This is a genomic window from Mucilaginibacter sp. SG564 (assembly GCF_013149275.1).
In the GTDB taxonomy this organism is placed as follows: Bacteria; Bacteroidota; Bacteroidia; order Sphingobacteriales; family Sphingobacteriaceae; genus Mucilaginibacter.
This window is the reverse complement of the sequence record NZ_JABGNA010000005.1, coordinates 115,344-173,014: the sequence shown is the minus strand read 5'-3', so window position 1 is coordinate 173,014 and position 57,671 is coordinate 115,344. Positions and strand designations below refer to the sequence as shown.

Here is a 57,671-nt window from a genome sequence, read left to right as displayed (position 1 = left end):
TATTGTTTACTTACGATTTCTTTTCAAGACCGATTAATTCAGTACGACAGGTTGAATATGATTTGAATGCTCGTCTTCAATAACAGCCTCGTCATGATCCGCATTAATCGGCCCTCTTATTTTTTCCTGTAAATGCTGGAAGATCACGAACAATACGGGTATAATTAGTAATCCTAGCGCAACACCTAAAGTCATGCCACCGGCGGCTGCAATACTAATGGAGTGGTTACCCTGTGCCGACGGGCCTTCCGCAAATATCATCGGTATGATGCCCACGAGAAACGCCAGGGAGGTCATGACTATCGGACGAAGGCGTTGTTTGGCCGCTTTAATGGCAGCCTCAACCAACGGCTCTCCGTGCATACGGCGTTGATGGGCAAATTCCACTATAAGGATAGCATTTTTGGATAGCAGACCGATCAGCATAATCAGGGCGACCTGCACATAAATATTATTGGAGATATCTGTGAAATGTAACGCTGCAAATACGCCGGCTACCCCAGTTGGTATGGAAAGCAGTACGGCAAATGGCAGCAGATAACTCTCATATTGTGCGGCCAAAAGGAAGTAGATAAATATCAGGGACAACGCGAATACTACGATCGCCTGGTCACCGGCGGAAATTTCCTCACGTGTTTGTCCTGTCCATTCATAATTGAAACCAGTCGGCAATTCTTCTTTTGCAGTTTCCTCTATCGCTTTAATGACGTCACCTGAACTAAAACCAGGTTTTGGAATTGCATTGATCTCAATAGAATTAAACAAATTGTAACGTGAAGCGGTCTCTGAGCCGTAAGTCCTGGTCAATTTAATAAGTGTTTTGATCGGCACCATTTGTCCAATATTGTTTTTTACGTACACCTGTGCAATAGATGAAGGATCGGCACGATTAGGTACGTCAGCCTGAACCATTACTCGGTAATATTTACCAAAACGGCTGAGATCAGAAGCCTGTGCGCTACCAAAATAGGTTTGCATACTTTGAAACACATCACGCACGCTAACGCCCAGTTGTGCCGCTTTGTCATCGTCGATTTCCAAAAGATACTGTGGATAATCGGTTTTAAATTGAGTAAACGCGAAGGCTACTTCTTTACGTTTGTTAAGCTTGCCAATGAAATCATTAGCGATTTTGCTAAAGTTCGATAAAGTGCCTCCTGTTTTATCCTGTAAAACCATATCCAACGCTTCTACATTGCTAAAGCCAGGCACAGTCGGGAAGGCAAAGACAAAAAATGTTCCTTGTTTGATCGTTGAAAGTTTTTGACGCATCAGGTCTTGTAATGCATCGATGTCACGAACAGCTCCGCGTTCCTTTTGCGGTTTCAACAGAAAGAACAGGGCTGCTGAAGACGAGCTTGTTGAATTGGTTACCAGGTTCCAACCATCTATGGTCGCCAACATGTGAGTAGCCGGAATAGTTGACAACACTTTATCGGCCTGGTGCATTACGTCTCTAGTGGTATTTAAAGAAGTTCCTGACGGCATATTTACCGCAACTGCAAGGAAGTTCTGGTCTTCAGTGGGAATAAACCCGGATTTAGTATTTTTCACTAAATACACTGCGAATACAGTCACCAATCCAAGTCCGGCTATGCCGAGCCATTTATGTTTCAGTAAAAAAGTAACGTGGTTTACGTAGGTATTTGTTATTTTTCCGAATGCAGCGTTAAAGCCTACCGAGAATTTCTGCGTAAATGTTTTTGGTTTTTCGCCGATGTCATCTGTATGCGTATTTTTCAGGAACAATGCAGCTAATGCAGGACTCAGTGTCAAGGCGTTGATGGCTGAAATACCGATCGCAATTGCCATCGTAAACGCAAACTGCCTATAGAAGATGCCTGTTGATCCGCTCATAAATCCTACCGGAAGAAAAACGGCCATCATCACCAGGGTTATCGATATAATCGCTCCGCCAATTTCATGCATTGCGGCTAGCGTCGCTGCTCTTGGCTTCAAACGCTCATGCTCCATTTTTGAGTGGACTGCCTCCACCACCACAATTGCGTCATCGACTACAATACCGATTGCAAGAATCATCGCAAACAATGTTAGCAGATTGATAGCCAGCCCAAAAAGATTCATAAAGAAGAACGTGCCAATGATCGCGACAGGAACGGCTATTGCCGGTATAAGGGTCGAACGGAAATCCTGCAGGAAAATAAGGACAACGATAAATACAAGGACGAAAGCCTCGATTAACGTATGTTTCACCTGAACAATAGATTCATCCAGAGCTGTTTTTCTCCTGAAGAAATTGTCATACTCAATTCCTTTTGGAAAATTCTTCGCAGCTTTCGCCATCAATTTATCAACCTGAATTTGAATATCGTTAGCATTTGACCCTTTTAGTTGGTAGATCATAATCGTTTCACCTTCTCTTCCGTTCAAAAAGCTTAAGTTGGAATAAGAATAGGCACCAAGCTCTACACGAGCTATGTCTTTTAGTCTTAATATAGACCCGTCGCTGTTTGCGCGAATAGGTATATTAGCGTACTCTTCGGGACGGGTGTATTTGCCTTTATATTTGATTACATACTCGAATTTCTCATTGCTCTCTTCACCAAATTTTCCAGGTGCGGCTTCCAGATTCTTGTCCTGTATCGCACTGTTTACCTCCGCGGGTGTAACCTTATAAGCGGCCATTTTAGAAGGATTGAGCCAAACCCTCATTGAATAATCTTTAGACCCGCCAAATAGGACCGCATTACCAACACCGGGAATACGTTTGATTTCCGGAATAAGGTTGATGTAAGTATAGTTGGCAACGAAATGGCGGTCGTATTTTTTAGGGTCTGTAGAGAAAACACCGACACAACTGATCAAGCTGTTCTGTTGCTTTTGAGTTACGACGCCTTGCTGGATGACCTCTGGCGGTAGTTGGCTCAAAGCCTGTGAAACCCTGTTCTGAACATTGACAGAAGCCTGATCAGGATTAGTGCCCTGCTTAAAGAACACCGAGATGGCCAATGTACCGTCGTTGCTGGCAATAGAACTCATGTAGGTCATGTTCTCTACACCGTTGATTGCTTCTTCCAGAGACGGGGCAACTGATCTTAGAATTGTTTCCGCGTTTGCGCCAGGATAAGTTGCAGTCACCTGGATCGCTGGCGGAGCGATATCAGGGAATTGTTCTACAGGCAGCTTTGTTAATCCGATGGCGCCCAGTATCACCGTAATGATCGCGACAACTGTTGAAAGAATTGGTCGCTCAATGAATTTGCGTAACATAATTGAAATTTTAAGAGGTGATCAGATTGGTGATTAATTAGCTGAGTAGGCAATTGTTGAAAGCTTGGTGTCAACTTGGGGCTGTATTTTCTGACCATCCTGCAAATGATCTATACCGGCTGTCACAACTCTGTCCTTAGGCTTCAATCCATTCTTTACCAGGTAGGTAGTGCCACTTTTACCGGCAAGGACTATTGGCTGCTTAACAACTTTATTGCTGTCTCCAACAGTATAGACAAATACTTTGTCCTGCACCTCGAAGGTCGCATCAACCGGAACTACTGCAACATTTTCATGCTGAAGACCCAACCTTATTTTACCAGTATTTCCTGATCTTAGTACGCCGTTTTTATTAGGGAAAGTTGCTCTAAGTGTTATGGCCGCAGTATTTTTATCAAATTGGCCATCTACCATATCAACCTTGCCTTGAATGGCATATGCGCTGTCATCCGCCAACACCAAAGAAACAGGTGGCAAATGTTTAATTTTTTCCTGAAGCGTATTGCCGGCGTATTGTTGTTTGAAGGTCACGAAATCATCTTCGCTTAAAGAAAAGTATACGCGTACATCGTGTACGTCTGAAACCTGTGTCAAAGCGGCAGCATCAGACGGCCCGACAAGACTTCCCTGTTTAGTATCCAGCCTTCCTAAATAGCCACTGGTCGGAGCTTTAATCAAGGTATAGCCTAAATTGATTTTTGCTGCTGCAACGTCGGCCCTGGCTTGCTGCAAATTTGCCTTAGCGACTGTTAAAGTAGCATTAGCAGTTTTTAGCTGAAAGTCAGAAATAACCTTGTTGGCAACTAACGGAGTCAATTTTTCAACCTCCAATTGCGCATTTTGAACAGCGCCTGCAGCAGCCATTTGTGCGGCTTGTGCATTGTTTAATTTCTCAGTGTAAGGTTGATCCTCAATTTTAAATAGTGGCTGACCCTTTTGAACGAAAGCGCCTTCATCCACGTAGATCTTTTCAAGGATCCCGCTGACCTGCGGACGGATCTCAACATTTTGGGCGCCTTCGATTGATGCGGGATAATCCTGATAGGTAATAGGGTTACTATTTTTGATTTCTAAAACCGGCAATTCAGATAGCGCTGCGGTTTGCGGAGCTTCTGGTTTTGAACAACTTGCAAGTACTGTTGCGATAATTGCTGCTAGGGATAATGTTAGTGATTTCATGATTTTATTGTTTTTAATTTGTGTTTGTTTATTATTTATTATTTCTCGTTTTTTAATACTCAGTTCGAAATATTTTGGCAATACCTATCCTGTCATCGCATTTTTGCGACGTAATAGAAAACCAGGAAATGCCGGTTATGCTAGTCCGTGGCTATAGATCTAAAAACGCCACTTAGCGCACTCGTTAAAACTTGACCGTTTAAGGACTTTGGAATATCTGCTCTAACCATGTTTAATGATATTAGGCCATGAACGATCGACCAAAAAGTATAATAAAGCTCTGATACCTTTTCGTCAGTATTCTCTCGGTTCGGAAGAAGCCTTCTTATCGCCTCACTTATCAGGGCTTCAGGCTGCTCAGCCTCAGGTAGCCTTAAAGTGTGACAAGCGCAACTGGTATCTATTCCAAACATCAGCTGATAAAATTCTCTTTCCGCAAATGCGAAGTCCCAATATACTTGCCACAAAGCCTCAATTTGCTTTACCGGACTTTCGTGGCTTTTATTGATTGCTTTCAATTGTTTTACCAGTTTGCGGTAACCCATTCTGATGAGCTCTATCAAAAGGGCGTCCTTATTAGAGAAATACTCGTAAACTATAGGCGCAGAGTACTCAATTATATCACCAATACGGCGCATGCTAAGTGCGTTCCACCCATGCTCTTTGCCGATTTTCAGTGCGGCATCGACGATGCGTAATCTTGTATCGTCTTTCTGGCGTTGTTTGCGTTCTATGATGCCCATTTTTTCTGTGATTTAAATTTTTACTCGTCCTAAAATATTTGTCGTTCGCTCTTTAGACACCTGGATTATAAACTGTGACAGTTCATATTTTTCTTAACATTCCAGGACTTATTTTTTGCCTTTCACTTCGTTAGACACCCGGTTTCAAAACTGTGACACTTTCCAGGTGCCATCTAAAATCGGTCTGTTTACCGGATGACGGCTTTTAGACAAATCATTTGAAAAGTGTGACAAAGGTGATTTTGCAGATTGAAATTTATGCGGTCAACCCACAAGGGATCATGTCTTTGGGGAATCGAGATTTGAAAAATTATAGAAAACGCAATTTTGATTGCCAGTTAAACAATTCGTCAAAGACCCGTAAGTAATCATGGGAAGGCATTCGCGCCTATAAAGCTTTATTTCATGTTCCTGGCGTTTGCCAAAAAAGGGAAGGACCTTCATTCTTTTACTCCGAACTGCTCGTCACACTTTTCAAATGATTTGTCTAATCGTTCAAATGCCAGCCCGGCTCGACAGTAAAGCTTCTCCCGGACTGTCACACTTTTTAAAAATATTGTCTAACTATTGTTCGGGCCGGTTTTTTGGTACGGCGAAGTTTCGCGGGTGAGTCTCGCGATTAAGCGTAAGGTGCGGTAGAGCACTTGTTGAATGAATTGATTGATCTATAAATAAAATATTATGTCTTGTAATTTTCCATTGTTAGCGACCCCAAATGGCATGATTTTGCCGCAAAAAGGATTTATTTTAAAAAGCTCAGTTGGTGGTTTTTTCAAATTCTATGCAAGCCTTGCTGTCTTTTTCATTGCCAAATCGCTTTGCGCTTTTTTCTCAGCAGCTAAGTTAAATATTGTTGACAGGGGGCATGGTGATGTGATGGTCCGTAATGAGATTGATGGTTATCACGCTGAAAGCGCATTAAGCCACACAGTCAACAGGATTATAAAATTGAAGGATGTGATGCTCGGTTGCTTTTGTCATCCCGTTTTGCTGGAGATCACTTACCTGATATTACAATAACAGTTTTCATAAAAAAGAAAAATTGATCGCGAGTTACAATCGCTATCGGCGGGTTAACTGCCTTTCGAATTCAATTATAGAATGGTCAGGCGCCAAAATGCCAAAATGATAAATACTAAAATCAAAAAATTAATCTTATGATACCATTTGATGCCAATCATGATAAAAGACAAGACGCCGCGTTGGCTGATCTTATCTGCAAGGGAAGTCCAGAGGCGCTTCAGATTTTCTTATCAGTTCATCAGCAATTTATTTACAATTTGTCGCTGCGGATGTTAAATGACTTCGCGATTGCGTGCAGCCTCACGCAGCAGTTCATGGTCAAGCTGCTGTTAAATATGGGAACTGCTATTGATAACGAAGATTTTACCGTCTGGGTTTATCGCCGCTTGGTGAATGATATCAGAAAGGCAGCGGCGGCTCAAAGCACAGTTGCCGGAAATTTTGAAGCGCTGGGCGAGACGTTGGAGCGGCAATCGTACCACCCACGGTTGAACAAGGCGGAACAAATATATTATCACCGCGAAATTGAAGCGGTGACCAACAGGTGTTTATCAACCATGGCAGCCTGTCTACCTATAGAAAGACGTTTTGCCTTTTTGTTGGCCGGTGTGTTTGGCGTTCCGGTTCCGATTGTTTCGATGATCCTGGACACCTCCGAGTCAAACGTTACTGCCGAGCTTGCTTTTGCACAGCAAGATCTGGAGGAATTTACGAAAGGGCATTGTTCGCTCTTTGGCCGCGAAAATGCCTGTACATGCGATAAGCGAGTGAATTATTTTTTCGACCAGGACGAGACCGTCGAATTTTTCAATGATAACCTGAATTCAAAAAGAAAAAAGATCAGCCAGTTAATCGCTGTAAAGAAAAACAATCAAAATCTCGCAGGAGACGATATCGTCGCTATGTATCGTAATCAGCCATTTCTGGAACCACACAGTTCGTCCGACGGTGTAAATCAACTGTGTAAAAGACCGGAAATTATAAAAGACCAATATTTTAACTGACGAGGTACCCATTTAGCTTGTGCTCAATTTAGGACTTAGTGTTAGGTTGATGGTGGCACGGCGAATGGGATCGCCCGTCAGGCAATTATTTTGAAATGATAGAAAAGTTAGAGTAAACTATAAAGGCTCTTAGTGGCTCCTTTAAAGAAATTCACATGGTGGATATTGAAAAGATCCCCGCCAGGTTGAGCAGCAGGGATGAAAAATTTGATATTGTCAATAGGACCCCATTTAATAAAAAAAGGGCTTAGGCAGCTGTAAGTATAGCAACGTCACTTTGAAACTAAGACTTTCCAGTTTTATTTCAGCCATTACGATTCTATCTTCAATTTTATGAAATCTATTCGTAATAGCCTCGACGTCTGTTTTTACAGCGTGCATATCTGCTCATCATTTTGTCGACCATGACTATAGAAAGATAATCTTTTCTGGCTCTTTAACAATTATTCTACGAGATATCGTCTTTGTTTTTTAACCTGTATAATATTTCGTACTGGGATAACAGAAGGTGTTTCCCATTTGACTTTAATTCCAACTTTCGTGTTGAATTTGCTTAGTAAAATTTATCAAATATGATTTAACACCATTAATCTCAACTTAAACAAAGCCTTGTTAAAGTATTTCCTTTTTATCAGATCTGCTGATATTCCAAACATGTTCCTTGTTTTGAGGCATGATAAACTTCGCATTCGGGAAATAAATCTGATTAGAATTAAAATGACCGCTATTGACAACTTAGACATGCGTTAAGGAATGGTGCAACCAAGTAGCCCACCGAGATTGTCATCTTCTCCTAATTGATGTTATCACGCCTGTTTTTGCAATTCGATTTTGCATTTGGTGATATTCGTCACGCAAATGATTTTAGATTTCCACCTAAGTTTGTTCCAGGCGTCCGCGGCGCCTGAGCGGTTTTATATTCAGGATGCATGTGCGTTTATGATTTGAATCAAAAGTAAATAAATGATTGATCAGCATTTATTGCAAATAGTTTGGAGAGGGCCATGGCTGATTATTAATTTTTAAAACATATGAAGCGATGCTCATTCTTTGCTTACAACATCAAAAATGAATTAAAAAATGAAAAGGAAAATTATCTCAAAAAAAATGCTGTCGCTCCTAGCGTTTGCGGCTTTTACCGCCGTTGGGCTCAAAGCGAACGCTCAGAATGTGACGTCATACCCGCCACTAAATGGCGGAAAATCGGTTTCCATTCCGCCCAATCAGTTTAAATTCACTGATACGAAAATCAGAGGCGTAGATGGAAAGGCCAAAATCGAATCTGTTGACGTATATAACGATCCGAATACTGGACAGCATATCACATTTTCAAAATTTAGCCCCGGATTTAAAAGTAAATTACATTCGCATAGCCACGACTATTATGCCGTCGTAATTAAGGGAGAAATGGAAAATTACGAGACTGGGGTAAAACCAGTGAAATTACTGCCGGGGTCTTACTTTTATCAAAAGGCCCGAAAAGCGCACATGACCGAGTGCGTAAGCAAAGAAGGATGTTTGATTTTCGTTGCGCAGTCGACTCAAATGGATGTCAATATTCCGCCACTGGAAAAATAAGGATATCTAGTCATGCTAAATTGACTTTAAGCGCCAATTGAACTCAAGATTTTCGCTCACCTAATTAATCCATTTCATCATTAATTGAAAAAAGAAACTATGAAAATGAAAATGTTTTCGATAACAACCTTTGTTGCCTGCGTGATTATGGCAACGGCCGCAAAGGCACAGACAATTCCTGCCTATCCACCTTTGAATGGAGGACAATCTGTAACTCATCCTGCATCTTATTACGTCCCGGCCAAGACTCCATGGTTGGGTGTAAATAAAAATACCAGGTTATGGACCGTGAATGCCTGGGAGGATCCCAAAACTGGTGCACATGGGTCAATGACGCGGTTTGATTACGGATTTGTAAGCCCACTGCATACACATAAACACGATTATTATGGCGTTGTCATAAAAGGTGTAATGGAAAACTATCAAGTTGGTGTTAAGCCTTTGAAGATGGGACCAGGAGGTTACTGGTATCAAAGGGGGAAACAAGCGCACACTACGGCCTGTGTGTCTAAAGGAGGGTGCCTGGTATTTTTAGTACAAGCCTCCGCATTTGACGCTCAAATTCCTCCTGTTGAAGAATAGTGATAGTAAAATATAAGAGAATGAAAAAACATAATTGACGTACGAGCAGTGTCGCCGTGATGATTGGGCGGCGGCACTGTTCGTTTTCAATTCTCGCCGGACTTTTTGCACAGGTTGTCGTGGGCGCGAACGAATTTTTAAGTGCTACGCTGTGCCTGCATATTTCTACGCAGGAGGCCATGCCTGTTACAAAATGGATTACTCGTGTAATAAAACAAATGCACTCAGTCGCTATAATAGAAAATAATTCAGTCAAAACAGATGAAATCTGGGATCTTGATGCGTTAAAAAAGACTTTAAGTTGTTCGGACATTGGCATGTGGACTTACAACGTCATAAATAAGGTTTTCACAGGATGCGAGAAAGTGGAGGAAATTACCGACGGATCGATAAGCGGCATTATTCCGCTAAGAAATATGCTGAGACTTATTTATTCGTCTTCATTGCGTAAAGCTTTTTATGCTTTTCATGCCTGCTATCATAATTGCAGTTTGCTCCAATTGGAGGTGCATCTTACCGTCGATAAATGGATTTTAATGAGAGGAATTTACAATCCAAAGTCCTGTCAATTTCAAGGTTTGATATTTGATATTTCAGAACGCAAAATTAGCGATAGCAATGTCTCAACTTTAATCGCTAAACTAGGCCATGAACTCCGTAGCCCGCTAACCACAATCCGTTTATATACGCAACAGAGTATTAAAATCGCGCAGAATATCAATTCTGAGATAATTCCATTGCTCGAAACTGCTGACCGGCAGATTAGTAGGATAAATACCCTGGTCGATGATTTTATGTTGGCTTCCACTGCGGAGGGAAATGCTTTAGAACTAAGGAGGACCAGGTTTTTTGTAAAAGATCTTGTGAAGGAAACTATCGTTGATTATTTTCCAAGTGAAAGCCGAAAAAGAATTAGCCTGCGCATTAGTAAAAGACATGCCGCTTTTGCCGACCGGGAAAAGATTATTCAGGTCCTTAATAATTACGTTGGAAATGCCTTAAAATATTCAAAAGAGGCATCCAGGATCATTATCCGTTCTCAGGAGAAAAAGGATCAGCTGGTAATAAGCGTTCAGGACTTTGGGATTGGGATAGGTGTGGAAGAACAAAAAAGTATTTTTCAAAAATATTATAGATGTAAAAACGTGCTGGCTACTAAAGGATATGGAATCGGTTTATTCGTAGTTAGAGAAATCATTGAAGCCCACAACGGATCTTTTGGAGTTAGAAGCAAGATCGGTCGAGGTTCGACATTTTATTTTTCTATACCGTTTCCTAAATAAGCGTCTGTAATCACTTATTTGGGGATCTGCCTTTTGTCACAATAAATAAAACAGGTGTCTAAGAATCAAAGCTGGATACAAGTTAGTAGCGGTAACGAAAAAAGAATCACATTCAGATTCCCCTTATTTGAATGATCGAACTTTAACCTTAACATATTATATTATTGTATGGTATACGATAACAAAGAAATTTATAAGGCCATTTTTGATGTAGTTCGTCTTATCCCACCGGGAAGGGTTACCAGTTATGGTGCATTGGCGAAGGCAGTCGGACTTAAATCCGGTGCAAGAATGGTTGGGCGAGCTATGTTTTTGTCAGACAGTGAGACATTGCCTGTGCCTGTTCATAGAGTAGTTAACAGTTCTGGCTACATCGTCAATGATAACGGACACCGGGAAAGGGAACTCTTACTTGAGGGTATTAAGGTTCGCAATGATAAAATTGTTGATTTCAAAAAAGTTTTTTGGGACCCGCTGAAGGAAATCGATATATAATGAAAGACATTGGAAACGTCATGCATTAACGACAATACTTATTTAAATCATCAAATATTACGAAACGATTATCGATTAATAACTACAACATGAAAGACCTAAGCAATCCTTCCATCTCCAGGCAATATTTGCAGTCGCTCTTATACGGAGAAGAAAACGACAATGCTATTTGCATTGAGAAAAGCCAATTAGATTGCACACACGAATTATGGACTAAGCAGCATAATGAAATCATTGAATCCGAAAAAGACTTGGCCATTCTTTTCCTCGATATACGCCACTTTACGGATCTTTTAGAACGTCGTCCGGTAAAAGATATTCTGAAGATAGTTGGCCGTTTGTTTACTATATTCAACAAAATCATTACCAATTTCCATGGTCGGATTATCGAAAGAACCGGTGACAACCTTTACGCAGTTTTCGGCCTTCAGGAGAATCTAAAACAAGCAGCAAACCACGCTTATCAATCTGCAAAGATGATGTTTGACGCATTGGATATCTTGAACGAAAACTATTTCAGAGATGTGTACGGTTATCCGTTAGAGATGGGTATAGGGCTGCACGCCGGACATGTGTATATCGGGCAATTCGAATTCGAAAACTATTCGCCTATGACTGTAATGGGATTGCCTGTGAATATCGCAGCTAGGCTGCAAACTGAAACTAAGACCCAAAACAACGATCTTATCATATCTGAAGAAGCTTTTCAATATTTAGATTTATTTCACATTTACTTACCTAAAACAATTAACATTCGCGGGGTCAGCAAATCCCAAAAAGTTTGGCTAGCAGGCAAACCGTTCTCTCAACAGACGATAGATAATCGTTATGAGTTGGAAATGGCTTCGCTGCTGGCTATGGCAGGTTAATTTGTATTACTGACGATGCCGCATCCAATAATAATTACCTGGATAAGCATCTTTTGTTCATGCTTTGAAACCCGATTTGCGTTGTTTGGGTCTTTGTCGAAATCATTGCGAATTATTTCCCTGCCTATGCAAAAAAGCAGCACAAACTCGGTCATTGTTTCGACTGAACGGACGCTTCTAATACGAACCTTCGTATGTGTACGCCTCGTTTTTTCCTAGTGGTCCAAAGTTCGAAATGAAAGAGAAGCAAAGCAGCAATTGTTAACGGAAAGCAGCCCCATTGCCATAGGTAAATTTGCTGACGGCTGTTTTAAAAGGCTGACCTCAGATTTCATTGGCCGGCTAAAGCCTTAAAATAGACGCAAGTCATGCGCTTTAGCTTGCGAGCGCCCATCCCGGGGCATACCCGAGCCAGTCAACTTTTTTCTTATTTAAAGTTTTATTAGTTACGCCTCATAGATTTTTCAATTATTCTTTTGTCCAAAATTGTTTAATAATTGGCGATTTCGTTTCCTCGGGTGGTCATAAATTTGATGGGAATCAATACTGAAAGTTACGAACGTTTTAAAAGGTAATAATAAATAGTTTAACATTCTATAGCCATTGGCCGACTTAAATCAAATCACACGATATAAATCAGATTTCTTTCGCGCAATTCTTGATTGAAATTCGAGAAGCATGGTTCGTATCAACGGATTTGCTTTTAGCAGTATTAAAATCTGTAATCATAAGAATATTTTTAATTGAATTTTGACATGGACAATTAGTAGAAGAATGGACTTTTTGAGCCTGGTCAAATGTCTTTCATTAACGAGCAAAATTGATAACGATAAATTTGAAATGAGCAATGATGCGCAATGTTGACGATATAAACTTCGAAGAACAGGATTCGGTAACCGACTATCATGATTCTGTTCATTTTATGTATCATGTTTTTGAAACATATATTGCGAACTACGCCAATTTCACAATTGGTGAAATGGAAACCATAAGATCCGTTTTGATCCCCTTATTTTTGATTAGAAAACAGCAATTGGAATTTCAGTATGGAATATGCCAATGCTACACTTTTGTCTGCAGAGGCTGCTTAAGGACTTATAGGATTGATAAAGATGGTAATGAGCATGTATTGGATTTTGCTACGGCAAATCAGTGGGCAACCGAAGATGGTAGCGTTTATCCTTTTCCCCCGGCACCCGATTGCATTGATGCTTTAGAAGACTCCCTGGTTTTTCAAATTGAGGGACAAGATTACAAAAGGTTGGTTAAGGAAATTCCGGCATTTGAACTTTTTCATCAAAAAATTACGGCAGAAAACAAAGCCAGGCTGGTGGAAAGAATTTACGCTATGGCAAACAGGCCCGGCATTGAAAGATACAGATATTTCAAGGAACAATATCCCAACGTATATTATTATATCCCGCTTTACATGATCGCATCTTATCTGGGACTTGCCCGTGAAACCCTTTCGCGAATAAGAGCGAATGAGCGATTACCACAACGATTTTAAACACCTTCTTTTCGCAATGTATTACATTTAAACGTAGTAATTACACGTTCCCACGGTTTTGTCACGATTTCTGAAACAGGTGTCTAACTTACAACAAAAAGAAATCAAAAACTTAACAAAAATGGAATACGATATGAAAAAGGTAAGCTTTAAACAGGAAATCGTAACACCAGCGGAAACATTTACGACTGGTCTGAAAAATTTGATTGGGCAAAAGAATTTGCTCTTCGACGAATCCGAAAACAGTTTTACATTAGACATTGTCAGTGAGGAGGCAGATTACCAGCACTTTGATCCTTATGACTCCTTTGCTAAAAATGGGAGCGACAGTCTTTCAACATTTGACGAGGCTAACCTTTATGATATTGAAAATGAGTTTAATCTGAGTGATTCCCTGGAGGCCAACGCGGAAAGTTTGGGTATGCACCTCACTGATTCCCGCTATTTGACAACCCGCGCCGCGGATAAGTTGTTGAGTCGAACGCCGGAAGATGATCGCGATGACCTGGATGATGAAGGTTATCCAATAAATGATCACATAAAGATGCTTTACAACGAGTTTTTCGTATAGCAATTGTAGTATAGCGCTGTACGGAAGCCCCCAATTTTCGTAAAATTTGTTGCCAAAGGCACGTCGTTAGGATTGCTTTCGCACCAGGCCGATGTCGATTCAATTGGGATCGAAATTGTAGAGGTACTGGCGAGGTGTTTAGGTTGGATTGACAATTTAAAGATGGATGTCGGCAGGCTGAGCGCGCAGATAACAAACAGGACCCTAAAAGTTGTTAAATTGTTAGCAGCGGTTGGGTCTTTTGTGTTTTGGGCGTTGGTTTGCCACAGCAATCGGTCCTGGGCGGATCGTACTTAGCTTGTGAGTTGTAACAATTTTCGTGAATGGGTTTCATTATCAGTATTTTAGAGTGATAAATTTCAGATTAATATATTCTGTGAGTAATCTATTTTGTCCATAATTGTTTAATAACTGTCAATTTTTAAATCCTTTTATAAGTTAAATTTACACTATGAAAATGTCAGTCAAAAACAAGGGTTCATTGCCTGGTAAAAAAAAGGTGGTCATTGTGGCAATGGCACGTCCTTTTCTGCTGGATATTGCCGGTCCTTCTGATGTTTTCAATTTTTCGAATAAGTGCCTCCAAGACCTGGGGCGGGATGATGGTTACGATATCATATTAGCATCTCCTACTTCAGATGTGAATGTCGTCTCTAGCGGGATTCACATACGCTGTTGTACGTCTGTGATGGAGGTAGAATTTCCAATTGATACCCTGCTCATCGCCGGGAACGATTTGAGTGAACATGAACAGCCTAAACTAGAGCCTTTTCATGAATGGTTATCCGGAGTTAATGAGCAAAATACCCGAAGGGTCGGGTCAGTATGCAGTGGTGCTTTCGCGCTCGCGAAAGTTGGTTTACTGGATGGTAGAAAAGCCACAACTCACTGGGATTACGCGCAAACACTAAAAAGAAAATACCCAAAGGTTTTGGTCGACATTAATCAGTTTTATATTAAAGACGGATATGTTTATACTTCAGGTGGCGTCTCCTCGGGCATTGACCTGGCTTTAGCGCTTGTGGAAGAGGACTTTGGAAGGGACATTGCAGTCAAGGTCGCCAGAGAAATGGTATTTTATCTCAATCGCCCGGGATTTCAATCTCAGTTCGGCAATTTGGTTCCAGTATTTGAGAAAAATAATATTGCTACCCGGCTGCATCAACTCGTTAAGGAAAATTTATCAGAATTACTGGACCTGAATATACTTGCCGACAAGCTCCACATGAGTGGAAGGACGCTAAGCCGTTTGGTGATTAAAGAGACCGGTATGTCACCAGTGAAATTCGTTGAAAAACTTCGGGTGGACTTCGCGAGGAAACTTCTGGAGGAATCTGATTTTTCACTGGAAAGAATATCTGTACAATGCGGTTTAGGCGGGCTGGTATCGATGCGACGCGTTTTTATAAGACATCTTTCCATAACGCCTTCGGATTATCGTAAGCTTTTCAAAAATGCAACTCTAAAAGAGGCTGAAAAATCAAACCTCGTTGAAACTTAATACTCAATCGCATACGCAGAATTTTAATCTTTATTTGACTAAACTACAATCTATAATCATATGTTGCCTTTTAGCCCATCTTACAAAGAATCTGAGGATCTTGCATTAATAAATGAAACGTTTGAGGGTTCTTCCAAAGCCTTGAACGAACTGATCAACAGGCATCAGCGTTTCATTTTTAATCTTGCTTTAAAATTTGTTGCAGACGAAGACGATGCAGCTGATTTAACGCAGGAAGTGTTGATAACAATGGTTACCAAACTGAAGCAATTCCAGGGTAAAAGTGATTTCCGTACCTGGCTTTACAAATTGGTTTACAATCGTTTTTTGAACAGCAAGAGGAAAAACCGGGAAGTTTCGATAGTTTCATTTGAGGAGCATACCGCTTATATCGACGAATTACATAACGATGAAGAAATGTCCCAGGAAGAGCAACTCTTACGGGAAAAAGAGATCGACTGGACACGGAACAGATGTTTAAGCGGCATGTTATTATGTCTCGACCGGGAGCAAAGGATGGTATATATTTTAGGAGCGATCTTTAATCTAAAATCAACTTTAGCAGCGGATATCCTGGAAATTACCCCGGAAAATTTTAGAAAGCAATTGCAACGTGCGAAAGCTGACGTGGCGACTTTTGTCCAGGACAAGTGCGGGCTAATCAATCCATCAGCCCCTTGCAGGTGCCATAAAAAAACAAAGGGCTTTATAAAAGATGGAACCGTTTCGCCAGAATCTATCCAATTTTATCGTCAACACACTGAATCCATTGCTTCACTCGTGGAAGAGAAGAACCGGAAAATTGATTCGTTGATTGAAAATGAATACCTATATCTGTTCACTGAACAGCCGTATGAGGATAGAAAAAACAATGAAATGAGATCACGCTCTATCCTGAATGATCCGGTTGTACAACAGCTCTTCCATTTGAATTAGGTTTTAGCCAAATCTTAAGGATCTGAAGATTTAAATAAATAAGCCGTATACCCGATGCGGCTTATTTATGTTATCTTTCCTCCGGCCTAACCAAAGTCTCCCACGTTCTATCTATATGAGATTTATCCCTCGCTGATTGCCGCGCTCAAACATCGATGCTATCTTTAAGTTATTATACTACAAACTTAAACGCTTCAAGTCTCAATCCTAGTAAATTCAAATAATATGATTTCATAACTACTTAACACTGTTTATGCCAGATGATCCTCGAAATCATATTTCGCATTTTGCAAATATTAGCGAATATTGTAACCTTTTAGGATTGCAAGTTGCTCATCCATTGGTAGCTGTCATTGATCGCTCGGAGTTCAAAAGGAATTTCCAAAGCAAATCGGCAGTAAGTTTTGGATTTTACTTTGTTTCCCTTAAAGAAGATAAACATTGCCATTTCCAATATGGAAGGAACAAGTATGACTATCAGGCCGGAACCTTGGTATTTACTGCTCCTGGTCAGATAATTAATATGTCTGGCGAAAAGGAATATAATCCAAAAGGTTTGGCTCTTCTTTTTCACCCCGATCTGCTGATTGGCAGCCCTTTGAAATATACACTTAAGATTTACTCTTTCTTTGAATATGATGTCTACGAAGCTTTACACTTATCACCAGAGGAAAAGCAATTGGCACACGAGTGCTTTCGAAATATCAATAAAGAATCTATCCAGGCAAAAGACAGATACAGTCAAAAATTGATCATAGCCAACCTGTCTCTTTTTTTAGACTACTGCCTTCGTTTTTATGACCGTCAGTTTTCCACTCGTGTCAAGACTAATAATAGTGTAATCGCTCGCTTTGATCAGTTACTCACGGATTTACTTTTGCCAAAAGTGGGATAAAGGATGGGATACCATCCGTTACTTATTTTGCGGAACGATTGCATTTGTCAGCTAATTATTTCGGCGATTTGGTCAAAAAAGAAACTGGCAGAACGGCTGTCGATCATATAAAAGAAAAACTATTCATAGCGGCAAAGGAGAAAATGAATGATCGACAAAAAACGATCAGTCAAATTGCGAGCGAACTTGGGTTTGCGTATCCTCAGCATTTCACCCGGTTTTTCAAACGTCAATGTGGTATTTTGCCACGCGCGTTTAAGAAACGAAATTAATTTTAGCGTTTTTAAAACGCCCTTTCTTATTATTTGATTTAAAAGCGCCCAAGCCATGTAATTCAAAAAAACTAATCTGGTGGATTTGTGCCGCAGATATGTTTAATATGCAAGAGAACTTATTTAGGTCAAATTTTCGTGTTTACGAAAAAAAAAGTAGATTCGTTTTACTCTTGATTAATATGCACGTGTACCCTTCGCTTTCTGATCAACAATTGAGCGACCTTCTCCGAACTGGAGATAAGGAGGCGTACACGGAAATTTATGAACGGTACTTCGATCCGCTTTATATTCATGCCGTCAGGAAGCTGGGCAACGTGGATGATGCTAAGGACTTGGTGCAGGAACTTTTTACAACGCTTTGGCATAAACATTTTGAACTTGAACATGCCAGCCTCGCTGCCTATTTATTTACCTCGGTACGAAACCGTGTACTGGATATATATTCCCGGCAACAGGTCGCAAGCAAGTATATCGCCTCGTTCCAGGATTATCTGTCAACCACTCACGACAGTGCCGAGCATTTGGTTCGGGAAAAACAACTCACAGCGCTCATTGAAAAGGAGATCCAGGCGCTGCCCACTAAAATGCGCGAGATATTTGAGTTGAGCAGAAAAGCTAACCTTTCACACCGGGAAATTGCCGAACAGTTGCAGATATCTGAGCAAACTGTTGCAAAACAGGTGACTAATGCCCTGAAAATCCTTCGTGTTAAACTGGGTATTTTTGTGTTCATCATGATGATCATCGGGTAAATTTTCCAGTTTTTCATGTTAGCTTAAAATTAATTTCACTTTTTTTTAATCTCATCTACCTGTTAGGCCCTGCTACGCCGTCTTGTATATTATCTGAGGAGAAAAACTTTGAATATGCAAGACAAGAACGCTAGAGAAATTATTGAACGATATGTTGCGGGTACCGCTTCCGAAGAGGAAAAGGCACTTGTTGAACATTGGTATCTCAACAGCCCGGATGCAGAAACCAATATCTCTGAAGAAAGTATTGCAATTTCCAAAAAGCAGGTATATGATGCTTTGCCTATTCACGATCATCCTGTTAAAAGACCGGTCAGCTTGTGGCCGCGTTTAGCAGCCGCGGCGTCAATAGTGATGGCACTGGGTGCCGGAGCTTATTATCTGGTCAGCTATCAGCATAAACCAGGCGTTTCGCCCGGTTTGATTAACCCATACTCCGCAGCGGCAGTGCTAAAAAGCGGCGGCAGGGATATACTTCTGGATAAGACAGCCAATGGAAAGATTTCGGCTACCAGCATCACCAAAGCTGCCGGGGAGGAAATCATCTATGAGCGATCAAATCAAAACAGTCACGCTGTTTACGATACCATTCAAATTCCTGCCGGTGGTAGGCCGTACACGGTTAAGCTTACTGATGGCAGCAGGATCACTTTAAATGCGGCAACAACTTTGCGATATCCGGAGGAATTTTCGAATGACCGGTCAGAAGAGGTTGAACTGATCACGGGCGAGATTTATGCGGAAGTCGTTCACCGTAAATCAGCACCATTGAAGATCAGGACGCCACGACAGGTAGTAACAGATCTAGGAACCGTTTTTAACATTGCCTCTTATCCGGATGAACCTGATAGCCGCACTACCTTAATAACCGGCGCTGTAAAGGTGAGTGTAAATGGCAGAGAGAAACTTTTATCGCCAGGCGAGCAGGCCATTGTTTCCGGAAATGACTTTTCTACCGAAACTGCAAACCTCAACGAGGTAACTGCCTGGAAGCATGGTGTATTCAGATTTAACTCGGCGCGCATTGATGTCATTATGAGGGAGCTGTCCAGGTGGTATGGCATCGAAGTAAAGTATGAGGGGAGTATCACAGAAGAGGTGTTCTACGGCAGGTTATCCAGGAACATGAGTATTAATGAAGTGTTGCGGGTATTGCAACGATCAAACAAGGTATCATTCAAAATTGAAGGAAGGAGGGTGACCGTATTGAGTAAATCCTGACCAAGCCGGAATCCAAAAACATCCCGGTTGGAGCCGGGATGCTTACAGGTTATTCCAAAATGTATTTAAACTATTTTGAACTGCGCCGGGCTTTCCCATCGTCTAAAATGTACAGCAAGGCGCGTTAACCCAATCAGTAACAAATGTACAACTTTTACCCTAAAATGTTGGGATATGCGCGCTTGCGTCATATTGCCCATAAAATATTGCTGATCATGAAGCTAACCGTTCTGATATTGATCACAGCTTTCCTGCATGTAAGCGCCGCATCGATGGCGCAAAAAATTACATTAACTGAAAAGAACGTACCGCTTGCCACCGTGTTTGATGAAATCAGTAACCAAACAGGCTTCAACTTTTTATTTACAGGCAGTAGCCTTAAGAATGCGAAGCCGGTTTCCATTTCAGTTAAAAATGAGGAACTGACGGCAGTTTTGAACCACATTTTTCAAGATCAGCCGCTGACCTACTCCATCGAAGATAAGTCGGTAGTAGTATCGGTCAAAGAAGATTTGCTTGTTAATTCTTCACAAATTGCGCTGAAAAAGCGCTTCGCTGCGGAGGTTACTTTTTCAGGACGTGTTACAGATACTATTGGTAACCCTTTGATAGGCGCCAGCGTGGCACTCACACCGGAGGCCGCTAAATTTGGTTTGAGTGTACAGACGGATAATAAAGGCCGCTTCAATTTGACTAACGTTGAGCCCGGCAAGTATAGGCTGATGGTTTCTTATGTCGGTTACCAGAAATATGAATCTCAAATAACCCTTGATGAACCTGGTAAAAGCGTGGAGATAATACTTCATCAGGGCACCTCATCACTTGACCAGGTGCGGGTAATAGCTTATGGCACCGATTCTAAACGCTTTAGTGTTGGCGCTATTGCTACCGTTACTGCCGCCGAAATCTCAAAACAGCCGGTAAACAATCCGTTACTTGCGCTGCAGGGCCAGGCACCCGGCCTTAACGTTACAGCTACCAGTGGTATTCCTGGCTCACAGGTTTTGGTCCAGGTTCGCGGTCAAAACAGCCTGAATCTCGTTCAGGCCAGTTACAATACCGTTAAGCCGTATGATCAGCCTTTGTTTATTATAGACGGAGTTCCTTTTGCGGCGCAAAACAATAATGTCAACCAGTTTGCTTCGCTGGTAACTGCACAATCCAACCCAAATGCCCCAGGTATAAATCCATCGTTGGTAGGGGTGAGTCCGTTTAGTAATATCAACCCTGCGGATATTGAAAGTATCTCCATTCTTAAAGATGCAGATGCAACCTCCATTTACGGAACGCAGGGATCAAACGGCGTTATACTGATCACCACAAAGAAAGGCAAACCCGGTAACACTACTTTCGACTTAAATGTAAACACGGGTTTCAACTCGGTAGGCAGACCGGTACGCTTGTTAAACACGGCACAATATCTTCAATTTCGTAAAGATGCATATGCCGCAGATGGCCTAACGCCCTCAGCCGATCCTTCAGATTACACCTCCTATGCGCCTGACCTGACTATTTTTGACCAGCGTAAGTACACAAATTGGCAAAAAATCATTTACGGGCAAAATACAGGCAATACGGATGTTCATGGCAGCCTTTCGGGTGGTACGTCTTACAATACCTTTCTGGTATCAACCGGATATAACCGCTCAAGCTACAATTACCCGGGTGACTTTGCCGACCAACGGTTTACCCTTCATAGTAATTTACACCATAACTCACAAAACTATAAGCTGAGCCTGGATCTGATTACCGATTTCGGGTACGAAAAAAATAATACTGCGGGATATGGTGGTGCCCAGGACGAAATATTGGCGCCCAACCTGCCAGACCTGTTGAGCCCATCGGGTAATTTTATATGGAACTATAAAGGTGTAGACTTAACGAGCCAGCAGTTTTACAGCTCACTTAAACAAACGACCAAACTTCAGAATTACAATTTCAATACGGCACTGAATATCAACTACAAACTGTTTGACGGTCTGAAACTCGGAGTTAGCCTTGGTTATAACCGTAACAATACCGACGAAAATTCAATTGATCCCGGAATTGCACAAAACCCTGCATTAACGATCAACAGGCAGGCTAATTTCTCAACGAATACATTCCAAACCATTAATATAGAGCCGCAAATTAATTATAACCGGAAATTTGGCAAGGGCGAGTTTAGCGCATTGATCGGGACGACCTACAAAAAAAATATAAATAATTCAACAAACACTACCGGGCAGGGATATGCTAATGATAACCTGTTAGGCTCTATCAACAATGCTCCCACCATTGGTTCATTTGATGGTTATAATATTTACAAATACAGCGCAGGATTTGGACGCATTAACTATATCTATGATAGCAGATATATTATTAACTTGTCGGGGCGGCGGGATGGTTCCAGCAATTTCGGGCCTGGTTTGCAATTCGGTAATTTCGGCTCAGTTGGAGCCGGTTGGATATTTACCGAAGAGCAATTTTTCAAGGCTATAAAATCAACATTGAGCTATGGCAAGCTTTCAGGTAGTTACGGAACCACTGGCTCTGATGGTGTCAAGGCTTACCAGTATCAGTCACTATATCAAGGCGTGAACGCTTATATTCCTGATTTTCAAGGTACAAGGCCAAGCCTACCGACGAACCTTTACAATCCAGTATATAGCTGGGCCTTAAAAAAATCACTAAATGTTTCGCTCGACCTGGGTTTCTTTGACAGCAAATTGCTGTTCAACGCAACCTACTATCGTGACAGGGTAAATAATGAACTTTTGGATTATCAGCTGCCTATTCAGACTGGCTTTACCTCAGTTCTGGATAACCGGGATGCAAGTGTGCAGAATCAAGGGTTTGAATTTTCGTTGACATCAACCAATATTAAGGCTAAAAATTTCACCTGGTCAACTACTTTTAATCTTTCCTTCAACCGCAACAAATTACTGTCGTTCCCGGGGCTAGAAAGTTCCTCTTATGCCGCATACTATCAAATTGGACAGCCTACGTCACTTGTTTATGGCTATAGATATAAAGGCGTAAATCCAACTACGGGCTTGTTTGAGTTTTATGCGAAGGATGGGTCAGTTACTTCAAACCCCAGCTACGGGCCCTCCATAATTGGTGGCGACCAGGTTCCTATCAGTAATATGCAGGTTAATTACCAGGGCGGCTTTGGCAATAGCTTTACCTATAAACAATTTAACCTGTATGTATTTTGCCAGTTTGCCAGTCAAAATGCCCGTAATTATCTGGCTGAAGTTTATAGTAACCAGCCAGGCTTTATGTTAAATGTGCCGGTAGCGATACTGGGGCAGTATTGGAAAGCTCCGGGCGATAACGCACCGTTGCAGCGATTGGCCAGTAGTTACAACTCCAACGCTGCTAATCTCGCAATGGCATTTGAACAATCCAGCGGCATTTATAGCAATGACACCTACTTGCGTGTAAAAACGGTATCGCTTTCCTACCAGTTATCGGACAAAATCCTGAAAAAATTACATGTTAAAGGTTTCAGTATTTATGCAAATGCGCAAAACCTCTTAACGTTCACAAATTACAAGGTTGGCGACCCCGAAACGCCGGGGCAGTTCACCACATTTCCGGTACAGCGCGTATTAGCTTTTGGCATGAATCTCAAATTTTAAGAAGGCCTCTCATGAAAAATAAACTTTCACCCATAAATAGATTGATGCTCGGGATGCTGGCAATGGTCACTGTTGTGACCTCTTGCAAAAAGCTGATCGAGATTCCCGGCAACCCTCCAACTGCGATCACGCAGCTACAAGAATTTACTGATAGTGCAACCACGATGACTGCTGTGGCCGGTGTTTACACTTACAGCGCCGGCAGGGCATTTGCCTTTGCCGACGGTGCCCTGACTTATTCAACAGCCTTGTCTTCCGACGAGTTATCATCTGTGCTGAGCGACGACGCCCAGCAGTTTTACAATTATAAGCTAACCCCGTTGAATAACGTCGTTTCAAACCTGTGGCAATTCCCTTATGTTAACATTTATCAGATAAATGCCGTTTTAAATGGCGTTAAAGCCAACGCTGCACTTTCTCCATCCTTTCAAAAACAAATTACCGGAGAGATGGAGGTTATGCGGGCGCTTTGCTACTTCCATATGGTTAATATTTTTGGAGGAGTGCCGGTTGTTACCGGTACAGACTACCACATTAATGCCCGTCTGCCTCGTGCCACTGTTGACGCTACTTATGCCCAAATTTTGACCGATCTAAATGACGCTACAAAAAAGCTGACGGCAACGTATCCTTCAGCCGGAAGAGCCCGTCCAAATATTTACGCAGCGCAGGCTTTGCTCGCCAAAGTAAATCTGTATAAAGAGCACTGGCAAAACGCTTACAACGAAGCAGATTCGGTTATCAATTCGGGTCTGTACAGTGTGTCGGACGTAGCGGTGAGTGATGTTTTTCTGAGCGGCAGTAACGAGGCAATATGGCAATTACCCGCCAACCAGGACGGCTATAACGGCGTAGCTGATGCTATGAATTTTATTCCCTATAACGCTGATGTTATACCCAATTACCTGATGACTAAATTCCTGACACGCGCTTTCGAAGCAAACGATCTGCGGTTTAGCAACTGGGTTGGTTACAAAGTCCAAAACAGTGATACGCTCTATTATCCTACGAAGTATAAAAACAGGGTGGTAACCACTTCTCCTGTTGAAGATCAAATGATCATAAGGCTTGGTGAGGTATACCTGATCAGGGCCGAAGCAGCTGCTCATCTTAATAACCTGGTGCAGGCGCTCGCAGATATCAACATTATTCGCAAGCGGGCAGGCCTGCCTGATATCAAAACTACGGGGCTGGCACAAGCTGCTGTATTGGCTGCAGTCATGCAGGAGCGCCGTATAGAACTTTTTTGCGAGTGGGGCAACCGTTTCTATGACCTTAAGCGAACTGGTACTGCGTCGGCTGTGCTGAACAGTGAAAAGACTGGCTTTACAACGAACGCTTCGCTTTATCCGATACCGCAGGCGGAGCTTCTGCTAAATAACGCACTTAAACAAAACCCCGGTTATTAACGGCGGGCAACGAACTCAAATCACCTGAAATTTATGTTGGCTGTATCGCGAAAGAGCGTCAAATGGCTGGCTGCCGGGCTACAGAATGTGGCCGGGAGGAAGTCTTACAATGTTTAAAAACACATCAAAATAAAATGGAAGAGCCAATACTAAGAATAGAGCATCTGTCACATAAATATAGCGCCAGCTGGGCTATCCGGGATATCAATATGGAAATTGAAAAACACGGTATTGTTGGTTTGCTTGGGTCCAACGGCGCGGGGAAATCTACCACAATGAATATTGTGTGTGGCGTACTGAATCAAACGGAGGGACAGGTTTGGATAAACGGTATTAACACGCGCGATAATCCGGAACTGGCAAAGACGCAGATCGGGTTTTTACCCCAAACGCCACCGCTATATATGGACCTCACCGTAGATGAATATCTTATTTACGCGGCGGAGCTTCGCCGTATGGAGAAAAGCGGCATCACACAAGCGCTGGAAGAGGCAAAGGAACGCTGTGGTATAGCACATTTCAGCAACCGGCTCATTAAGAATTTATCGGGCGGCTATCGTCAGCGCGTGGGTATTGCGCAGGCCATTATTCATAAACCCAGGCTCGTTATTTTGGATGAGCCAACCAATGGCCTTGACCCTAATCAGATTACAGAAGTTAGAGCATTGATCAGGGATATAGCCAGCGAGCGGGCCGTAATTTTTTCCTCCCACGTGCTTTCTGAGGTGCAGTTACTCTGTAAAGATATTAAGATGATTGATGCCGGAAAGATCGTTTTTTCTGACACGATGGATGCCTTTAATAACTATGTGGAAGCGCAGAGTGTGCTTATGGTAATGGAAAACCCGCCTTCAGCATCTACGCTGATGCAGTTTCCCGGAGTAAACAACGTGGCATTTTTAAATGAGCGAAACATCCGTATTTCATTTACCGGGGATGAAGAAATTACCCAACGTTTGATTGAGGCCAGTGTTCAAAATGGCTGGAGGCTGATCGAGATCACTCTTGAGAAAACAGCGCTCGACGAAATTTTCAAGCAACTATCAACCAGAACAAAATCTTAAAGAATACTTAAATGAACATTACCATAAAAGTTGCCAAGAATGAGCTGCGAAACTTGTTTTACTCGCCAATTGCCTGGTTCCTTGCTATTGCCTTTTTTGTTCAGTGCGGTGTAGAATATACCAAGCTGCTGGGTCAATACGCATCACTCCAGGAAGAAGGCGGCAGATCGCTCGACGAAGTTCGTGAGCTGACAAACGCCATATTTACAAGCAGAAACGGACTGTTTCCTGCCATTATTCAAAACCTTTATTTATATATACCGCTGCTAACCATGGGACTCATCAGCCGGGAAATCAATATCGGAACGATAAGTTTATTGTACTCTTCTCCGGTTAAGATCCGGGAAATTGTTTTCGGTAAATACCTGGCCATGTTATGTTATAACCTGATGCTCGTTTTGATCATAGGCGTTTTCTTATTTGCCGGAGTCCTGGATATCAAATCAGTAGATGTAGGTATTCTCCTGTCGGCCGCATTTGGATTTTACCTGCTGCTGGCCACCTATTCGGCTATAGGGCTTTTTATGTCCAGCCTCATCAGCTACCAGATTGTTTCCGCGGTAAGCACATTTGTCATGATCGGCATTCTCAGCCGTATCGGAACACTCTGGCAGGGGATAGATTTTGTAAGAGATCTCACGTACTTCTTATCCATCTCCGGGCGCGCAGAAAACATGTTACACGGGCTTATCAGTACAAAAGATGTTATTTATTTTGTTTTGATCATCTTTATTTTTCTGGGGCTGAGTATCTCTAAGCTGCAGTTTGGCCGCGAGGTAAGGGCATGGTTTGTTAAAGCGGGCAGGTACGCCCTTATTGTGGGTTTGGCATTGTTTATCGGATATGTTACATCATCGCCGGCGCTGATAGCTTATTGGGACACCAGCGCAAACAAGAGCAATACGCTGACACCTGTCACCCAAAAAATTCTTAACCAATTTGGATCAGAACCGCTTGAAATTACTGTATATAGTAATTACCTGGATGGGTACGGCTGGTATGGCCTGCCCGAGCAGCGAAAACTTATATACAGCCTTTGGGAGCCATACATAAGGTTCAAGCCCGATATTAAATTTAATTTTGTTAACTATTACGACAGGCCGCTGGCGCTGCAATACAGCATATTTAAATCATATCCTGGCAAAACAATGTCGCAGATTGTTGCCAAAAGAGCCAAGGCAGACGATATTGATACGTTAATTTTCAAAACACCTGAGCAAATTCAAAAAATTATTGATCTCAAGCCGGAGTTGAACCGCTTCGTGATGCAGGTTAAATATAAAAACAGGTCTACGTTTTTGCGCGTCTTTGATGATCAGTTGATCTGGCCAAGTGAGTATGAAGCATCCGCCGCATTTAAAAGATTGCTCCAGGCCGATATGCCAAAAATAGGATTCATTACCGGTGATGGTGAACGAAATTCTAAAAGAAGAGGTGACCGTGATTACAGGAACACGTTCACATACAAGGTGGTCCGCTCTGCACTGGTAAATCAGGGATTTGATGTTGACACCATTGACCTTAATACCCAACAAATTCCCTCAAACCTGTCAATCCTGGTGCTGGCTGATCCAAGGAAGCAGCTAACCAAAGTTGCCCAGGAGAAAATTGCCGCTTATATGGCCAAAGGAGGTAATATGCTTTTTGCAGGTGAACCCGGCAGGCAGCAATGGATAAATCCTTTATTGCAGCCGCTGGGGGTTGAATTGGCCGACGGAATGCTGGAACAAAAAAGCGAGGACGATCCACCGTCGCTTGTATTTACTTACCTCACTAAAAATGGAATAGGTTTATCAAAAAGACTTTCCAGTCCGGGTGTAGACACTTTGCCGATATCCTTCAAGGGTACCTCATTTCTCAAATATCATGAAACGAGTGGATTTAAGGTAGCACCATTATTTGTAACAAAGCCATCATTGGTTACCAATACCTCTGCTATAAATCCCGACTTATCGCTTGCCGGTAATGTGCAGCCCGGAGATGGTCAGGAAAGTGAAGAAAGCCCGAATACCGTTATCCCGGGATCGGCACAGGCAAAAGCTAAAGAAAATGATCTCACGATCAGTAAGCCCGAACAATACTTTACGGCCGTATCGCTGGAAAAACTGATTGGAGGAAAAAAACAGCGCATCATTGTTGCGGCCGATGCTGATTTCTTAAGCAATGCCGAGACACAGCGATATGACCCCCGCACTATCAATCCTTTTGTCAGCTCAGCACTATTTAGTTGGTTAGACAACGGACGGTTCCCTATCGACGCATCCCGCCCTGTCGGTCAGGACGATCATATCAAAGTTAGTACAGACCGGGTAAAAGTGTTAAAGATCTGGTATATCTGGGTGTTGCCTGCCATTGCCCTGCTTTTCAGTTCTATTTTGTTAATCCGCCGTAAACGAAAATAATAGCATGTTCACTGTAGATGCCCAAACAATAGCAGATCTGGAATTATTGAGCAGAGATACGAATAAATCAATACTGCGATTGTTTTCCCAGACCCGGACCAGAGGTGGTGCCCGTTTAATAGAAAATATGTTCCAGGCGCCCCTGAATGAAGCCGGCCAGATAAACACCAGGAGCAATATTATTGCTTATTTCTCCGCGCACCAGGTAGAACTCCACATAGATGCAGATCTGATGGACAATGCTGAGCAGTATCTGAACGAGCGCGATGAGCGAACACGGTTTGTTGCAGATCCGCAGAGCCTTAAAGAAAGGGTTACCAGCCTGGTCGTTGCTGATACCACGGTAAAGACAATTTCAAGAGGGATTACCGCTGTTATTACCTTGCTTCATTCCCTTCGGGATTTTCTTAGTGAAAAAAATGTGATCGGATGTTTGGCTTTCGCGAATGAACGTGCTGAAATGCTGAGGCAATTAGCGTTGCCTGCATTCGGCGCCATCTTTGGCCATCCGGCCAAAAGCAAGCTCAGCAATGAGCAGATGGCAGAGAGCGACCGATTACTGCGTTTTACCTATTTCAAGGAAGTAAGCGAGCTGATAAGCTTCATTTACCTGCTGGATGTTTATGTTTCTGTGGGGAAAGTAGCGAGTGAAAAAGGCTTCTCCTATGCAACGGCAATTACAAGTGCAACCTGTCAGATTTCGGTAAGCGGATTTTACCACCCCTTGCTTAAAAATGCAGTTGATAATGATTTGAAAATAACGCCCGACCGTAACGTTGTTTTTCTTACAGGGGCAAACATGGCAGGTAAATCAACCTTAATGAAATCGCTGAGTATCACGCTTTACCTGGCTCACATGGGTTTTCCCGTGCCGGCCAGAGAAGTCGTTTTCTCTGTACTTGACGGGATTTTTACCACAATCAATCTTCCGGATAACCTGGGCATGGGCATGAGCCATTTCTACGCAGAAGTACTGAGGTTGAAGAAGGTGGCCAAAGAATTAAGCGCATCTAAAAAGCTGCTGGTAATTTTTGATGAGCTGTTTCGGGGCACCAACGTAAAGGACGCCTATGAAGGGACCATCGCCGTTACCAGGGCTTTCGCCAAAATCCCTGCGTCTGCATTTATTATTTCCACGCATATCACGGAGGCGGGTGATGTGCTCCGAAAAGAATCTCCAACAGTAGCCTTTGATTACCTGCCAACCAGGATGAATAACAACACCCCGGTTTATACCTATAAACTGGAGACGGGCATTACAGATGATCGGCATGGAATGATCATCATTGGCAATGAAAAAATCATTGAACTTTTAAATGAAGGAAGGAAACGATCTATATGAGCTTTCACGCAGATAAACAAACCATCAGTGATTTAAACCTTACAGGAAAATTTAAGCAAGATTCGATATTCAATGTCTTTAATAAAGTTCATACTAAAGGAGGCGAACAACTGCTGGAACAAATGTTTAAAGAGCCGCTTACCGATCACCTTCAGATTAATGAACGAAGCGCGCTATTTGCTTATTTTTTAAAAAAACAATTAGCATTTCCATTTGACAGTAAGGCATTTGATGAAGCAATTAACTATCTGGATGTGCAGGTATCGGCGAATGCCGTCATCGCCGGTGCAGGTCATTTGTTTAAATTCATACAAGCCAAGGTAATTAAAGACGAACAATACCAGTTACTCAAAGCCGGGTTTGAAACTGCCGCCTCAATGCTTATTGCCTGCCGGAGCTTTTTTGCCGGGTTCGACCTGCAAGACTGTCCTTTTGCGCCGCAGATAGAAAAGGTAAACCGTACTTTTAAGCACGCAACCTGGGCAGAGCTGGAACGGGAAATGACCGGTAGCGATATTTCGCCGCTAAACTTTGGTAAATATGATCATTTGCTCAGATCCGGCATGAAAGTGCAGATCACTGAAGTTATCAGCATCATTTATGAACTGGACGTTTGTTTGGCAGTAGCAAGCGTAGCCAATGCCAATAACTTCAGTTTTGCAAAAGCCGTTCCAGCAAAAGACGACTTACTACGTGTAAGCGGCCTAAAGCATCCCTCCCTTAAAAAAGCAGTAGGGAACGAGGTATTGCTGGAAAAAGCCAGGAACGTTATATTTCTGACCGGGGCAAACATGGCCGGGAAATCAACGCTGATGAAATCATTAGGTATTGCTGTATACCTGGCCCACATGGGCTTTCCTGTTGCTGCACAGGTTATGGATTTTTCCGTCAAGGAAGGGCTTTTCTCCTCGATCAACACACCTGACGATTTGAAGCTGGGATACAGCCATTTTTATGCGGAGGTTATGCGCGTTAAAACCGTTGCCCGGGAAGTGGCTGCAGGCAGGAATTTGCTGGTCATTTTTGATGAGCTGTTTAAGGGCACCAATGTTAAAGATGCCTATGATGCAACCCTGGCAGTGTCTGAGGCTTATGCACAATATACCAACTGCTTTTTTGTTATTTCAACCCATATCATAGAAGTAGGTGATAAACTGAAAACCACCTGCGATAATGTTCAGTTTAAATACTTACCTACAGTGGTAGAAAACAATATTCCGCGGTACACTTACCGGTTAAATGATGGCATTACAAACGACCGGCAAGGTATGATGATTATCGAAAACGAAGGCATTCTGGACCTTTTGCAAAAAGCCGGGCCAGGCAGTGCGTCTTTAAGCAGAACGGAATAGCCTAGGTATAACTTCTTTTTATAAACCTGGATATATAATGAAAATTATTAAACAACTGATCATATTGCCGATGCTGTCGGCGCTGACACCTTTTGGCCTTTATGCTCAAAAATCAATCCTGCCGCAGGCCGCGTTACCTTTAGATCCTGCGGTACGCATCGGGAGGCTGCCAAACGGATTTACCTATTTTATTCGCCATAACGGCGAGCCTCAAAAAAGGGTTATCTTTTATTTGGTTAACAAAGCGGGGTCGGTTCTTGAAAACGACAACCAGCGCGGTCTGGCTCATTTCATGGAGCACATGAGTTTTAACGGTACGAAGCACTTTCCCAAAAACGAACTGATTGATTACCTGCAACGATCGGGCATCCGGTTTGGCGCCGATCTTAATGCTTACACCGCTTTTGACGAAACCGTTTACCAATTACCGGTTCCGTCTGATCGCCCGGAATTATTGCAAGGCGCCTTTGCTATCATGCGCGACTGGGCCCAGGAAGCAACCCTCGACCCTGCAGAGATTGAAAAAGAACGGGGTGTTGTACTGGAAGAAAAAAGATTAGGTAAAGGTGCCGGTGAGCGTATGCGGCAACTTTATTGGCCGGTAATGCTTAACAATTCACGTTACTCATCAAGAATGCCTATCGGGCAGGATACGGTTTTAAATAATTTTAAACCGGAGGCAATCAGGTCGTTTTACCATGACTGGTACCGGCCGGACCTTCAGGCATTAATTGTAGTAGGCGACATCAACGTAACTGAAGTTGAACAGAAGATCAAAAAGGAATTTTCGTCCTTGAAAAATCCATTAAAAGAACGGTCCCGGCTTAACTACACTATTCCCCTCACGGGTAAAAACCAATTTGTTAAGGTAACCGATAAAGAAATGCCATCTACCGTTGCTGAGGTGGTTATCAAGCACAAGGCTCCTGAGCTAAAAACAATTGCAGACTACCGGAAGGCTGTTATGCAGGCACTTTTCAATCAAATGCTCGCTGCACGTATTGCAGAAATTTCACGACATGCAGATGTTCCCTTTGTTGTAGCAGGTGCGAGTATTTCGCCATTAATGGGCGGACTCGACAGCTTTGACCTCAATGTGGAAGCAAAGCCCGGCAGCCTGCAGGCGGCAGTAAAAACCGTATGGCGGGAAGCGGTAAGGCTGCAAAGATTTGGCTTTACCGGTGGTGAACTAAACCGGGCAAAAACAGAATATCTGAGCGGCATGGAGTCGATGGTTAGAGAAAAAAACAAGACAAATTCTGAAAATTACGTAAGAGAATACCAGGAGTATTTTTTAAAGGGCATTGCTGCGCCAGGCATTGATGCCGAGTATCGCCTCACGAAGGAGGATCTTCAATCCATCAGCTTGGCGGAGCTTAATGATTTGGCGCGGGTGTATATCGCTAAAGCAAATCGCGACATTATTTTAATGGCGCCTGAGAAGGATAAAAATAATTTGCCCGATGAAAAAACTGCAACCGGATGGTTAGCCGAGGTTGATCTTGAACACTTAGCCCCTTATGAAGATAAACTGAATTCAAAACCACTGCTGAGCGTTGTTCCGGTAGCCGGCCAGATCAGGGATGAAAAATTTGATAAGGCACTTGGTATTACAACGCTGACGCTGAGCAATGGCATTAAGGTAATGCTCAAGCCAACAACATTTAAAAATGACGCGATTTTGTTTTCCGGATTTGCACCCGGCGGAACATCGCTCTTTAGCGACCAGGATTTTCCTTCCGCCGCAAATGCAGCCGCAATTGTTGCATCGGGAGGTGCTGGGAATTACGATGCCACCGAACTAGGAAAATTCATGCAAGGCAAGCAAGCAAGTGTAAGCCCTTTTATTGACGAAAATTATGAGGGTATCAATGGGAGGACCGGGTCAAAAGATATGGAAACAGCTTTGCAGCTTGTCTATGCTTACTTTACCGAACCCCGTAAAGATTCAACCATTTTTAATAGCATTATTGCCCGCTCAAAAGCAGCGTTAGCCAATCGTGCAGATGACCCTGGCAGCGTATTCAGCGATACGACGAAGGCTATTCTGGGTAATTATAATATTCGCCGTACCGGGCCTACCATTGCAAAGCTCGAACAAGTCGACCTGAATAAAGCTTTTGAGACCTATAAAATTTCATTTTCAAATGCGGCCGATTTCAAATTTATTTTCACAGGTAGCTTCGATGTTGAACACATCAAGCCATTGCTGGAAAAATATTTGGGCTCATTGCCGGTATCCGGCGTACACCGGCAATTTAAGGACCTGGGTATTCACATTCCTCCGGGTAAAATAGAGAAGACAGTGTTTAAAGGCTCAGAGCCTAAATCCACAGTTTTGCTGGTTTTTTCAGGTGATTATGATTTTAGCCAGGAAAACAATGTGAGAATGGATGCGCTAAAAGAGGTATTGGAGATCAGGCTACTGGAACGACTTCGGGAAGAGGAGAGCGGGGTATATACACCTTCGGCCTTCGTTAATTTAACCAAAATCCCGAAGCCACGTTACAGTTTTGTAGTCCAGTTTGGTTGCGCGCCGCAAAACGTAGAAAAGCTCGTATCATCAACACTTGATGAAATCGATAAGATAAAGTCCACCGGTCCGCCTCAGATCAACGTTGACAAGTGGCGAGCAGAGGAAAAAACCGCGCTGGAACCTCAGCTCAAAACAAATGGTTTCTGGCTCACCTATATCTCCAGGCAAATACAGAACCAGGAAAGTTTAGATCAGGTAAACCGATATAACGAGTTCATAAATAAAGTTACGCCAGCTGATCTTAAAACGATGTCAACACGGTATTTGGGAGGTGAAAATTATATTAAATTAATTCTCAAACCTGAGGGCAATTAAATTATCCATTAATGTCATGTTCGTTCTTTATATATATCAGTTAGTAGTTGATTACAGTAACCGCTGTTAATTATTAAAATGCCCTGCCTGACGAGCAGGGTATTTTTTTTAATAATTAGTTCTAGTTATAACTCCCAACAACAGCTGGCTTTTTGACCGGTGACCAATACGAGCTATTAGAACTCGGGAAACAGCTTGAATCTTTCATCATTTATTTTTAGTTGCTAAATATCAGATTATGTTTATGCTTTTGGCGGCAGTACCCTAGCAACAATCGCAGCATAGTTTTGACTAGTCGAATTTAAAATCTTTATTATTTTATCATCTATCACCTGATCGGAAATAAATATTTGTACCTGCCCTCCGAGCGAACATCTGGGAACAGGCGAGAAAACGAAAGGAGATCTCGTCTAATACTAACGGACCCAATGGGCAAACAGTTATTTCATGTAAATCAGTTCATCATTGAAAATGAAAAAGCCCTATGGGATTCGCATAGGGCTTTTTTGTGCTGGCACCTTCGGTAGGTCTGAACTTGTAACGATCCGCCCGCTGCGTATTCGCCCATTTAAAATGTCACAGTTTTTCGTTACGCTCTCTAAATGAACGTGAGAAATTCCGAATTAACGCAAGAAAATTCGGGTTGTCACACTTTTTAAAATCGTTGTCTAATTGACGTAAATGTAAGATCTAAAGGGGTTCGGGTTGGCCTCAATGAATCGTGGCATTATATAGAGCTCTAAAGAAGTGTTGGCAAGGCTTTTTGAGAACCCTGTGAATATTGTGGAAGCCGGTTTTGAGTCTGCACAACAAGATTTGGAGCAATTTAGAAAAGGTTATTGTTCGCTGTTCGGACATGAAAATCATCATAGGTGCGGTAAACGGGTGAATCATTTTTTCGAACAGGATAAAACGGTTAAATTTTTTAATGACAACAAGGAAAAAAAAATCAGCCAGTTGCTTTCGAGAAGGTCAAATAGCGAACTTCTGTCACAAGACGACATTATTGTCGCGAACCGAAATCAACCATTTTTAGAGACAAACAAGGCTTCAGGTAGCATAAACCTGTTGCGTAAAAGATCGGAAATCATAAAAGATCAATTGTTCAATTAAAATACAAACTTAAAGACCAAAGTATGTTAGCTATGCATCGCAACACTTCAACAGTAGTTGCCAGGGTGTTGCAGGGATGCTTTTAAGATCACTAACAATTTAACAAATTAATTATATAAATCATGAAAAGTTCAGCATCAATTTTTAGAGAATTACATAACAATGAAACCCCTTTAGTGCTGCCATTGGCCTGGGACGCCGCAAGCGCAAAAATTATTGAAACCGCAGGTGCAAAGGCTATCGCCACCTCCAGTGCGGCCGTATCCTGGGGATTAGGCTATGCGGATGGCAACAATGTGCCTTTCTTAAAATTCGTATGCCTGGCCGAGGACATCCTGCGCGTGATCAACCTTCCTCTGTCAGTCGACGTGGAAAGCGGATTTAGTGATGATCCAGCAATTGTTGCGCAAAATGTAAACCAACTAGTGGATCTCGGCGTAGCAGGGATCAACCTTGAAGACAATATCGGATCGTTTGAGGTTTTACTGGAAAAAATTCGTAAAATTCGTGAAGTGTTAGGGGACAAAGACCTGTATATCAACTTCCGCACGGACGTGTATCTTCAATCACTGGTTAGCCCGGACAAACAAGTAGAAGAAACTATCCGTCGTGGCAAAGCGGCAAAAGATGCTGGTGCCGACGGCCTTTTTATCCCGGGCCTAAACAATATTGAAGTAATTAAAACGATTGCCGACCAGGTTCAATTGCCCATTCATGTAATGGCTTGGGATGGTTTACCGGAAGCAGCCGGACTAGCAGATGCAGGTGTTAAACGCTTAAGCGATGGCTCCCGCCTGGCCGCATCGGTCTGGAAATTTACAGCTGATGCGGCTGCTGAATTCCTCAAAACTGCCGATTCAAAACCCTTACTTGGAGGTGACTGGAGCTTACAACAGGCATTCGCAAAATAATTCTGCTGGTGTCTCTCATCGGGCTGTAAGGCGAAAGGCCTTACAGCTTTGTTAAGCTACCTAACAATCGCATATCACTAGAATCCGGAAAGAATTCCCTAAAACTTCCGGTCGAGAAAAGGAGCTGTTTGTTCCCCGATCACAGCGACTACCGTAATTATATAATGTAACACCTTATCATCATGAAAGATAAAGAGCTAACCAAACGGAAACTCATTGAAGCTGTTGGAGTAATTATAAAAGACAAAGGGATGAAAGCGGTTCGTATTAGCAAAGTTGCACGCGAAGCCGAAGTAGATCGCAAACTTATCTATCGATATTTTGGTAACTTAAATAATCTTACCGAAGCCTATATTTCGGAAAATGATTATTGGATGTTGTTCGCAGATCAGCTTAAAAAGCTTTCCGAAAATCTCGAACAGGCAGATAATAGGATAATGATTACCAGAATTCTACAGGAAATGTTTAAGTTCTTTTTAGAGGAAGATGAGATGCAAAACCTGATTTTAATGGAGCTATCCGGATCGGTCCCAATGATGCGCAGTATCCACAATGTACGTGAGAACCTGGGTCAGAAAATTTTAGAAAGGACGGACGGTCATTTCGAAAATTCCAAAATAAACTTCAGAGCGGTGGCTGCACTTCTGGTAGGAGGGATTTATTATACTGTGTTGCATACGCGAAGCAACGGTTTCAATTTTGCTGGCATCGACCTTAAAACTAAAACAGGTGTAGGCGCAATCCTGGAGACAATTGCCAATATTGTTGACTGGGCCTTCCTGGCTGCGGCTCAATGAAGCATACCAAGGCATTCCCTGCGGGCCGGGCTTTTTACTATATCTTCTATCGAAGGACGTCGATGTCAATCCCTAATGTGATATTTTAAAAGTCGCGAGGAATGCTGTTCACCAAAGTAAATACGCTGGTTGTAATATAGGAGGGATCATGGTCGGTGATCACGAAATCGTTTACAACGGGTGGTAAATATTAATTCCGCTTAAATAAAAAGCTCCTTGCACTTACAAGGAGCTTTTTATTAGTCAAAATAGCCTTTTAATACCCAGGCACGAGAATTTTCACGAAGTCGTGCCAGAGCCTTGTCTTTTATCTGTCTGACACGTTCGCGCGTTAAATGATATTTATCACCTATCTCCTCCAGGCTGTAAGGTTGCTGATTTCCGAGTCCAAAGAATAACGTTAATATTTCCCTTTCCTTTTCAGCAAGGATACGCATGCTTTCCGCTACCTCAACCGATAGAGATTCGGCCATTAATCCGGTATCCGTTGCTGCTTCCCGGCTTGGCAATACGTCTAACAAGGTGTTTTCTTCTTCACTGGAAAATGGCGAATCATAGGAAATATGCCTGGCGGAATGCCCTAAAACATCACTTACCTTTTCAGCTGTAGTTTCCAGGCTTTCTGCCAGCTCTTCCGGCGTAGGCTGGCGTTCAAACTGCTGTTCCAACTGTGACGCTGCTTTGGCTATTTTGGCGATATCGCCAACCTTATTTAAAGGAAGCCTGACCATCCTTGATTGTTCATTTATAGCCGATAGGATGGATTGGCGAATCCACCAAACTGCATAGGATATAAATTTAAAGCCCTTAGTCTCATCAAAGCGTTTTGCCGCTTTAACCAGGCCCACATTACCCTCATTGATCAAATCACCAAGGGTTAGGCCTGAACTTTGATATTGTTTCGCTACGGAAACCACGAACCTTAAATTGGCCGTCGTCAGTCTTTCCAACGCGGCCTGGTCGCCTTCCCTGATTTTTTGTGTCAATGTCACTTCTTCCTGTGGAGAAACCATCGGAATCTTGGCAATATCTGATAAGTACTGATTCAACGATGCTGTCTCACGATTGGTGATCGACTCACTAATTTTAAGTTGCCTCATTTATAAAAATATTTTAAGTGAAATGCTAAAGATCTCGTCCCTTAGAATACGCTGAAAGCTTGAATGATTCTTAAAAGAATGTGCAGTGTTACTGATGCTCGCGGGAGAAAGGTAGTATTAGATCCTTGCAATACAAATATAAGCACAGAAGCAAAAAATAGTGTAGTCTGGATGTCAGGAATGCAACTTTGTTGTAATTAAAGAAGAGCGTTCATGTAGCTCTGCTTCGCACGTAAATAATGCTTGCAAACCGGAAGGGGTATCGTTAATATCAAAATCGGTAATAATGGTAATTTTTTCAGTAGTTAGGGTAGTTCTTACTCCGCACCCTTGTTTAAATTTGCATAAATCTTAAAAATGAAAACTGTCAAATTAAACAACGGCCTTGAGATGCCAATTTTAGGTTTAGGTGTTTATCAGATACCTGACCCACATGAATGTGAACGCGTAGTCGCTGACGCGCTAAGTATTGGCTACCGCCTTATTGATACCGCCTCCGCCTACCGGAATGAGGAAGCAGTCGGAAAGGCAATCGCTAAAAGCGGGATCGCGCGGGACGAACTTTTTATTACTACTAAGCTTTTCCTGAATAACGCCACCTATGAAAAAACTAAGCAATCATTTGCTGACTCGCTGAAAAAACTGCAACTGGAATATCTCGATCTATACTTGATTCATCAGCCTTATGGCGATGTTTACGGGGCATGGAGAGCGATGCAGGAATTGTATCGGGATGGAAAAATAAAGGCAATTGGGGTTAGCAATTTTGGCACAGACCGGGTAATGGATTTTATTGAATTTTTTGAAATTCCGCCCGCGGTAGATCAAGTGGAAACCCATCCGTTCCATCAGCAAATCGAAACACTCAAATTTTTAAAGGAAAACGGCGTTCAGTTGGAATCCTGGGGCCCATTAGCTGAAGGCAAACATGGCATTTTCACAAACGGTGTCCTAATGAAAATTGGCAACAAATATCAAAAAAGCGTCGCCCAGGTCATTCTTCGGTGGCTGATTCAGCGCGACATCGTGGTTATTCCAAAATCCACCCGCAAGGATAGGCTCGCAGAGAATTACGACGTATTTGATTTTGAATTAACTGAGGATGACCTGAACCTTATTGCGGAGCTTGATACTAAAACAAGCATTTGGGGGGATCACCGGGACCCTGAAAAGGTGAAAATGCTCTATGGCTACGCTAAAAAAATGTAGTTAGCACGCCAAATAGCAAATCGGTTAATTGTATCTGCTAAAATTACTTTCAAATAGGGCTGACAATCTCGTCAGCCTTTTTATTTTCCATTCCCTAACACTTACCTTTTCTGAAACTGATTCCCTTGATTTCACTTTTAAATTATTCCCCGTTCGATCTACCCCCCGGTAATCGGTAGCTATAATTTTAATTAACGCTAATGCCATCTTTGGACAGTATGGTTTTAAATACTTAAATTTTTTAGCCGAAACGGGTAAAAAGCGCAGCTAAGGTCTTGCCGTATTCCTTGTTTGGAGTACGCCAATAGACTACGGCATAATGGCTTGCTTCGTACCTCACCAACCCACCCTTCGGGACTTATTCCGTTTCCTTTTGGCTATGAGCCGGCACTTCCTATGGCTTTCTTTTTTCCCTTTTTCTTTTAAAAAATAATCAAGAAAAGCAAAGCGAGATAAGGAAAGCAAAACAGATTTATTCATTTAAAAAACTAAAAAAGTTATGTTATTCACAGGAAGAATTACCGCAAACGCTCAAACAAGGACAGTTTCAGGCGACAAACAAGTAACCAATTTTACCGTAGCCCTGAACCAACGCTACAAAACCAAAGCGGGTGAAAAAAAGGAAAAGACAGCATTCGTGAACTGCTCTTATTGGGTAAACCCAGGACTGGCCGTTTACCTGACCAAAGGCGCAATCGTCGAAATTTCAGGATGGGTGGAAGCGCAGACATGGGAAACCCGTGAGGGAAAAACACTGGCCGATTTGGTTTGCTCCGTCGATACCGTGAAGCTATTCGGCTCAAACGGCACAAAGCAGTCTGAAACCACTAAAGACAAAAAAGCCGTGGCAGCGGGTGGTGGCGATGATGATGATTTGCCATTCTAAAACTAACCAACCTACAGCGCCCCGTATGGGGGGCTGTTTAAAAAATTTCAAAAACCATTTAAGGAACAACAAATAAGCCCATCATGGAAAATGATTTTGATGCCAAAGATTTAATAGAAATATGGGAGGCCATCGGATTAGGTAACCCGTGGATGGCCGAAGCCAATGACCCGCCATTCAGTAAACATATGTTGGTCAGGGTAAACACATTACAGCAACTGGAACTGATTTTTCAATACGGGAACTGGTCTGTCGGGCAAGGCTATCATTTTAAAAACCTCTGTTTTGTCAATCAGATAGATGGCGGTGATGAATGGCTAACCATTAAGGATGATTATGCTTTTGAAAGCGTCACATTCGGCGGGATTATCAAACGAGGTGAGTTTACCGCCTATATCGAACGCCTCTTAGCTGCTACCAAAGAACAATGTATCCACTTAAACTACTAAGCCATGAGCCGTTTAACAAGTAAAACCGAACGGAAAGCTATCAAGGTGTTAGCCAATACCCTGCGCTTTTTCGATGATACGAACCTCTTGTTTGTGAGCGCAGAAGATGCGCAAAAGGCAAGAGAAGCCGAAAACATCCTGCGGTCTATCATTCAGAACAACGGGTACTCAGCCCGCTACCAAAAAGGAAAAGGAACGAAAATTTTAAAAGACAAGAAATCGAAATATTATGCAAACGAACTTTTTTGAACATATCAGCGCACTTGAATTTCAGGGCGCACTCAATCTTATCCTTATCAAAAATGCCGGGGGGGTATTAACCGTTTCCGTTTACCTGCCAAACGCTACGGCAGACACCGCGGGAAAAGTAATCCCCCCGATGATTTTAAAAGGCAAGGCCGTCGAACTGGACGAGGGTTTTTTCGGGGCAATAGCTGCGCCCGTAAAGCAGACCGCAAGTCTTTTTGCCAATATGGATGCTTATCAGCAAAGCCTGAAAAAGGCTGCTGATAATGCTAAAGCCGAACTGGACAAAAAGAACAAAGCGAATAAAGGCAAAACTTCCACCGCATCAGCAGCCGAGACTGACGATGATGATGAACAGAAGGAAACCGAAAACCTGTTCTCCGCACAGGAGAATGAGCAAAAGGCGCTGGCGGAAAAGAAAAAACGCTATGCTAGTGTATTGGAGCAGGTAGCCGAATTGAGCAAAGTATTCAAGTATGACGAGGCCATCAGTCTGCTGCAAACCTGTGCCGATTACTTGGAAAAAGCGGAGGAAATCAATGCAAAAGGTGCTGAACTCCAAAAACATAAAGCCAAATACGAAGCATTCATCAATGATTTAGCCTAAAACATTTATTATGGAAGTTACAGCAATCAGCAGGGTATTCCTGCATAAACAAAACGGTCAGGAAGTGCGCTTGACAGACCCCGGTGAACAACTCACTAAAGAAGATGTGCGGAATTTTTACGCCAACATTTACCCGATTCTGACTACCGCTAAAATACGTGGTCCCGAATTTAAAGACGACGAAATGCAGTACCATTTTGAAAGCACAATGGGGACGAAAGGCTAATCATGAAAAATAAAGTAATCACCAAAGTAAAAGTTGAAAAGGATAGTGACCTATGGAGAATATACGCACAATTCGGCCAGTACGCAACAAAATTAAACCGTCTGCCCGATGCGGGAGAAATACAGCGCAACCCTTTAAGAAGCGCACCACCCGCCATAGTGGAAATGGTTTTCTGAACCATACATTCAAACCTTTTTGGTTATTTGAGGGCAACATAACAAGAGCGGAAACGGAATATTTCCGCTCTTTAGAAAATATCTGCAAATTCTATGACCTGCGATTGCCCGATGTGAGCGGATTGGCTTTTCCGCAAAACATCTACCAGTCATGGCAGGTCACCAATGAGCGTATTCAGGCCATTAACAAGAAACTGGATTGCATCATCCTGAAAGATGAAAGCCATGAAGCCGTTTTAGCAACCATCAGCCAGTATGATACGAACAGGACTTTATATTATATCCCTGTCAAGCCCTTATGGAAATGGGTGACAAATGCGCAGCAGCAAGCCGTTGCAGAAGTGGTTACCGCCATTTTTGCCTACCTGTACCAGGTGGCAGAGCTGCCTATGTATTCCGATTATAATACTTTTTTAGCTGACCAGTACCGCTATGTGGAAGATATGATCAACGAGGAAATGTATGAAGATGATGCCGAAGAAAACGCCTACAGGGAAGAGCAGTTAGACGAATTGTCAACGCTCCAAAATTCGGGCATTAAGCTTTGCAGGTTGATGGCTGAAAAAAGCAGGGTAGAAAACATAGAGGATATTGTACTGAACTATGCAAATGCGGAAATCCGTGACAACGATCTGGCGATACTGGCCATCGAGTTTGTGCAATTATTTAAAGCCTATCCCAATCGCAGCATCTTTGATGATATTCGCCCTGACCTGTATTATCCCGAAGTGACCGAGCGCATCGGTGCCGACCAGTACATCAGCTTTTATTGGAGTGGCAATGATTCTGTTATCGAAACAGTCATGTCTATGATTGATTGCAGTTTTCAGGAAATGGGTATTACCGATGAACCCGTGGATGTAATCCTATTTGATAATCCCGTAACCGCTACGCAAGAAAGTTTTGGGTTCGAGAGCCGATTTTTTCCGCTCGTAGACAGGCTATGCACTTTCCTAAATGATTATGACCACTAATTAAACACGCCATGACCAACATAAGCGAACAATTTAACAACCAGTTTGCACCAGTAAAGGCATTACTGATATATCAAAACCAAGCTATTCAAAAAGAGAACTATCCAACGGATAGCAGCGCAGAGGTTTATGTCGAAAGCTATGACATTGGCAAGCGTGGGCAACCGGTAAATGCGCACCCCTTAAGCATTGCGGAAATGGTTTCCCTTAGTAAATTATTCCAAAGTACCGAGGAACTGAAAAGCAATTACCTGAAACCTAAAGGGCTCTTACCCGCAAACGTGTTATTCCTTGACCCCCAAGCAGAGGGTTATGTGATTTGGTTTACTCCTCCGATGGCCGTTGACCTGTTTTTCGTGGAAGGATTACAGATACCATCAGGCAAGGCGCATATCCCTGCAATGGTGTGGAAAGGCAGTAAAAACGCTTTGAATGTATATGCCCTTAAATCCAAATCCAAACCGAACGCCAACACGCCACTTTATCACGCACCATTTTTCAATATCTATGAAAATGGTAATGTGTGTATGGGAACGGTTCAGATAGCCATCGACCGCTTTACACGCTTGGAGGATTTTATCAGTAAGTGGGAAGCTTACTTTTTTAACAGTTATTTCAGCCATACCATTGGCAGCCATAACGGGGCGCAGATTGATTTGCTTTCGCTTTGGCAGCAGCAGGTCGTGACAGGAAAGCCGTTTCCAACCGAACTGCTCACTAAACACCGTAATCTACAACTCAAAAATCTAATCAAATGAAAAAGCAAATTTTAGTTAACACGACACTCCCCGCAGTACATATCGTTCAAAAAGAATTGCTCCAACCCTATAATCCTGTTTCCGTCAATTTGATTGGGGCAGGTGGAACTGGCAGCCAAATGTTAACCGCACTTGCCCGCATGAGCCAGGCACTAAACGGGTTGAACCATCCCGGCTTTATGGTAACCCTTTTTGACGATGATACCGTTCAAACGCCAAATTTGGCAAGGCAATTGTTTACCTCCGCAGAATTAGGACAATTCAAATCGGTAGCCCTGATTAACCGTATCAACCGTTTTTTCGGTTTGAACTGGAAAGCCGAAGCTGAACGGTATGATAAGCAGTATTGCTCTATCGCCAAAGGCATGGCAGCCATAACTGTATCCTGTGTCGATACTGTGAAAGCCCGCTTTGAAATTGCCGAAATCCTGAAAATCTACCATAAAAATTCAGGGGGTCACCGGGACAAACCACTTTACTGGATGGATTTTGGCAACAGCAAGGATACAGGCCAAGTTGTTTTATCAACTGTCGGAGAAATCAAACAACCCAAATCAAAGCAATTCGTTCCTTTAGGTAATCTGCCTTTTGTCACGGAAAAATTTAAAGACTTATTGTTGCAATCTGAACTAAACGATAATACGCCAAGCTGTTCGCTTGCCGAGGCATTGGCCAAACAAGACCTGTTCATTAATTCTACTTTGGTGAATTTCGGGTCGTCGCTTATTTGGCAAATGTTCCGTGAGGGGATTATTTATCATAATGCATTGTTTCTCAACCTGAAAGAATACAGGGCGCAACCGCTCAAAATAGCAGCGTAACTTTATCATGAAATTCAAAGACATTGACGGCAAAATCATTACTATAGAAAATCTGCAATTAGCATTGTTGCAGGCTGATGATTTTCGCCATTACCGCCACACCGATCCCGGCTTTGCTGAATTTGATGCCAGGCAGCAAGCCTACTGGGAAGACGTGTACCAAAAGTTATTGGCCTTAAGCCAACAATCGAACGTGTAGCAGCTATGGTAAAGATTAAATACGACTATGTGATGAGTGTCAAAAAAGTCGAAATGAGCCATAACAATTGGTAAAAATTCACGAGCGGATAAAAATTTCCGTTCAATTCCTTTGACAGCTGTATTTTAAAATTATATTCACCCGTAGAAATAGAACCGATGATCATTTATCACAGAGGAGATTTATTAAAAGATGATGCCGATTGTTTGGTAAACACCGTTAATACGGTCGGTATCATGGGTAAGGGCGTTGCCCTTGCATTTAAAAATGCATTCCCGCATAATTATTTAGCTTACCGAAATGCGTTTGCTGCCAAGCAACTCGCTATTGGAAGATTATTGATTGTTCAGGATACCAGTTTGTTATTGGGGCAAAAGACCATCATTAATTTTCCGACAAAGACCCATTGGCGATTACCTTCGGAGTATAGCTATATCGTTCAGGGTTTGGAGGCATTGAAATCGTATTTATCAGAAAATGATGTCCGCTCGGTCGCCATGCCTGCGCTTGGCTGCGGTAATGGCGAGTTGAGTTGGCGTAAAGTAAAACCGCTCATTGAGGATAAATTGGCCGACCTGCCCCTTGATATTAAGGTATACGAGCCTTTGTAGCAGCCTTTTGGGGTCCATCGAGCGCGCGCCGGTCCGCCACTTTCTCATTTCAATCGAAAAAGACGACCCGGCTAAAGCGGTTGCTTGACTTTACCATGAAACCAATCCGCTGTCGCTACGTTGCTTTCCCGCCAAACACAAGCGGTTTTACTATAACTGCGTTGATTTTATATTAGGAGGAAAAGGGGATAATTTGGATATGAGATTTTAAAGTAATCCCTTAAAAAAGATATTGAAACCTTTATAATAGGCTGTCTTCCAGTTATCTACCTCATCATCAAAAACTAGCCTGACAACCGGGAGCTTTGCCCACGTACGCATTCCTGACTTCCAACTTTCCCAGGCACCGATGTCTAATCTACCTTTTCTAAACCAAAAATATTCCTCGGCACAAAGGTTGAGGTAACTGATTATTAGTTTTGAATCATCGGTATCAACTTTAGATAGTTTTACTTCAAGTGAATATTTCTTTTCCAGGTGTTCAAACTGATCACTTAAAGCGTTATAGCGCTCGTTAAATTCTTTAAAGAGGTCTTTGAAGAGCCGATCCTATGCATGCTGATAATTCAAATATCCCAAAAACAATGATGTACACAGAGCCATAAGCGCTATCTGTGGAGCAATAAAATTTTCCGTAATGAAGACTGGCAGGAGTAATAGTGCAACAAAAATTCCCATAGCATACAATGATATCGGAAGTAAGTTGCGTGATAAAAAATTCGCGCTGGTTTCGTTGGTTTTCATATTGATAAGGTAGAAGGTAGGTTCACTAGTTTAATCAACAGTGATTTATTCATGACGGAAATTAGGGTTTTTCGTATGCTTCAACGACCCTATGAAGGATTATTTTCGTTTTCTTTCTTTTCTGGTAGGTGGGTATTTCGGCAATTCAAAATCAAAATCTAATAATTCTTTCGGGTGGACTTGTAATGCCCGAGCTATCTGAGCTAAATTACTTATTGAAGTGTTACTTATGCCTTTTTCGATGTTGCCAATTTGTTTTAAGTGGAAGCCGGTACGATCCACTAAATCTTCTTGAACAATACCCTTTTTCTTCCTGATCTCCAAAATCTTTGCACAAACCTGTTCAATAAATGCTTGATCTCGATATTGACTCCCCATTCATCAAAAAGAAGCCAAATTATGTTTAAAAATTACGGCAAATTTTTCGTATTTTTTGTATTTATCATTATATTTGATAATAGAAAAAAAAAGCTAAATAAATCCATAGGTGATATAGTCACTTATATTATTTTTGCGAATACTTCGAAAATATTGAAGCATTCGCTTTGAGTCTTGCTCACGGAAACTACTACTTTCAAAATGAGCGCAAGAGGAGAAGCCGGAATGCCCATGCTATAGGTGTGGGCTCCCTTCTTATTTGTGCTCTGGCTGTAGTAGGCCTCCGTGAACGATAAGTTGGGAACCACGCCTGTAGTATTTTACAGAAATCAATCTCTCTTGCAGACTCCTGATAATGAACAATTAATCATTAAATATGGACGAGAAAAACGCACTTCCTGAAATGCCTGAATTTAGTTCCTTAGCTGAGATTATGGAGCGGTTCCGTACCGTGCCTTACGATCAGTTTCAGCAGGAATTGAATGATTGGTTTACGAGGGGCCTGAACAAAACCCAGGATGCGAATTCACTGCAAAACCTTGAAAACTCCGGCCTCGGAAAACTCCCAGCTTTAGTATCTGAAATTTACTATCGCGCTGAACTTCAGCACGCATTGTCAGAAGCTAAAATCACTACTGGGAATGAAGAAAAGTAAGTTCATCGTATGGCAACTGGTCATCTGTCCCCCAGAATGACCTTAGGATAATGGCAACCCGGTCAGTTAATAGTTAAACACGGGTTGCCATTATCGATCTGTTTATTACCCCCATTTCCCAAGACCTCTAACTGATTTTTTCATGAAAAAAATAACGATTTTAATCGTAATGGCTGTGCTATGCCTTTTTTTTAAGTCAAATGCACAACCCCTCTCCATAAATAAAACATACAAAGTCGGAGACACTCTCCCTGATCTGACCATAAATAACGTGGTTAACTTCAAATCTAAAACCATTCGGTCGGCAGACTTGAAAGATAGGCTACTGATTCTTGATTTTTGGGATTCTTATTGCGGACCTTGCATTGAACATATGCCCAAGATCTATGCGCTACAGCGTCATTTTGGAACTAAAGTTTTTATGCTGCCAGTAGACACCTACAAAGGAGATACTCCCGAACGTATCCAGGCTTTTTTTGATAAAAGAAAAAAATCTTTCGATTTACCATCTGTTACAGTCGATACCATACTTAACAAAATGTTCCGGCCTAAATCCTTGGGCGTTTATATCTGGATTCAAAATGGGATAGTCAAAGCTATTACCGAAGCAGAAGATGTTAACGAAAAAAATATTTCGTTGATGTTAAGTGGTGGTTCAACGGATGTTGCCCACATCGATACCACCAGGTTTCATGCGGAAAGGCCATTTCCAATTAACGGTTTTAATGGCAGTAAACCTCCTCTTTACATTTACCGAAGCATATTTACACCTTATATAAAAGGGGTGCATGGATCAGGAATGATGCTTGATTCATCAGATAAAGTATACCGGATTTATCACTATGCCGAAACTCCACAAAATTTATTGTTAAGCGCATATCCCCAGTTTAGTCGCTTTATAAGCGGATTTTTAAAAATCCGGGTTGTGAATTTAAACGAGTTCAGAAGTTCGAGGAAACCGGCTGCTGATAGTAATTGGTATAATTATGAAGCTATTTTCCCACCCACCACAAAGGAGAGAGCCTATAAATATTTCCAGCAAGATCTAGCCAAGTATCTTCCTTTCAAAATTGATAGTGTCCGCTTGAATGACAGCGTATGGGTATTGAGACGTTCACCAAAACACAGGCCCATAACCAGTGGCTCGAAAGAAAAGGACACCAATTTATTTGACGTTTCGAACAGCTCGTTATTTTTTTCAAATATGCCGGTCAAACAGATTCTCTACAATTTTCAGAACTATTATAAACAACCATTTATTGACGAAACTGACTTTAAGCAAAATGTGTGGTTGAATCTACCTGCGGATCGGCAAAACTTTATTGAGATAGCTAAAAGTTTGGAAGACCAGGGCTTCACCTTAATTAAAGAGCCCCGAGAATTGGAGTATGCAGTCATCAGCGATAAAGCGCTCCAATAATTAACTATTTACATATCACAATTCAGAAATCATGACCAAATTTTACATATTGCTTTTTCTGTTATTGCCTGCCTTTACATTTGGCCAGGTAATTTCGGGAACAGTGAGCGACACACATGACAAGTTGCTCAGCGGCGTTACGGTGACACTTAAAGGAACCCCAAAAGTCACTTTTACCAATGACAACGGTCAATTTAAAATTAAGATATTCGGAAGCAATCCGATGCTAGTGTTTACTGCCACTAATGCCGATACACTTGAATTAAAAGTAGGTACAGAGAAAAAGGAATTAAAAATTATCCTAAATCCACGTTTGACTTCACTGGATGAGGTACACGTGATCGCCTATGGTACAAATACCCAACGTAATAGCGTTGGATCAACTTCTAAAATTTCATCATCGGATATTCAACAGCAACCGGTAACCAATCCCTTAGCCGCCTTAGAAGGTCGGGTGCCAGGCCTGGTGGTTACCTCTACAAGTGGAATGCCTGGTGCATCATTCACAGTTCAGGTGCGTGGTCAAAACACGTTGTCTACTGTTGCTGGTCAATTGTCTCCGAAAGACCAGCCATTATTCATCGTTGACGGTGTTCCATTTGCAGCTCAAAACGGAAATGTCAATCAATTTCAATCAATCGCGTCACCGGGGACAGGGAGTGTTTATAGCAACCCTTACGGCGGAATAAGTCCATTCAATGGCTTAAATCCCAGTGATATAGAAAGTATTGAGGTGCTTAAAGATGCAGACGCTACCGCTATTTATGGTTCTAGAGGCGGAAACGGTGTCATTCTAATCACTACTAAAAAAGGCAAAATAGGGCGAACTGCACTTGATCTCACTTTTGACGATGGCATAAGCGTGCTGGGCCGCAGCATGTCGATGATGAACACGCAACAATACTTGCAGATGCGGAAAGACGCTTACGCAATTGACGGGGGAACCCCCAATAATACATTGTACGACCCAAACTATGCCCCTGATTTAACAGTTTTCGATCAGAACCGCTACACGGATTGGAAGAATTACTTTATTGGCAACACTGCACATCATCTTAATACAAGCGCTGCAATTTCCGGCGGGAACGCAAACACCCAATTCCGCATTGCAGGTGGATTTAACAGGGACACCTATATCTATCCGGGTGATTATGGCGATAATCGGTTTAGCTTTTCTACAAATCTCCATCATCTATCGGATAACAAAAAGTTAACATTGGATTTTACGAGCAGTTATTCTTACGACAAAAATAAGAGCTCAGGAAATCCCAGTTTGTTAACTGCGTTTACTTTAGAACCCAATTATCCAAGCCCGGTGGATGGCTTCGGTAAATTGATCTGGACCTATAAAGATGTTCCACTTGATGGATCATATGCGGCAGATAGCCCTTACGCTCCATTTAGACAGATATACCAAATAAATAACAACACGTTAAACAGTAATTTACTTATCGGTTATGAGATCGTTCGCGGACTTACCATCAGAAGTAGCTTTGGTTACAGTAACGCTCGCAACAATGAATTTTCAGGTTTACCTTTATCGGCACAAAACCCTGGATTTAATCCTCAAGCCGCTGCCAGCTTTGGAACTAATGATTATACCACATGGATCATTGAGCCACAATTAGAATACAAAAACAATTTTAAAAAAGCCATCTACTCATTTTTGTTAGGTAGCACATTCCAGGAAAATCAGAATAAGTCCACCGACATAGAGGCTTCAGGGTATATAAATGATGATTTGATCGAATCCGTTTCTGGTTCGCCAGTCCAAACAGCTTCTGATAATACTCTTCAATATAAATACACCGCGGTGTTTGCAAGATTTAATGTTCGCTGGGATAACAAATATCTACTTGATATAAATGGGCGGAGAGACGGTTCAAGTCGCTTTGGACCGGGAAAACAATTTGGCAATTTCGGTTCAGCGGGTGCTGGCTGGGTTTTTAGCGAAGAAAACTTTCTTCGTAACAAATTTCCGGTGCTTAGTTTCGGAAAATTAAGGGCGAGCTATGGAATTGCCGGAAGCGATGCTATCGGAGATTACAATTTTATTTCACGATTTGCACCATCCTTGTATAATTACGCAGGTACGTTAGGGTATTTACCCCAAAATTTGGCAAATAGTCAATTTGGGTGGGCAACCACCAAAAAACTTGAATTTGCCTTAGAACTTGGTTTTTTACAAGATAGATTTCTAATAACGACTGCCTGGTACCGCAACAGGACCGGTAATCAACTGATCTCCTTTACTTTACCATCACAAACAGGATTCTCGTCCGTAGTAGAAAATTCGCCTGCTCAAGTCCAAAATACTGGATGGGAATTTTCCTTACAGGCAAAAGTGCTCAATAGTAAAAACTTTAAGTGGAATACCACATTCAACGGAACTATCCCATCTAACAAACTATTAGCATTCCCAGGTCTTTCAAATTCTAGTTTTGCTACAATTTACATAATCGGCAAATCGGTGAATGAATTAACCGGTTTTAAAACAGCAGGCGTGGATTCCCAAACAGGATTGTTTCAGTTTTACGATGCCGCTGGAAAAATCACACAAAATCCAGTACCGCGGAATGGCAGTGGCTTTAATGACTACTATAACCTGGGCAATTTAGATCCTAAATTTTATGGAGGAATGCAGAACAATTTTACCTACAAGAATTTCCAATTGTCTGTGTTTTTGGCGTTCACCAAACAGATGGGGTATAATTATCTGAAATCGCTTTACGCTTCACCCGGGGAAGAGTATAACCAGCCTGCTGCCTTATTAGGCAAATATTGGAAGGCACCAGGAGATAATGTAACCTTTCAGCGATTATCTTCACAATATGGTGCTGCTGATGTTGCCCTGGCTAATTATCAAAAATCTAACGGTGTGATTAGTGATGCTTCCTACATCAGGGTGAAAACGGTTTCATTTTCATACTCCTTGCCCTCGGCACTTATTAAAAAGATTGGAGTAAAGGCACTTCGAGTATATGTTAACGCGCAAAATCTTTTTACCATAACTGGCTATAAGGGTGGTGACCCGGAAACGCAAAATCTTTATGGAGTTTCACCGCTAAAGACAATAACTGGCGGATTACAATTAAATCTTTAAATTATGAAAACCAACACTATTATCATATCCGTGGCATTTCTCGGATTTGCCATATACCTATCTTCATGCAAAAAATTTGTAGAGATAAGTCCTCCTAAAAATCAATTAACTTCCGATAAAGTATTTGCTGACAGCACTGATGCGAATAGCGCGATATCAGGAATTTATATCGATATGATCCAGAGTACAAGCTTTTCCATTTCTTCCGGCGGCTTAACGTTATACCCGGGATTATCTGCGGACGAACTTTCCCAGTCAGCGAAGGATGCTGATATTAATGCATTATATATTAATCACATTAACATTGAGAATAGATACAATGCTGTTTTATGGGCGACTGCATATAAATACATTTATGATGCAAATACATGTATTGAGGGAATTTATAAAAGTACAGGTATAAGCCAAAGTGCAAAGAACCTATTGACTGCTGAGGCCAGACAAATTCGTGCCTTTATGTATTTCAATTTAGTGAATCTGTATGGGCCAGTACCTTTAGTAAAAACGACTGACTATCACGTTAACGACTTGTTACCACGATCTCAGACAGACAGCATTTATGCCCAAATACTGGCTGACGCCACTTTTGCACAAAGTTTTTTGCCTAAAAACAATAAAAGTGAAAGGGCAAATTATTACGCTGCAACGGCCTTACTCGCTAAGGTGCAGTTATACCGAAAAAACTATAATGCAGCCGAAACGGAAGCAAGTAAGGTGATAAACTCAGGAGTTTTCAAACTGGAAAACGATTTAAATAATGTCTTTCTAGCTGGTAGTTCAGAAGCCATATGGAAAATCATACCCGTATATCCCAATGTAGAAACACCTGAAGGGTTCAACTTTGTGCCCTCAAGTAAAACTGTTTCACCCAAATATATTCTTAGCAATGACCTGATCAATTCGTTTGAAACGGGTGACACTAGAAAATCAAAATGGACAGCCATCAACGTTGTTGCCGGGATTTCATACCCATATCCCTTTAAGTATAAAGAAGCCAGGACAACTGGTGACCCTTCAGAGACCTATATAATTTTCAGGCTTGCTGATCAGTATCTCATTCGTGCAGAAGCGAGAGCAGCACAAAACAATATGACTGGCGCTCAAGCGGATTTAAACGTCATACGTAACCGCGCGGGATTACCAAATACCGCTGCAAGCGACTTGGCTACATTGCTTACAGCAATTGAAAGAGAGCGCCGTTCGGAGTTCTTCTGCGAATGGGGCAACCGATGGTTTGACTTGAATAGGTGGCATCTTTCGGATGTTATACTACCTTCGACAAAACCTAACTGGTTGCCTTCATCGGCTTTATACCCGATTCCACAAAAAGAAATTTTACGAAATCCGGCATTGATTCAAAATCCTGGATATTAAAAAAGAGCCGCATTTTGCGGCTCTTTTATTTTGATTGATATGGGTTTCAATTTTGCAACTCTGGCTGTTGAGCGGGGACCTGATGATCATCTTTCAATTGGTTGGAACTGTTTACCTGGGTTGTGGTAAAGCCAGAAACACATTGGTTTGTTGACCCGTCACAATCGGGGTCGGATGGCGCTGTAGTCCCGGTTCCCAAATACATGGCATCAGATGCAGGGACTTGTGCGTTTTGAGCAATTCCGGGTGCAATCTTAAACCACTTGTAAGTGGTAAATTTGTTTGATGCTTTAGACGTAGGAACATTGAAGGCACTCATGCCTAATGCGATTGCAATTGCTGCAAATCCAAAAAATTTATTTTTCATGATATAAGATGCTTTTATTTACTAAAAAACAACAAAAACTTTAATTAGAAAATTATTGCTTGAGACGAATATTTCGGCAACGTGTCCGTGAATAATTACTCGATTGGTGACTATTCAATTTGTGAATGAAGATTTATCTGCCAATGAACCTCCTTTCTTTACGTTCTAAATACAGACCATAGGCACTAATGGTTAGGAAAAATACATTAAATACAAAATGCTGAGGCCATTTCAGATGCCGGATCACTCCGCCACATGAACACGGAACTTTGCCAAAAACGCCAACCATTGCTAAACCAACGTAAATCGTGAAAATCAGCATGAGCATAAATGATGCATTAAATCCTAATAACCTTGTTTTTCTAAATAATAATGAGCCAACTACAATCAATTCGGTAGCTGGCAAGAGTAACATTATAAACGAAGTAGACCATTTTGGCAGCGGCTGTAAACTCATTTGAAGTTTGTATGAACCGAAATCAAAAAGCTTACTAAAAGCCGCATAAGCAAACATGAGTATTAGGATTACGGCAAGAAGGTCAGGTAGATCAGAGCGTTTCATCGTTGGTAAATTGTACGATAAAGCTCGGTACTCCTAAAAATATTGGCGATGATATTGATTACAATTTATCAGTACCATTGCTACAAATTTTTTGGAAGTTTAGATTTTTTTTAGTGATAATTGTCACATGCAGGATTACTGTTTGCCCATGAGCCGAGCGAGAGTTTCCCTTGACATATTAAGGTATGACGCAATAAATTTTGCGGGGCTTTTTTGAAAGATAGCGTGATTGTGTTCCATTAACCGATCGTAGCGTTCATTGGCAGGAAGCGCCAAAATATTTTGCCTCTCGTATTCTTCCTTACGGTTTTTTAAAAGCGCGAATCTAATAAGGGCGGATGTTTCAGGGAATTTCTTTTGCAGATCGTTCAAGTCATTATAACTAAGGGCAATTGCGTCGGACGTTTCCATAAATTCGGTGTAATAAAAGGACGGTACTCTGTAATATCCTTCATGAGAGAATATCAGTTCTCCGGTTGAATAAAATCTGACAGTGTGCTCATTTCCTTTACGATCATAATAATAGCTACGTGCAAAACCCTTGTCGACCAAATAAAGACTTGCTTCTACTTGACCTGGCGCGTGGATAATTTGCTTGCTCTTATAGGTTTCTATATGCAACTGTTTTTCTAATGCTCCTTGAAATTCTTCGGAAAAATGGCCTGCACTACCGAGAACCTGTGTTACGGTGTAATTTAACATGGTATACTAATTTACCTTTCAAACAATCTCGTCCGAAAGCCTCCCGATAGCCAAAATTAAAGGGCAAAATCTCTAAAGTTGAGACATGCTCGGGAAATGTTAATTGATTATTAAGGAATTGGTTTCATGTCCCATTTTTTGAGAAATCCGAGACCTATTTTTATTGCCTAACCTCGTGACTATGAAAATTAACTTCCAAAATGCTAGCTTCAAGGACTTTGAAAATGTCCCTGGCCAAGACCTTTACTCCACTGTAAATGAGTTTCATGAATATCTGGACTTCCTAAGAAACAATGGACATCTCAATTACCGAATTGAATCTACATCACCTGTTGGTCCCGAAATGGACTTATTGCTCCCTGGCGATACGGAGATTACCAGGTCCGTCTGTCTGGTTTCCAATGATTATCTTGGTTTCAGTCAGCATCCAAAAATCAAAGCGGCCGTGATTGATGGGATCAGTAGATTCGGCACCGGCTCCGGTGCTTCACCAGCTATTGGGGGTCACTTCATATACCACAAAATGCTGGAAGAAAAAATTGCGGCATTTTACCAAAAAAAAGAAGCCATCTTATATACGACTGGTTACACGGCAAACAGCGCAACCCTACAATGCCTCCTACATAAGGAAGACCTGATCATTTTAGATATGGCGGTACACGCCAGTGTTTACGAAGGCGCGCTCAATACCAATGTCAAAACATTCCTGCATAACAACCTCGAAATGTTGGAACTAGTATTGAAAAACGCCCAGGACAAGTATCGTACAAAAATGGTTGTTATTGATGGCGTTTACAGCCAGGACGGTGATCTTGCGCCGATTAACGAGATTGCAGATCTTACTCATAAGTATGGGGCCATACTGGTCGTCGATGATGCACATGGGATTGGTGTGATCGGAAAAACGGGCCGAGGTGTAATCGAGCTGGATAATGCTTTCAGTAAGGTTGATATCATCACCGGTACATTTAGCAAAGCGCTGGGCAATATCGGCGGCTATGTACTCGGTGAGCCAAACCTGATCGAATACCTTAAATATCAATCTAAACAACATTTGTTTTCAACAACTGCTACCCCAGCCATTTTTGGCATATTACGGGCCATTGAATTGGTGGATGAAGAACCTGAATGGCGCTCAAAACTTTGGGCGAACATCAACTATTTAAAGAATGGTTTGATCTCAGCTGGTTTTGACCTTGGTACCACCGCATCTGCGGTTATTCCTGTCAAAATTGGCGATATTCCTAAAACACTCGAGGCCGGCCGTCTCTTACTCAAGGCCGGAATTTATACGAATCCCATCATGTATCCTGCGGTATCGAAAAAGAATGCAAGAATAAGAATGAATGTGATGGCCACGCATACTTTTGAACAGCTTGGCAAAGTACTCGAAGCCTTTAAACTAATAGATCAAAAATTAAAAATATCAAATAACCATAACTCGTGATCATCAACATCTGTAAACACAACCCAATCATCATTAATCTTTTTATGTACCACATGGAACTACGATATATCCTATATGAAAAACGTCTCCGTTCAACTGCAACAATTCGTGAAAGAGTCGCTACATCCGAACTCTATTGCCGGACAGCCCTTGACTGACGGCGAGTTCGAGAAATGGCAAGCATTTCTTGTCTCTGCTATTAAAACACTTTCTGATAATCATTTACAAACTGTTTTTGTATTAGACGATAAAAAAACAAATACTGCCGAGCTAATCAATTTCGTCACTGATCTAAGCAATACGATTAGTGAGTACCTGACACGGTATTCAAAAGTATGGCAGAGGAATCCGAGAGCAACCCGCATAAGACAAAGTTATTTGTCAACCTGCGGGTTATTCGAAGATTTCCTTGATGTATTGTCGAAACGGTTCCCGAAGATTGCCGCCCAAATCGCATTTAGCCATTATTCAATTTTTCAGGTCAAACAAGAATTAAGATTGCTGGCCGCGTCCGCTACGCTTCATCTGCAAAGTCAGCAAATAAAATCTGATATTGTTGCCATTTTCGCAAAAGGTCTTAATCATATCATAAATCAAAGAACTTTAAAGAGAGCAGACAACAATTACGTTCGTAAACTTGTTGCGGCATTAATTAAAAAGAACTTTACCGATTCCGCGCAGGTCATCGATTTCCTCATCATTAATGATTTTAATCTTCCCGATTTTTTTATTTTTTGCCTTGAACAGTGGAATGATCGGATTTCCGATCAGGATGGGCTTATCGAGCAAAAGGAAGAATTATTGGACTTAAAAAGTCACTTATACGAATTGTCTGTGAATTCCGGGCTAAAAAGCCCGTGGGAGAAACACAGACTTTATGATGAACTCAATAAATTTCTCTCGGAAAAGTATTTTCTGGTTAAGGAAAGATTAAAAATTAATCTTCATCTAGCGAATGATGACCGTTACCATACTCATCGAAAACGGATGCTGGTCAATCTCTCTGTTGCACAATTCGGGTTATTTCTTCGTCTGTTGATCGAAAAGGGTATATTGGCGAAGGAGCATATCGGGGAGCTTTTTTCTTTTTTTGCCGGGCATTTTTACACCCCAAATACAGAGTTTATTTCGCCTGAAAGCCTTCAGAAGAAATCAAGCGTCGTAGAGCATGCAACTGCCCGAAAATTAAAGGCAATACTAATCAGTATGCTAAACTGGCTAAATACAAATTATAATCTATCCAATTATAATTAGGTCTCTAACGTGCGTTTTTGAAATTCGTGCAGAAGTCCCTGGTTCTTTAGCATAGTCAACATTTCCGCATACCACATGTAATTAAAGTCTCTGTGGGCCTTTAACTTCGCTAAGTTAACAGACATCAGATCGCCAAGATTAAACAAACCCAGTTTCTCGGCACGCTCAGTAAACTCACCAGCCATACCCAATTTCAGGAATGTAAATTTAAGCTTCGCGTTTTCTAACATGTTTGAAAGGCTTGCCTTTTATAGCGTATATCAAATTTGCAGCTTTTGTGGCGAATTTGAAAATGAATGTTTAATAGAAGTTGAAATATAATAACAATTTTTAAATTTTTTTATAGTACGACTTTTCTCCTATTTATTCGCGTTCGACCTCGGTTTTGTTTTGTATGTTTCTAATTATCAATTAGATATAAGGTTAGTGATCGCATTTTAATTGCCGCTTTTGAAAGGGGGGTGAAAGGATTCTTTCACCCCCTTTCACTGTTTTAGCGTGCTCCTAAAACCGTGCTTTGGACTCATGAAAATCGAGGATTTATCTCTGTCAATGCTGAACGCGGTTAATACCGGTGTGGCTAATGCAGTTGCTGAAAGCGGAGTTACTAGCTCTTTTATCAGCAAGGCAGATGCCTACCGTTTATACAGCCGAAGCAATATCGACCGATGGTTGAATGAACAGTTGATTGCTCCTTTGACCGTGCCAGGAAATAGTTCCAAAAGGAAATTTCTTGAAAGAACTAAGCTGGACAGCGTTGCCGCTGCCAGTAACAGGCACACCTATCTGCCAGTGGCAGATAGAAAGCTATAAGCGCTTGGCTTATAACGGTCTTTGACGTACGGGGATGAAACATTATCCTGCCATAAGCAGGAAATTTTGCGAAGG

Annotated in this window: 54 protein-coding genes; 44 read left to right on the top strand and 10 right to left on the bottom strand. The window is 41.9% G+C overall.

Translation table 11 applies throughout. From position 1 onward, the window contains the following. Positions 1–33: 33 nt before the first annotated feature. The 3 genes from FHW89_RS13085 to FHW89_RS13075 all read right to left on the bottom strand — a co-directional run bounded on the left by FHW89_RS13085 (position 34) and on the right by FHW89_RS13075 (position 5,153). Positions 34–3,231 carry an efflux RND transporter permease subunit gene (locus tag FHW89_RS13085; protein ID WP_172335489.1) on the bottom strand — a complete coding sequence of 1,066 codons (3,198 nt, stop codon included), beginning with the start codon at positions 3,229–3,231 and terminating at the stop codon, positions 34–36. A 33-nt stretch (positions 3,232–3,264) separates the two neighbouring features. After that, entirely contained in the window at positions 3,265–4,410 is a 1,146-nt protein-coding gene (locus FHW89_RS13080; RefSeq protein WP_172335488.1) for an efflux RND transporter periplasmic adaptor subunit, read from the bottom strand. Positions 4,411–4,550: 140 nt separating this feature from the next. Then, positions 4,551–5,153, bottom strand: coding sequence for a TetR/AcrR family transcriptional regulator (locus FHW89_RS13075; RefSeq protein WP_172335487.1), 603 nt, complete (start codon positions 5,151–5,153; stop codon positions 4,551–4,553). Positions 5,154–5,834: 681 nt separating this feature from the next. Between FHW89_RS13075 and FHW89_RS13070 the strand changes: the two genes are divergently transcribed. The 25 genes from FHW89_RS13070 (at position 5,835) to FHW89_RS12955 (ending at position 36,515) form a co-directional block, all read left to right on the top strand. After that, positions 5,835–6,173, top strand: a complete 339-nt coding sequence (locus FHW89_RS13070) for a hypothetical protein (RefSeq protein ID WP_172335486.1) — start codon at positions 5,835–5,837, stop codon at positions 6,171–6,173. 137 nt (positions 6,174–6,310) lie between these two features. Then, positions 6,311–7,180, top strand: a complete 870-nt coding sequence (locus FHW89_RS13065) for an RNA polymerase sigma factor (protein WP_172335485.1) — start codon at positions 6,311–6,313, stop codon at positions 7,178–7,180. 1,080 nt (positions 7,181–8,260) lie between these two features. Beyond that, on the top strand, positions 8,261–8,758 hold the full coding sequence (locus FHW89_RS13060) for a cupin domain-containing protein (protein ID WP_172335484.1): 498 nt from the start codon (positions 8,261–8,263) through the stop codon (positions 8,756–8,758). Between the two features lie 84 nt (positions 8,759–8,842). Next, the gene (locus FHW89_RS13055; RefSeq protein WP_172335483.1) at positions 8,843–9,340 is read left to right on the top strand and encodes a DUF4437 domain-containing protein; all 498 of its coding nucleotides are present in this window, start codon (positions 8,843–8,845) and stop codon (positions 9,338–9,340) included. Positions 9,341–9,519: 179 nt separating this feature from the next. Next, entirely contained in the window at positions 9,520–10,623 is a 1,104-nt protein-coding gene (locus FHW89_RS13050; protein ID WP_172335482.1) for a sensor histidine kinase KdpD, read from the top strand. Positions 10,624–10,791: 168 nt separating this feature from the next. Beyond that, complete coding sequence (locus tag FHW89_RS13045) at positions 10,792–11,118, top strand: MGMT family protein (protein WP_172335481.1); 327 nt, start codon at positions 10,792–10,794, stop codon at positions 11,116–11,118. A gap of 89 nt (positions 11,119–11,207) precedes the next feature. Then, on the top strand, positions 11,208–11,987 hold the full coding sequence (locus FHW89_RS13040) for an adenylate/guanylate cyclase domain-containing protein (RefSeq protein WP_172335480.1): 780 nt from the start codon (positions 11,208–11,210) through the stop codon (positions 11,985–11,987). An 847-nt stretch (positions 11,988–12,834) separates the two neighbouring features. Next, on the top strand, positions 12,835–13,497 hold the full coding sequence (locus FHW89_RS13035; protein WP_172335479.1) for a Crp/Fnr family transcriptional regulator: 663 nt from the start codon (positions 12,835–12,837) through the stop codon (positions 13,495–13,497). 121 nt (positions 13,498–13,618) lie between these two features. Then, positions 13,619–14,068: a hypothetical protein gene (locus FHW89_RS13030; protein WP_172335478.1), complete on the top strand. Its 450-nt coding sequence runs from the start codon at positions 13,619–13,621 to the stop codon at positions 14,066–14,068. Between the two features lie 451 nt (positions 14,069–14,519). Further along, positions 14,520–15,569, top strand: a complete 1,050-nt coding sequence (locus FHW89_RS13025; RefSeq protein ID WP_216650565.1) for a GlxA family transcriptional regulator — start codon at positions 14,520–14,522, stop codon at positions 15,567–15,569. 60 nt (positions 15,570–15,629) lie between these two features. Continuing rightward, positions 15,630–16,505, top strand: coding sequence for an RNA polymerase sigma factor (locus tag FHW89_RS13020; RefSeq protein ID WP_172335477.1), 876 nt, complete (start codon positions 15,630–15,632; stop codon positions 16,503–16,505). Between the two features lie 253 nt (positions 16,506–16,758). Continuing rightward, positions 16,759–17,400 carry a hypothetical protein gene (locus FHW89_RS13015; protein ID WP_216650564.1) on the top strand — a complete coding sequence of 214 codons (642 nt, stop codon included), beginning with the start codon at positions 16,759–16,761 and terminating at the stop codon, positions 17,398–17,400. A gap of 38 nt (positions 17,401–17,438) precedes the next feature. Further along, positions 17,439–17,672 (top strand): AraC family transcriptional regulator, encoded by a 234-nt coding sequence (locus FHW89_RS28645; protein ID WP_256367788.1) that lies wholly within the window; start codon positions 17,439–17,441, stop codon positions 17,670–17,672. Between the two features lie 182 nt (positions 17,673–17,854). Next, entirely contained in the window at positions 17,855–18,427 is a 573-nt protein-coding gene (locus FHW89_RS13010; protein WP_172335476.1) for an RNA polymerase sigma factor, read from the top strand. 114 nt (positions 18,428–18,541) lie between these two features. Beyond that, positions 18,542–19,648, top strand: coding sequence for a FecR family protein (locus FHW89_RS13005; protein ID WP_172335475.1), 1,107 nt, complete (start codon positions 18,542–18,544; stop codon positions 19,646–19,648). A 143-nt stretch (positions 19,649–19,791) separates the two neighbouring features. Beyond that, a complete protein-coding gene (locus FHW89_RS13000) occupies positions 19,792–23,274 on the top strand; it encodes a SusC/RagA family TonB-linked outer membrane protein (RefSeq protein ID WP_172335474.1) in 3,483 nt (1,160 codons plus the stop codon). Between the two features lie 11 nt (positions 23,275–23,285). Then, positions 23,286–24,683: a RagB/SusD family nutrient uptake outer membrane protein gene (locus FHW89_RS12995; protein WP_172335473.1), complete on the top strand. Its 1,398-nt coding sequence runs from the start codon at positions 23,286–23,288 to the stop codon at positions 24,681–24,683. Positions 24,684–24,817: 134 nt separating this feature from the next. Next, positions 24,818–25,747 (top strand): ABC transporter ATP-binding protein, encoded by a 930-nt coding sequence (locus tag FHW89_RS12990; RefSeq protein WP_172335472.1) that lies wholly within the window; start codon positions 24,818–24,820, stop codon positions 25,745–25,747. Between the two features lie 11 nt (positions 25,748–25,758). Then, entirely contained in the window at positions 25,759–28,149 is a 2,391-nt protein-coding gene (locus tag FHW89_RS12985) for a Gldg family protein (RefSeq protein WP_172335471.1), read from the top strand. Positions 28,150–28,153: 4 nt separating this feature from the next. Then, positions 28,154–29,491: a DNA mismatch repair protein gene (locus FHW89_RS12980; RefSeq protein WP_172335470.1), complete on the top strand. Its 1,338-nt coding sequence runs from the start codon at positions 28,154–28,156 to the stop codon at positions 29,489–29,491. Next, positions 29,488–30,843, top strand: coding sequence for a DNA mismatch repair protein (locus FHW89_RS12975; RefSeq protein ID WP_172335469.1), 1,356 nt, complete (start codon positions 29,488–29,490; stop codon positions 30,841–30,843). The genes FHW89_RS12980 and FHW89_RS12975 overlap by 4 nt, the downstream gene beginning before the upstream one ends. A 37-nt stretch (positions 30,844–30,880) precedes the next feature. Beyond that, entirely contained in the window at positions 30,881–33,694 is a 2,814-nt protein-coding gene (locus FHW89_RS12970; RefSeq protein ID WP_172335468.1) for a pitrilysin family protein, read from the top strand. A 747-nt stretch (positions 33,695–34,441) separates the two neighbouring features. After that, complete coding sequence (locus tag FHW89_RS12965) at positions 34,442–34,807, top strand: hypothetical protein (protein ID WP_172335467.1); 366 nt, start codon at positions 34,442–34,444, stop codon at positions 34,805–34,807. A gap of 122 nt (positions 34,808–34,929) precedes the next feature. Next, a complete protein-coding gene (locus tag FHW89_RS12960) occupies positions 34,930–35,718 on the top strand; it encodes an isocitrate lyase/phosphoenolpyruvate mutase family protein (protein WP_172335466.1) in 789 nt (262 codons plus the stop codon). Between the two features lie 182 nt (positions 35,719–35,900). Further along, positions 35,901–36,515 carry a TetR/AcrR family transcriptional regulator gene (locus tag FHW89_RS12955; RefSeq protein ID WP_172335465.1) on the top strand — a complete coding sequence of 205 codons (615 nt, stop codon included), beginning with the start codon at positions 35,901–35,903 and terminating at the stop codon, positions 36,513–36,515. Between the two features lie 239 nt (positions 36,516–36,754). Here the strand turns inward: FHW89_RS12955 and FHW89_RS12950 are convergent, their stop codons facing one another. Continuing rightward, positions 36,755–37,615 carry an RNA polymerase sigma factor RpoD/SigA gene (locus FHW89_RS12950; protein ID WP_172335464.1) on the bottom strand — a complete coding sequence of 287 codons (861 nt, stop codon included), beginning with the start codon at positions 37,613–37,615 and terminating at the stop codon, positions 36,755–36,757. A gap of 357 nt (positions 37,616–37,972) precedes the next feature. Between FHW89_RS12950 and FHW89_RS12945 the strand changes: the two genes are divergently transcribed. From FHW89_RS12945 to FHW89_RS12890, 12 genes are all read left to right on the top strand, one after another. After that, a complete protein-coding gene (locus FHW89_RS12945; RefSeq protein ID WP_172335463.1) occupies positions 37,973–38,824 on the top strand; it encodes an aldo/keto reductase in 852 nt (283 codons plus the stop codon). Positions 38,825–39,323: 499 nt separating this feature from the next. Beyond that, complete coding sequence (locus FHW89_RS12940; RefSeq protein ID WP_172335462.1) at positions 39,324–39,710, top strand: single-stranded DNA-binding protein; 387 nt, start codon at positions 39,324–39,326, stop codon at positions 39,708–39,710. 83 nt (positions 39,711–39,793) lie between these two features. Next, on the top strand, positions 39,794–40,159 hold the full coding sequence (locus FHW89_RS12935; RefSeq protein WP_172335461.1) for a hypothetical protein: 366 nt from the start codon (positions 39,794–39,796) through the stop codon (positions 40,157–40,159). A 3-nt stretch (positions 40,160–40,162) separates the two neighbouring features. Beyond that, positions 40,163–40,408: a hypothetical protein gene (locus FHW89_RS12930; RefSeq protein WP_172335460.1), complete on the top strand. Its 246-nt coding sequence runs from the start codon at positions 40,163–40,165 to the stop codon at positions 40,406–40,408. After that, a complete protein-coding gene (locus tag FHW89_RS12925; protein ID WP_172335459.1) occupies positions 40,389–41,012 on the top strand; it encodes a PRTRC system protein E in 624 nt (207 codons plus the stop codon). The genes FHW89_RS12930 and FHW89_RS12925 overlap by 20 nt, the downstream gene beginning before the upstream one ends. A 10-nt stretch (positions 41,013–41,022) precedes the next feature. Next, complete coding sequence (locus tag FHW89_RS12920) at positions 41,023–41,238, top strand: PRTRC system protein C (protein WP_216650562.1); 216 nt, start codon at positions 41,023–41,025, stop codon at positions 41,236–41,238. 2 nt (positions 41,239–41,240) lie between these two features. Beyond that, complete coding sequence (locus tag FHW89_RS12915) at positions 41,241–41,414, top strand: hypothetical protein (protein WP_172335458.1); 174 nt, start codon at positions 41,241–41,243, stop codon at positions 41,412–41,414. Positions 41,415–41,518: 104 nt separating this feature from the next. Beyond that, positions 41,519–42,388, top strand: coding sequence for a hypothetical protein (locus tag FHW89_RS12910; RefSeq protein ID WP_172335457.1), 870 nt, complete (start codon positions 41,519–41,521; stop codon positions 42,386–42,388). 11 nt (positions 42,389–42,399) lie between these two features. Next, positions 42,400–43,146, top strand: a complete 747-nt coding sequence (locus FHW89_RS12905) for a PRTRC system protein B (RefSeq protein ID WP_172335456.1) — start codon at positions 42,400–42,402, stop codon at positions 43,144–43,146. Then, positions 43,143–43,967: a PRTRC system ThiF family protein gene (locus tag FHW89_RS12900; RefSeq protein WP_172335455.1), complete on the top strand. Its 825-nt coding sequence runs from the start codon at positions 43,143–43,145 to the stop codon at positions 43,965–43,967. The genes FHW89_RS12905 and FHW89_RS12900 overlap by 4 nt, the downstream gene beginning before the upstream one ends. Before the next feature lie 7 nt (positions 43,968–43,974). Further along, on the top strand, positions 43,975–44,166 hold the full coding sequence (locus FHW89_RS12895) for a hypothetical protein (RefSeq protein WP_172335454.1): 192 nt from the start codon (positions 43,975–43,977) through the stop codon (positions 44,164–44,166). Between the two features lie 158 nt (positions 44,167–44,324). Beyond that, the gene (locus FHW89_RS12890) at positions 44,325–44,777 is read left to right on the top strand and encodes a macro domain-containing protein (RefSeq protein ID WP_172335453.1); all 453 of its coding nucleotides are present in this window, start codon (positions 44,325–44,327) and stop codon (positions 44,775–44,777) included. A gap of 549 nt (positions 44,778–45,326) precedes the next feature. Here FHW89_RS12890 and FHW89_RS12885 read toward each other — a convergent pair. After that, positions 45,327–45,521: a hypothetical protein gene (locus FHW89_RS12885; RefSeq protein WP_172335452.1), complete on the bottom strand. Its 195-nt coding sequence runs from the start codon at positions 45,519–45,521 to the stop codon at positions 45,327–45,329. Positions 45,522–45,620: 99 nt separating this feature from the next. Then, the gene (locus FHW89_RS12880) at positions 45,621–45,899 is read right to left on the bottom strand and encodes a helix-turn-helix domain-containing protein (RefSeq protein WP_172335451.1); all 279 of its coding nucleotides are present in this window, start codon (positions 45,897–45,899) and stop codon (positions 45,621–45,623) included. A 376-nt stretch (positions 45,900–46,275) separates the two neighbouring features. Between FHW89_RS12880 and FHW89_RS12875 the strand changes: the two genes are divergently transcribed. The 4 genes from FHW89_RS12875 to FHW89_RS12860 all read left to right on the top strand — a co-directional run bounded on the left by FHW89_RS12875 (position 46,276) and on the right by FHW89_RS12860 (position 52,451). Continuing rightward, positions 46,276–46,554 carry a hypothetical protein gene (locus tag FHW89_RS12875; protein WP_172335450.1) on the top strand — a complete coding sequence of 93 codons (279 nt, stop codon included), beginning with the start codon at positions 46,276–46,278 and terminating at the stop codon, positions 46,552–46,554. A gap of 142 nt (positions 46,555–46,696) precedes the next feature. Next, a complete protein-coding gene (locus FHW89_RS12870) occupies positions 46,697–47,974 on the top strand; it encodes a TlpA disulfide reductase family protein (protein WP_172335449.1) in 1,278 nt (425 codons plus the stop codon). 31 nt (positions 47,975–48,005) lie between these two features. Next, on the top strand, positions 48,006–51,077 hold the full coding sequence (locus FHW89_RS12865) for a SusC/RagA family TonB-linked outer membrane protein (RefSeq protein WP_172335448.1): 3,072 nt from the start codon (positions 48,006–48,008) through the stop codon (positions 51,075–51,077). Positions 51,078–51,080: 3 nt separating this feature from the next. Then, complete coding sequence (locus tag FHW89_RS12860) at positions 51,081–52,451, top strand: RagB/SusD family nutrient uptake outer membrane protein (protein ID WP_172335447.1); 1,371 nt, start codon at positions 51,081–51,083, stop codon at positions 52,449–52,451. A gap of 46 nt (positions 52,452–52,497) precedes the next feature. On the opposite strand, the gene FHW89_RS12855 is transcribed toward FHW89_RS12860, so the two are convergent. The 3 genes from FHW89_RS12855 to FHW89_RS12845 form a co-directional block, all read right to left on the bottom strand. Further along, positions 52,498–52,818: a hypothetical protein gene (locus FHW89_RS12855; protein ID WP_172335446.1), complete on the bottom strand. Its 321-nt coding sequence runs from the start codon at positions 52,816–52,818 to the stop codon at positions 52,498–52,500. 133 nt (positions 52,819–52,951) lie between these two features. After that, complete coding sequence (locus FHW89_RS12850; RefSeq protein ID WP_172335445.1) at positions 52,952–53,380, bottom strand: MauE/DoxX family redox-associated membrane protein; 429 nt, start codon at positions 53,378–53,380, stop codon at positions 52,952–52,954. A gap of 135 nt (positions 53,381–53,515) precedes the next feature. Continuing rightward, positions 53,516–54,082 carry a Crp/Fnr family transcriptional regulator gene (locus FHW89_RS12845; RefSeq protein ID WP_172335444.1) on the bottom strand — a complete coding sequence of 189 codons (567 nt, stop codon included), beginning with the start codon at positions 54,080–54,082 and terminating at the stop codon, positions 53,516–53,518. Positions 54,083–54,263: 181 nt separating this feature from the next. On the opposite strand from FHW89_RS12845, the gene FHW89_RS12840 reads away from it, so the two are divergent. Continuing rightward, positions 54,264–55,529, top strand: coding sequence for an aminotransferase class I/II-fold pyridoxal phosphate-dependent enzyme (locus FHW89_RS12840; protein WP_172335443.1), 1,266 nt, complete (start codon positions 54,264–54,266; stop codon positions 55,527–55,529). A 75-nt stretch (positions 55,530–55,604) separates the two neighbouring features. After that, on the top strand, positions 55,605–56,783 hold the full coding sequence (locus FHW89_RS12835; protein WP_172335442.1) for a hypothetical protein: 1,179 nt from the start codon (positions 55,605–55,607) through the stop codon (positions 56,781–56,783). On the opposite strand, the gene FHW89_RS12830 is transcribed toward FHW89_RS12835, so the two are convergent. Continuing rightward, entirely contained in the window at positions 56,780–57,013 is a 234-nt protein-coding gene (locus FHW89_RS12830) for a hypothetical protein (protein ID WP_172335441.1), read from the bottom strand. The two genes, FHW89_RS12835 and FHW89_RS12830, sit on opposite strands and share 4 nt — an antisense overlap. Before the next feature lie 295 nt (positions 57,014–57,308). On the opposite strand from FHW89_RS12830, the gene FHW89_RS12825 reads away from it, so the two are divergent. Further along, complete coding sequence (locus FHW89_RS12825; protein WP_172335440.1) at positions 57,309–57,596, top strand: hypothetical protein; 288 nt, start codon at positions 57,309–57,311, stop codon at positions 57,594–57,596. Positions 57,597–57,671 lie beyond the last annotated feature (75 nt).

Excerpts from the sequence above, each read along its gene's own strand:
- FHW89_RS13085 (WP_172335489.1), bottom strand. The coding sequence starts at position 3,231 with ATGTTACGCAAATTCATTGAGCGACCAATTCTTTCAACAGTTGTCGCG.
- FHW89_RS13080 (WP_172335488.1), bottom strand. The coding sequence starts at position 4,410 with ATGAAATCACTAACATTATCCCTAGCAGCAATTATCGCAACAGTACTT.
- FHW89_RS13075 (WP_172335487.1), bottom strand. The coding sequence starts at position 5,153 with ATGGGCATCATAGAACGCAAACAACGCCAGAAAGACGATACAAGATTA.
- FHW89_RS13070 (WP_172335486.1), top strand. The coding sequence starts at position 5,835 with ATGTCTTGTAATTTTCCATTGTTAGCGACCCCAAATGGCATGATTTTG.
- FHW89_RS13065 (WP_172335485.1), top strand. The coding sequence starts at position 6,311 with ATGATACCATTTGATGCCAATCATGATAAAAGACAAGACGCCGCGTTG.
- FHW89_RS13060 (WP_172335484.1), top strand. The coding sequence starts at position 8,261 with ATGAAAAGGAAAATTATCTCAAAAAAAATGCTGTCGCTCCTAGCGTTT.
- FHW89_RS13050 (WP_172335482.1), top strand. The coding sequence starts at position 9,520 with ATGCCTGTTACAAAATGGATTACTCGTGTAATAAAACAAATGCACTCA.
- FHW89_RS13045 (WP_172335481.1), top strand. The coding sequence starts at position 10,792 with ATGGTATACGATAACAAAGAAATTTATAAGGCCATTTTTGATGTAGTT.
- FHW89_RS13040 (WP_172335480.1), top strand. The coding sequence starts at position 11,208 with ATGAAAGACCTAAGCAATCCTTCCATCTCCAGGCAATATTTGCAGTCG.
- FHW89_RS13035 (WP_172335479.1), top strand. The coding sequence starts at position 12,835 with ATGATGCGCAATGTTGACGATATAAACTTCGAAGAACAGGATTCGGTA.
- FHW89_RS13030 (WP_172335478.1), top strand. The coding sequence starts at position 13,619 with ATGGAATACGATATGAAAAAGGTAAGCTTTAAACAGGAAATCGTAACA.
- FHW89_RS13025 (WP_216650565.1), top strand. The coding sequence starts at position 14,520 with ATGAAAATGTCAGTCAAAAACAAGGGTTCATTGCCTGGTAAAAAAAAG.
- FHW89_RS13020 (WP_172335477.1), top strand. The coding sequence starts at position 15,630 with ATGTTGCCTTTTAGCCCATCTTACAAAGAATCTGAGGATCTTGCATTA.
- FHW89_RS13015 (WP_216650564.1), top strand. The coding sequence starts at position 16,759 with ATGCCAGATGATCCTCGAAATCATATTTCGCATTTTGCAAATATTAGC.
- FHW89_RS13010 (WP_172335476.1), top strand. The coding sequence starts at position 17,855 with ATGCACGTGTACCCTTCGCTTTCTGATCAACAATTGAGCGACCTTCTC.
- FHW89_RS13005 (WP_172335475.1), top strand. The coding sequence starts at position 18,542 with ATGCAAGACAAGAACGCTAGAGAAATTATTGAACGATATGTTGCGGGT.
- FHW89_RS13000 (WP_172335474.1), top strand. The coding sequence starts at position 19,792 with ATGTACAACTTTTACCCTAAAATGTTGGGATATGCGCGCTTGCGTCAT.
- FHW89_RS12995 (WP_172335473.1), top strand. The coding sequence starts at position 23,286 with ATGAAAAATAAACTTTCACCCATAAATAGATTGATGCTCGGGATGCTG.
- FHW89_RS12990 (WP_172335472.1), top strand. The coding sequence starts at position 24,818 with ATGGAAGAGCCAATACTAAGAATAGAGCATCTGTCACATAAATATAGC.
- FHW89_RS12985 (WP_172335471.1), top strand. The coding sequence starts at position 25,759 with ATGAACATTACCATAAAAGTTGCCAAGAATGAGCTGCGAAACTTGTTT.
- FHW89_RS12980 (WP_172335470.1), top strand. The coding sequence starts at position 28,154 with ATGTTCACTGTAGATGCCCAAACAATAGCAGATCTGGAATTATTGAGC.
- FHW89_RS12975 (WP_172335469.1), top strand. The coding sequence starts at position 29,488 with ATGAGCTTTCACGCAGATAAACAAACCATCAGTGATTTAAACCTTACA.
- FHW89_RS12970 (WP_172335468.1), top strand. The coding sequence starts at position 30,881 with ATGAAAATTATTAAACAACTGATCATATTGCCGATGCTGTCGGCGCTG.
- FHW89_RS12960 (WP_172335466.1), top strand. The coding sequence starts at position 34,930 with ATGAAAAGTTCAGCATCAATTTTTAGAGAATTACATAACAATGAAACC.
- FHW89_RS12955 (WP_172335465.1), top strand. The coding sequence starts at position 35,901 with ATGAAAGATAAAGAGCTAACCAAACGGAAACTCATTGAAGCTGTTGGA.
- FHW89_RS12950 (WP_172335464.1), bottom strand. The coding sequence starts at position 37,615 with ATGAGGCAACTTAAAATTAGTGAGTCGATCACCAATCGTGAGACAGCA.
- FHW89_RS12945 (WP_172335463.1), top strand. The coding sequence starts at position 37,973 with ATGAAAACTGTCAAATTAAACAACGGCCTTGAGATGCCAATTTTAGGT.
- FHW89_RS12940 (WP_172335462.1), top strand. The coding sequence starts at position 39,324 with ATGTTATTCACAGGAAGAATTACCGCAAACGCTCAAACAAGGACAGTT.
- FHW89_RS12935 (WP_172335461.1), top strand. The coding sequence starts at position 39,794 with ATGGAAAATGATTTTGATGCCAAAGATTTAATAGAAATATGGGAGGCC.
- FHW89_RS12930 (WP_172335460.1), top strand. The coding sequence starts at position 40,163 with ATGAGCCGTTTAACAAGTAAAACCGAACGGAAAGCTATCAAGGTGTTA.
- FHW89_RS12925 (WP_172335459.1), top strand. The coding sequence starts at position 40,389 with ATGCAAACGAACTTTTTTGAACATATCAGCGCACTTGAATTTCAGGGC.
- FHW89_RS12920 (WP_216650562.1), top strand. The coding sequence starts at position 41,023 with ATGGAAGTTACAGCAATCAGCAGGGTATTCCTGCATAAACAAAACGGT.
- FHW89_RS12915 (WP_172335458.1), top strand. The coding sequence starts at position 41,241 with ATGAAAAATAAAGTAATCACCAAAGTAAAAGTTGAAAAGGATAGTGAC.
- FHW89_RS12905 (WP_172335456.1), top strand. The coding sequence starts at position 42,400 with ATGACCAACATAAGCGAACAATTTAACAACCAGTTTGCACCAGTAAAG.
- FHW89_RS12900 (WP_172335455.1), top strand. The coding sequence starts at position 43,143 with ATGAAAAAGCAAATTTTAGTTAACACGACACTCCCCGCAGTACATATC.
- FHW89_RS12895 (WP_172335454.1), top strand. The coding sequence starts at position 43,975 with ATGAAATTCAAAGACATTGACGGCAAAATCATTACTATAGAAAATCTG.
- FHW89_RS12890 (WP_172335453.1), top strand. The coding sequence starts at position 44,325 with ATGATCATTTATCACAGAGGAGATTTATTAAAAGATGATGCCGATTGT.
- FHW89_RS12885 (WP_172335452.1), bottom strand. The coding sequence starts at position 45,521 with ATGAAAACCAACGAAACCAGCGCGAATTTTTTATCACGCAACTTACTT.
- FHW89_RS12880 (WP_172335451.1), bottom strand. The coding sequence starts at position 45,899 with ATGGGGAGTCAATATCGAGATCAAGCATTTATTGAACAGGTTTGTGCA.
- FHW89_RS12875 (WP_172335450.1), top strand. The coding sequence starts at position 46,276 with ATGGACGAGAAAAACGCACTTCCTGAAATGCCTGAATTTAGTTCCTTA.
- FHW89_RS12870 (WP_172335449.1), top strand. The coding sequence starts at position 46,697 with ATGAAAAAAATAACGATTTTAATCGTAATGGCTGTGCTATGCCTTTTT.
- FHW89_RS12865 (WP_172335448.1), top strand. The coding sequence starts at position 48,006 with ATGACCAAATTTTACATATTGCTTTTTCTGTTATTGCCTGCCTTTACA.
- FHW89_RS12860 (WP_172335447.1), top strand. The coding sequence starts at position 51,081 with ATGAAAACCAACACTATTATCATATCCGTGGCATTTCTCGGATTTGCC.
- FHW89_RS12855 (WP_172335446.1), bottom strand. The coding sequence starts at position 52,818 with ATGAAAAATAAATTTTTTGGATTTGCAGCAATTGCAATCGCATTAGGC.
- FHW89_RS12850 (WP_172335445.1), bottom strand. The coding sequence starts at position 53,380 with ATGAAACGCTCTGATCTACCTGACCTTCTTGCCGTAATCCTAATACTC.
- FHW89_RS12845 (WP_172335444.1), bottom strand. The coding sequence starts at position 54,082 with ATGTTAAATTACACCGTAACACAGGTTCTCGGTAGTGCAGGCCATTTT.
- FHW89_RS12840 (WP_172335443.1), top strand. The coding sequence starts at position 54,264 with ATGAAAATTAACTTCCAAAATGCTAGCTTCAAGGACTTTGAAAATGTC.
- FHW89_RS12835 (WP_172335442.1), top strand. The coding sequence starts at position 55,605 with ATGAAAAACGTCTCCGTTCAACTGCAACAATTCGTGAAAGAGTCGCTA.
- FHW89_RS12830 (WP_172335441.1), bottom strand. The coding sequence starts at position 57,013 with ATGTTAGAAAACGCGAAGCTTAAATTTACATTCCTGAAATTGGGTATG.
- FHW89_RS12825 (WP_172335440.1), top strand. The coding sequence starts at position 57,309 with ATGAAAATCGAGGATTTATCTCTGTCAATGCTGAACGCGGTTAATACC.